The 53,202-nt window shown below is 47.7% G+C and carries 77 protein-coding genes (2 of these 77 cut by a window edge); 70 read left to right on the forward strand and 7 right to left on the reverse strand.

Annotation, left to right across the window (positions count from 1 at the left end):
• The 3 genes from ACFVRY_RS14185 to spoIIM all read left to right on the forward strand — a co-directional run.
• A protein-coding gene (locus ACFVRY_RS14185) for an NUDIX hydrolase (RefSeq protein WP_387500820.1) crosses the window boundary here: on the forward strand, positions 1-226 show its 3' portion. Its footprint begins 347 nt before the window's first position; only the last 226 of its 573 coding nucleotides appear in the window; the start codon falls outside the window, past its left edge; the stop codon is at positions 224-226.
• Complete coding sequence (locus ACFVRY_RS14190) at positions 217-1,416, forward strand: endonuclease Q family protein (protein ID WP_387500821.1); 1,200 nt, start codon at positions 217-219, stop codon at positions 1,414-1,416. The genes ACFVRY_RS14185 and ACFVRY_RS14190 overlap by 10 nt, the downstream gene beginning before the upstream one ends.
• Positions 1,417-1,781: 365 nt before the next feature.
• Entirely contained in the window at positions 1,782-2,405 is a 624-nt protein-coding gene (gene spoIIM, locus ACFVRY_RS14195; RefSeq protein ID WP_387500822.1) for a stage II sporulation protein M, read from the forward strand.
• Positions 2,406-2,490: 85 nt separating this feature from the next.
• Here the strand turns inward: spoIIM and ACFVRY_RS14200 are convergent, their stop codons facing one another.
• Together ACFVRY_RS14200 and ACFVRY_RS14205 are read right to left on the reverse strand one after the other, a co-directional pair.
• Positions 2,491-3,693 (reverse strand): tyrosine-type recombinase/integrase, encoded by a 1,203-nt coding sequence (locus ACFVRY_RS14200; RefSeq protein ID WP_387500823.1) that lies wholly within the window; start codon positions 3,691-3,693, stop codon positions 2,491-2,493.
• A 33-nt stretch (positions 3,694-3,726) separates the two neighbouring features.
• Positions 3,727-4,683 (reverse strand): hypothetical protein, encoded by a 957-nt coding sequence (locus ACFVRY_RS14205; RefSeq protein WP_387500824.1) that lies wholly within the window; start codon positions 4,681-4,683, stop codon positions 3,727-3,729.
• A gap of 176 nt (positions 4,684-4,859) precedes the next feature.
• Here ACFVRY_RS14205 and ACFVRY_RS14210 point away from each other — a divergent pair, with 176 nt between their 5' ends.
• Entirely contained in the window at positions 4,860-5,180 is a 321-nt protein-coding gene (locus tag ACFVRY_RS14210) for a LytTR family transcriptional regulator DNA-binding domain-containing protein (RefSeq protein WP_387500825.1), read from the forward strand.
• 189 nt (positions 5,181-5,369) lie between these two features.
• Here the strand turns inward: ACFVRY_RS14210 and ACFVRY_RS14215 are convergent, their stop codons facing one another.
• Positions 5,370-5,615, reverse strand: coding sequence for a helix-turn-helix domain-containing protein (locus ACFVRY_RS14215; protein ID WP_387500826.1), 246 nt, complete (start codon positions 5,613-5,615; stop codon positions 5,370-5,372).
• A gap of 183 nt (positions 5,616-5,798) precedes the next feature.
• The gene (locus tag ACFVRY_RS14220) at positions 5,799-6,158 is read right to left on the reverse strand and encodes a helix-turn-helix domain-containing protein (protein WP_387500827.1); all 360 of its coding nucleotides are present in this window, start codon (positions 6,156-6,158) and stop codon (positions 5,799-5,801) included.
• Between the two features lie 160 nt (positions 6,159-6,318).
• Between ACFVRY_RS14220 and ACFVRY_RS14225 the strand changes: the two genes are divergently transcribed.
• The 25 genes from ACFVRY_RS14225 to ACFVRY_RS14345 all read left to right on the forward strand — a co-directional run bounded on the left by ACFVRY_RS14225 (position 6,319) and on the right by ACFVRY_RS14345 (position 20,214).
• Complete coding sequence (locus ACFVRY_RS14225; protein ID WP_387500828.1) at positions 6,319-6,555, forward strand: helix-turn-helix transcriptional regulator; 237 nt, start codon at positions 6,319-6,321, stop codon at positions 6,553-6,555.
• A 15-nt stretch (positions 6,556-6,570) separates the two neighbouring features.
• Positions 6,571-6,879 (forward strand): hypothetical protein, encoded by a 309-nt coding sequence (locus tag ACFVRY_RS14230; RefSeq protein WP_387500829.1) that lies wholly within the window; start codon positions 6,571-6,573, stop codon positions 6,877-6,879.
• 129 nt (positions 6,880-7,008) lie between these two features.
• Positions 7,009-7,524 (forward strand): XRE family transcriptional regulator, encoded by a 516-nt coding sequence (locus ACFVRY_RS14235; RefSeq protein WP_387500830.1) that lies wholly within the window; start codon positions 7,009-7,011, stop codon positions 7,522-7,524.
• A 9-nt stretch (positions 7,525-7,533) separates the two neighbouring features.
• Positions 7,534-7,827, forward strand: coding sequence for a hypothetical protein (locus tag ACFVRY_RS14240; protein ID WP_387500831.1), 294 nt, complete (start codon positions 7,534-7,536; stop codon positions 7,825-7,827).
• Entirely contained in the window at positions 7,824-8,084 is a 261-nt protein-coding gene (locus ACFVRY_RS14245; protein ID WP_387500832.1) for a hypothetical protein, read from the forward strand. Before ACFVRY_RS14240 ends, ACFVRY_RS14245 begins: the two co-directional genes overlap by 4 nt.
• 305 nt (positions 8,085-8,389) lie before the next feature.
• Positions 8,390-8,602 (forward strand): hypothetical protein, encoded by a 213-nt coding sequence (locus ACFVRY_RS14250; RefSeq protein WP_387500833.1) that lies wholly within the window; start codon positions 8,390-8,392, stop codon positions 8,600-8,602.
• A gap of 104 nt (positions 8,603-8,706) precedes the next feature.
• A complete protein-coding gene (locus ACFVRY_RS14255; protein WP_387500834.1) occupies positions 8,707-8,967 on the forward strand; it encodes a hypothetical protein in 261 nt (86 codons plus the stop codon).
• Entirely contained in the window at positions 8,964-11,042 is a 2,079-nt protein-coding gene (locus ACFVRY_RS14260; protein ID WP_387500835.1) for an AAA family ATPase, read from the forward strand. The genes ACFVRY_RS14255 and ACFVRY_RS14260 overlap by 4 nt, the downstream gene beginning before the upstream one ends.
• Complete coding sequence (locus ACFVRY_RS14265) at positions 11,042-12,172, forward strand: hypothetical protein (RefSeq protein ID WP_387500836.1); 1,131 nt, start codon at positions 11,042-11,044, stop codon at positions 12,170-12,172. Before ACFVRY_RS14260 ends, ACFVRY_RS14265 begins: the two co-directional genes overlap by 1 nt.
• Positions 12,173-12,175: 3 nt before the next feature.
• Complete coding sequence (locus ACFVRY_RS14270; protein ID WP_387500837.1) at positions 12,176-12,883, forward strand: MBL fold metallo-hydrolase; 708 nt, start codon at positions 12,176-12,178, stop codon at positions 12,881-12,883.
• Entirely contained in the window at positions 12,880-13,074 is a 195-nt protein-coding gene (locus ACFVRY_RS14275; protein WP_387500838.1) for a hypothetical protein, read from the forward strand. The genes ACFVRY_RS14270 and ACFVRY_RS14275 overlap by 4 nt, the downstream gene beginning before the upstream one ends.
• A gap of 25 nt (positions 13,075-13,099) precedes the next feature.
• Positions 13,100-14,008, forward strand: coding sequence for a hypothetical protein (locus tag ACFVRY_RS14280; RefSeq protein ID WP_387500839.1), 909 nt, complete (start codon positions 13,100-13,102; stop codon positions 14,006-14,008).
• Complete coding sequence (locus ACFVRY_RS14285; protein WP_387500840.1) at positions 13,986-14,330, forward strand: hypothetical protein; 345 nt, start codon at positions 13,986-13,988, stop codon at positions 14,328-14,330. Before ACFVRY_RS14280 ends, ACFVRY_RS14285 begins: the two co-directional genes overlap by 23 nt.
• Positions 14,323-15,732, forward strand: a complete 1,410-nt coding sequence (gene dnaB / locus ACFVRY_RS14290; RefSeq protein WP_387500977.1) for a replicative DNA helicase — start codon at positions 14,323-14,325, stop codon at positions 15,730-15,732. The genes ACFVRY_RS14285 and dnaB overlap by 8 nt, the downstream gene beginning before the upstream one ends.
• Before the next feature lie 15 nt (positions 15,733-15,747).
• A complete protein-coding gene (locus ACFVRY_RS14295) occupies positions 15,748-15,909 on the forward strand; it encodes a DUF6906 family protein (protein WP_387427087.1) in 162 nt (53 codons plus the stop codon).
• The gene (locus ACFVRY_RS14300; RefSeq protein ID WP_387500841.1) at positions 15,906-16,109 is read left to right on the forward strand and encodes a hypothetical protein; all 204 of its coding nucleotides are present in this window, start codon (positions 15,906-15,908) and stop codon (positions 16,107-16,109) included. Before ACFVRY_RS14295 ends, ACFVRY_RS14300 begins: the two co-directional genes overlap by 4 nt.
• Positions 16,090-16,287 carry a hypothetical protein gene (locus ACFVRY_RS14305; protein ID WP_387500842.1) on the forward strand — a complete coding sequence of 66 codons (198 nt, stop codon included), beginning with the start codon at positions 16,090-16,092 and terminating at the stop codon, positions 16,285-16,287. The genes ACFVRY_RS14300 and ACFVRY_RS14305 overlap by 20 nt, the downstream gene beginning before the upstream one ends.
• Positions 16,238-16,651, forward strand: coding sequence for a RusA family crossover junction endodeoxyribonuclease (locus ACFVRY_RS14310; protein WP_387500843.1), 414 nt, complete (start codon positions 16,238-16,240; stop codon positions 16,649-16,651). The genes ACFVRY_RS14305 and ACFVRY_RS14310 overlap by 50 nt, the downstream gene beginning before the upstream one ends.
• A gap of 26 nt (positions 16,652-16,677) precedes the next feature.
• Positions 16,678-17,697, forward strand: a complete 1,020-nt coding sequence (locus tag ACFVRY_RS14315) for a hypothetical protein (RefSeq protein WP_387500844.1) — start codon at positions 16,678-16,680, stop codon at positions 17,695-17,697.
• Positions 17,698-17,729: 32 nt separating this feature from the next.
• Positions 17,730-17,972 (forward strand): IDEAL domain-containing protein, encoded by a 243-nt coding sequence (locus tag ACFVRY_RS14320; RefSeq protein WP_387500845.1) that lies wholly within the window; start codon positions 17,730-17,732, stop codon positions 17,970-17,972.
• Positions 17,956-18,387: a DUF5348 domain-containing protein gene (locus ACFVRY_RS14325; protein ID WP_387500846.1), complete on the forward strand. Its 432-nt coding sequence runs from the start codon at positions 17,956-17,958 to the stop codon at positions 18,385-18,387. The genes ACFVRY_RS14320 and ACFVRY_RS14325 overlap by 17 nt, the downstream gene beginning before the upstream one ends.
• Positions 18,388-18,396: 9 nt before the next feature.
• Positions 18,397-18,555: a hypothetical protein gene (locus ACFVRY_RS14330; protein ID WP_387500847.1), complete on the forward strand. Its 159-nt coding sequence runs from the start codon at positions 18,397-18,399 to the stop codon at positions 18,553-18,555.
• Positions 18,539-19,285: a phosphoadenosine phosphosulfate reductase domain-containing protein gene (locus ACFVRY_RS14335; protein ID WP_387500848.1), complete on the forward strand. Its 747-nt coding sequence runs from the start codon at positions 18,539-18,541 to the stop codon at positions 19,283-19,285. The genes ACFVRY_RS14330 and ACFVRY_RS14335 overlap by 17 nt, the downstream gene beginning before the upstream one ends.
• 79 nt (positions 19,286-19,364) lie before the next feature.
• On the forward strand, positions 19,365-20,063 hold the full coding sequence (locus ACFVRY_RS14340) for a hypothetical protein (RefSeq protein ID WP_387500849.1): 699 nt from the start codon (positions 19,365-19,367) through the stop codon (positions 20,061-20,063).
• A 4-nt stretch (positions 20,064-20,067) separates the two neighbouring features.
• The gene (locus tag ACFVRY_RS14345; protein ID WP_387500851.1) at positions 20,068-20,214 is read left to right on the forward strand and encodes a hypothetical protein; all 147 of its coding nucleotides are present in this window, start codon (positions 20,068-20,070) and stop codon (positions 20,212-20,214) included.
• Between the two features lie 193 nt (positions 20,215-20,407).
• Here ACFVRY_RS14345 and ACFVRY_RS14350 read toward each other — a convergent pair whose 3' ends face one another.
• Complete coding sequence (locus ACFVRY_RS14350; protein WP_387500852.1) at positions 20,408-20,590, reverse strand: hypothetical protein; 183 nt, start codon at positions 20,588-20,590, stop codon at positions 20,408-20,410.
• A 171-nt stretch (positions 20,591-20,761) separates the two neighbouring features.
• Between ACFVRY_RS14350 and ACFVRY_RS14355 the strand changes: the two genes are divergently transcribed.
• From ACFVRY_RS14355 to ACFVRY_RS14400, 10 genes are all read left to right on the forward strand, one after another.
• Positions 20,762-21,829 (forward strand): DNA-methyltransferase, encoded by a 1,068-nt coding sequence (locus tag ACFVRY_RS14355; protein WP_387500853.1) that lies wholly within the window; start codon positions 20,762-20,764, stop codon positions 21,827-21,829.
• 29 nt (positions 21,830-21,858) lie between these two features.
• Positions 21,859-22,083: a hypothetical protein gene (locus ACFVRY_RS14360; RefSeq protein ID WP_387500854.1), complete on the forward strand. Its 225-nt coding sequence runs from the start codon at positions 21,859-21,861 to the stop codon at positions 22,081-22,083.
• Between the two features lie 14 nt (positions 22,084-22,097).
• Positions 22,098-22,349, forward strand: coding sequence for a hypothetical protein (locus tag ACFVRY_RS14365; protein WP_387500855.1), 252 nt, complete (start codon positions 22,098-22,100; stop codon positions 22,347-22,349).
• Positions 22,346-22,798, forward strand: coding sequence for an ASCH domain-containing protein (locus tag ACFVRY_RS14370; RefSeq protein ID WP_387500856.1), 453 nt, complete (start codon positions 22,346-22,348; stop codon positions 22,796-22,798). The genes ACFVRY_RS14365 and ACFVRY_RS14370 overlap by 4 nt, the downstream gene beginning before the upstream one ends.
• Positions 22,795-23,214, forward strand: coding sequence for a hypothetical protein (locus ACFVRY_RS14375; protein WP_387500857.1), 420 nt, complete (start codon positions 22,795-22,797; stop codon positions 23,212-23,214). The genes ACFVRY_RS14370 and ACFVRY_RS14375 overlap by 4 nt, the downstream gene beginning before the upstream one ends.
• The gene (locus ACFVRY_RS14380) at positions 23,195-23,452 is read left to right on the forward strand and encodes a hypothetical protein (protein WP_387500858.1); all 258 of its coding nucleotides are present in this window, start codon (positions 23,195-23,197) and stop codon (positions 23,450-23,452) included. Before ACFVRY_RS14375 ends, ACFVRY_RS14380 begins: the two co-directional genes overlap by 20 nt.
• Positions 23,449-23,625, forward strand: a complete 177-nt coding sequence (locus ACFVRY_RS14385) for a DUF6877 family protein (protein WP_387500860.1) — start codon at positions 23,449-23,451, stop codon at positions 23,623-23,625. Before ACFVRY_RS14380 ends, ACFVRY_RS14385 begins: the two co-directional genes overlap by 4 nt.
• On the forward strand, positions 23,622-23,801 hold the full coding sequence (locus tag ACFVRY_RS14390) for a hypothetical protein (protein ID WP_387500861.1): 180 nt from the start codon (positions 23,622-23,624) through the stop codon (positions 23,799-23,801). Before ACFVRY_RS14385 ends, ACFVRY_RS14390 begins: the two co-directional genes overlap by 4 nt.
• A gap of 105 nt (positions 23,802-23,906) precedes the next feature.
• The gene (locus tag ACFVRY_RS14395; protein ID WP_387500862.1) at positions 23,907-24,392 is read left to right on the forward strand and encodes a hypothetical protein; all 486 of its coding nucleotides are present in this window, start codon (positions 23,907-23,909) and stop codon (positions 24,390-24,392) included.
• A gap of 713 nt (positions 24,393-25,105) precedes the next feature.
• A complete protein-coding gene (locus tag ACFVRY_RS14400; RefSeq protein WP_387500864.1) occupies positions 25,106-25,423 on the forward strand; it encodes a hypothetical protein in 318 nt (105 codons plus the stop codon).
• A gap of 222 nt (positions 25,424-25,645) precedes the next feature.
• Here ACFVRY_RS14400 and ACFVRY_RS14405 read toward each other — a convergent pair whose 3' ends face one another.
• Together ACFVRY_RS14405 and ACFVRY_RS14410 are read right to left on the reverse strand one after the other, a co-directional pair.
• On the reverse strand, positions 25,646-25,882 hold the full coding sequence (locus ACFVRY_RS14405) for a hypothetical protein (RefSeq protein WP_387500865.1): 237 nt from the start codon (positions 25,880-25,882) through the stop codon (positions 25,646-25,648).
• A 23-nt stretch (positions 25,883-25,905) separates the two neighbouring features.
• Positions 25,906-26,151 carry a DUF7662 domain-containing protein gene (locus ACFVRY_RS14410; RefSeq protein ID WP_387500866.1) on the reverse strand — a complete coding sequence of 82 codons (246 nt, stop codon included), beginning with the start codon at positions 26,149-26,151 and terminating at the stop codon, positions 25,906-25,908.
• Between the two features lie 60 nt (positions 26,152-26,211).
• On the opposite strand from ACFVRY_RS14410, the gene terS reads away from it, so the two are divergent.
• The 31 genes from terS to ACFVRY_RS14565 form a co-directional block, all read left to right on the forward strand.
• Positions 26,212-27,078, forward strand: a complete 867-nt coding sequence (terS, locus tag ACFVRY_RS14415; RefSeq protein ID WP_387500867.1) for a phage terminase small subunit — start codon at positions 26,212-26,214, stop codon at positions 27,076-27,078.
• Positions 27,075-28,340, forward strand: a complete 1,266-nt coding sequence (locus ACFVRY_RS14420; protein WP_387500868.1) for a PBSX family phage terminase large subunit — start codon at positions 27,075-27,077, stop codon at positions 28,338-28,340. Before terS ends, ACFVRY_RS14420 begins: the two co-directional genes overlap by 4 nt.
• Before the next feature lie 139 nt (positions 28,341-28,479).
• On the forward strand, positions 28,480-29,979 hold the full coding sequence (locus tag ACFVRY_RS14425; protein WP_387500869.1) for a hypothetical protein: 1,500 nt from the start codon (positions 28,480-28,482) through the stop codon (positions 29,977-29,979).
• Position 29,980: 1 nt separating this feature from the next.
• Entirely contained in the window at positions 29,981-31,042 is a 1,062-nt protein-coding gene (locus ACFVRY_RS14430) for a phage minor capsid protein (protein ID WP_387500870.1), read from the forward strand.
• Positions 31,035-31,265 carry a hypothetical protein gene (locus tag ACFVRY_RS14435; RefSeq protein WP_387500871.1) on the forward strand — a complete coding sequence of 77 codons (231 nt, stop codon included), beginning with the start codon at positions 31,035-31,037 and terminating at the stop codon, positions 31,263-31,265. The genes ACFVRY_RS14430 and ACFVRY_RS14435 overlap by 8 nt, the downstream gene beginning before the upstream one ends.
• A 27-nt stretch (positions 31,266-31,292) precedes the next feature.
• Entirely contained in the window at positions 31,293-31,547 is a 255-nt protein-coding gene (locus tag ACFVRY_RS14440; RefSeq protein ID WP_483875150.1) for a hypothetical protein, read from the forward strand.
• Between the two features lie 89 nt (positions 31,548-31,636).
• A complete protein-coding gene (locus ACFVRY_RS14445) occupies positions 31,637-32,317 on the forward strand; it encodes a scaffolding protein (protein ID WP_387500872.1) in 681 nt (226 codons plus the stop codon).
• Positions 32,318-32,331: 14 nt separating this feature from the next.
• Positions 32,332-32,709 (forward strand): head decoration protein, encoded by a 378-nt coding sequence (locus ACFVRY_RS14450; protein ID WP_387500873.1) that lies wholly within the window; start codon positions 32,332-32,334, stop codon positions 32,707-32,709.
• Positions 32,710-32,749: 40 nt separating this feature from the next.
• Complete coding sequence (locus ACFVRY_RS14455; RefSeq protein WP_387500874.1) at positions 32,750-33,883, forward strand: major capsid protein; 1,134 nt, start codon at positions 32,750-32,752, stop codon at positions 33,881-33,883.
• A gap of 52 nt (positions 33,884-33,935) precedes the next feature.
• Positions 33,936-34,289 carry a DUF7210 family protein gene (locus ACFVRY_RS14460; protein ID WP_387500875.1) on the forward strand — a complete coding sequence of 118 codons (354 nt, stop codon included), beginning with the start codon at positions 33,936-33,938 and terminating at the stop codon, positions 34,287-34,289.
• Positions 34,290-34,299: 10 nt separating this feature from the next.
• Positions 34,300-34,683, forward strand: coding sequence for a hypothetical protein (locus tag ACFVRY_RS14465; protein WP_387500876.1), 384 nt, complete (start codon positions 34,300-34,302; stop codon positions 34,681-34,683).
• 44 nt (positions 34,684-34,727) lie between these two features.
• Entirely contained in the window at positions 34,728-34,997 is a 270-nt protein-coding gene (locus tag ACFVRY_RS14470; RefSeq protein ID WP_387500878.1) for a hypothetical protein, read from the forward strand.
• Positions 34,990-35,436, forward strand: coding sequence for a hypothetical protein (locus tag ACFVRY_RS14475; RefSeq protein WP_387500879.1), 447 nt, complete (start codon positions 34,990-34,992; stop codon positions 35,434-35,436). The genes ACFVRY_RS14470 and ACFVRY_RS14475 overlap by 8 nt, the downstream gene beginning before the upstream one ends.
• A 3-nt stretch (positions 35,437-35,439) precedes the next feature.
• The gene (locus ACFVRY_RS14480; protein ID WP_387500880.1) at positions 35,440-35,841 is read left to right on the forward strand and encodes a minor capsid protein; all 402 of its coding nucleotides are present in this window, start codon (positions 35,440-35,442) and stop codon (positions 35,839-35,841) included.
• A gap of 3 nt (positions 35,842-35,844) precedes the next feature.
• Complete coding sequence (locus tag ACFVRY_RS14485; RefSeq protein WP_387500882.1) at positions 35,845-36,396, forward strand: hypothetical protein; 552 nt, start codon at positions 35,845-35,847, stop codon at positions 36,394-36,396.
• 81 nt (positions 36,397-36,477) lie between these two features.
• Positions 36,478-36,903: a hypothetical protein gene (locus ACFVRY_RS14490; protein WP_387500884.1), complete on the forward strand. Its 426-nt coding sequence runs from the start codon at positions 36,478-36,480 to the stop codon at positions 36,901-36,903.
• A 14-nt stretch (positions 36,904-36,917) separates the two neighbouring features.
• Positions 36,918-37,202: a hypothetical protein gene (locus tag ACFVRY_RS14495; protein ID WP_387500885.1), complete on the forward strand. Its 285-nt coding sequence runs from the start codon at positions 36,918-36,920 to the stop codon at positions 37,200-37,202.
• Positions 37,203-37,205: 3 nt separating this feature from the next.
• A complete protein-coding gene (locus ACFVRY_RS14500) occupies positions 37,206-41,732 on the forward strand; it encodes a hypothetical protein (RefSeq protein ID WP_387500886.1) in 4,527 nt (1,508 codons plus the stop codon).
• Positions 41,729-42,523, forward strand: a complete 795-nt coding sequence (locus tag ACFVRY_RS14505; protein WP_387500887.1) for a phage tail domain-containing protein — start codon at positions 41,729-41,731, stop codon at positions 42,521-42,523. Before ACFVRY_RS14500 ends, ACFVRY_RS14505 begins: the two co-directional genes overlap by 4 nt.
• 15 nt (positions 42,524-42,538) lie before the next feature.
• Positions 42,539-44,650 carry a polysaccharide deacetylase family protein gene (locus ACFVRY_RS14510; protein WP_387500889.1) on the forward strand — a complete coding sequence of 704 codons (2,112 nt, stop codon included), beginning with the start codon at positions 42,539-42,541 and terminating at the stop codon, positions 44,648-44,650.
• 61 nt (positions 44,651-44,711) lie between these two features.
• Positions 44,712-45,446: an HNH endonuclease gene (locus tag ACFVRY_RS14515; protein WP_387500890.1), complete on the forward strand. Its 735-nt coding sequence runs from the start codon at positions 44,712-44,714 to the stop codon at positions 45,444-45,446.
• A gap of 109 nt (positions 45,447-45,555) precedes the next feature.
• Positions 45,556-45,972: a hypothetical protein gene (locus ACFVRY_RS14520; protein WP_387500892.1), complete on the forward strand. Its 417-nt coding sequence runs from the start codon at positions 45,556-45,558 to the stop codon at positions 45,970-45,972.
• Positions 45,973-46,045: 73 nt separating this feature from the next.
• Entirely contained in the window at positions 46,046-48,097 is a 2,052-nt protein-coding gene (locus ACFVRY_RS14525) for a phage tail protein (protein ID WP_387500893.1), read from the forward strand.
• Between the two features lie 64 nt (positions 48,098-48,161).
• A complete protein-coding gene (locus ACFVRY_RS14530; RefSeq protein ID WP_387500895.1) occupies positions 48,162-48,713 on the forward strand; it encodes a hypothetical protein in 552 nt (183 codons plus the stop codon).
• A 105-nt stretch (positions 48,714-48,818) separates the two neighbouring features.
• A complete protein-coding gene (locus ACFVRY_RS14535) occupies positions 48,819-49,655 on the forward strand; it encodes an outer membrane protein assembly factor BamD (RefSeq protein WP_387500896.1) in 837 nt (278 codons plus the stop codon).
• A 49-nt stretch (positions 49,656-49,704) separates the two neighbouring features.
• Complete coding sequence (locus ACFVRY_RS14540; protein ID WP_387500897.1) at positions 49,705-49,932, forward strand: hypothetical protein; 228 nt, start codon at positions 49,705-49,707, stop codon at positions 49,930-49,932.
• A gap of 84 nt (positions 49,933-50,016) precedes the next feature.
• Positions 50,017-50,316 (forward strand): hypothetical protein, encoded by a 300-nt coding sequence (locus ACFVRY_RS14545; protein WP_387500898.1) that lies wholly within the window; start codon positions 50,017-50,019, stop codon positions 50,314-50,316.
• A gap of 128 nt (positions 50,317-50,444) precedes the next feature.
• Positions 50,445-50,882, forward strand: coding sequence for a hypothetical protein (locus ACFVRY_RS14550; RefSeq protein ID WP_387500899.1), 438 nt, complete (start codon positions 50,445-50,447; stop codon positions 50,880-50,882).
• Complete coding sequence (locus tag ACFVRY_RS14555; RefSeq protein WP_387500900.1) at positions 50,869-51,786, forward strand: peptidoglycan recognition protein family protein; 918 nt, start codon at positions 50,869-50,871, stop codon at positions 51,784-51,786. The genes ACFVRY_RS14550 and ACFVRY_RS14555 overlap by 14 nt, the downstream gene beginning before the upstream one ends.
• Positions 51,787-51,797: 11 nt before the next feature.
• Complete coding sequence (locus tag ACFVRY_RS14560; protein WP_387500901.1) at positions 51,798-52,166, forward strand: phage holin, LLH family; 369 nt, start codon at positions 51,798-51,800, stop codon at positions 52,164-52,166.
• Positions 52,167-52,292: 126 nt separating this feature from the next.
• Positions 52,293-53,202: the 5' portion of a three-Cys-motif partner protein TcmP gene (locus ACFVRY_RS14565; protein ID WP_387500902.1), read on the forward strand. Its footprint extends 191 nt past the window's final position; the window shows 910 of its 1,101 coding nt (coding positions 1-910); the start codon lies at positions 52,293-52,295; its stop codon lies off the right edge, out of view.

Consider the following 53,202-nt stretch of genomic DNA (forward strand, 5'->3'; position numbering starts at 1 on the left):
GTTCTACACTTCACCCGGCTTTGCCGACGAAATCATTCATTTGTATGTCACAGAGAATGCTCAGGTTGGAGAGATGGCTTTGGATGAGGATGAGTTCCTGGAGGTATCGGAGCTGACACTGGAGGAAGCGTATCAATATATTGCGGACGGGCGTATTGCCGACGCCAAAACCATGATGGCTGTGTACGCCTGGCATCTGTATACGCTGACCGGACAATGGCACTAACACCGGAACTAAAGACCTATTACGGTGACTTGCATGTCCATATCGGGAGGACTTCGGAAGGTCAGCCTGTCAAAATAAGCGGTAGCCGCAACCTCACATTTGCGAATATTGCGAAGGAGGCCGCTGAACGCAAGGGCATCGAACTGATCGGAATCATCGATTGCCACTCTCCTGGTGTGCAGCATGACATCCGAAGTGCTCTGGACTCAGGCGAGATGACAGAAGCTGAGGGTGGAGGGATCGCTTACCGCGGGACGACCATCCTGCTGGGTTCAGAGATCGAAATTCGTGAGCCGGGGCGAAAAGAATGCCATGTCCTGGCCTTTATGCCAGACATAGAGACCATGGCGGATTTTAGTAACTGGATGAGCCGACACATGACCAATGTAAATCTCAGCTCCCAGCGTTTGTATGCACCGGCACAGGTGCTGCAGGACGAGATTTACGAACGGGGCGGAATCTTGATTCCGGCCCATATTTTCACACCTCACAAAGGGTTATATGGATGCTCTGCCGAGCGGATGACCGACATTTTCGATTTGGAGCGCATTGCGGCCGTGGAGCTGGGGCTGAGCTCAGACTCGGAGATGGCTGGTTATCTATCGGAGCTAGACCCGTACACCTTTCTGACCAACTCTGACGCTCACTCTTTGGGCAAAATCGGCCGGGAGTACAACGCTCTGGAGCTGGCCAAGCCCTCGTTTGCAGAGCTGCGGCTGGCCTTGGAACGGAAGGACGGGCGAAGAGTGAGCGCCAATTACGGGCTTAACCCACGGCTCGGTAAGTACCACCGGACGTACTGCGGCGGCTGTGGCAGTATCATTGATGAAGCCTTTGCCACTTCGGAGCGCTGTCCGTACTGCGGGAGTCCCAAACTGGTGAAGGGTGTACTGGACCGGATAATGGACATTGCCGACCGCCAGGCACCGCAGGTGCCAGAATATCGGCCATCGTATCATTATCAGGTGCCGCTTGAATTTATTCCGGGGCTCGGCAAGGCCAAGATGAAGCTTTTGCTGGACGCGTTCGGGACGGAAATGAATATTTTGCATGCCGCCCGGGAGGATGAGATTGCCGCAGTGGCGGGGACGGATTTGGCGTCAAGCATTGTCGCCGCCCGCTCGGGTACGCTTGCACTGACAGCAGGTGGCGGAGGAACCTACGGCAAGGTTGTCCGGGAAGGCAAGTAGCTTAAGTGCGCTGGCCCCCCGATCCCGAAGGAACCTGTGTTGTGATGAATCGCCAGGCCCGAAGGAGCGTACGCTGTGATGAACCCCCGAGCCCAGAAGGAGCGTACGTTGTGGTGAACCCCCAAGCCGAGAAGAAGCGTGCGTTGTCATGTCCCCCGGGCCTGAAGGAGCATGCTTTGTGTTAAACGCTATACCGTCATGCCCACCGTGAACGTTGTATCTCTGTGCGCATATCACGCAGTAGGGTCTAGTCAGACGGCGAAGACTTCCCCCGGCTACTCCGGGCCATCACAGCCCAAGGACAAGTCATAGAAGTGGATGTTGTCTCATATGGTGTAACATACACCGGAAAGGAGCACATCCCGATGCGTAATTTAAGGCTGATGATGAAGGAGCAGACGCCTCTTTATATTTTTGTCGCCGTACTGTTTCTAGTGGGGGTGGTCTTTGGCGCTCTGATTGTGAGTGCACTGACCATGGACCAGCAGCAGGAACTGGGTGACTATCTAGGGAACTTCTTTGTCACTGTTGACCAGCAAGGGCTACCGGGCGCAGAGGAGTCGTTCTGGAATATCGCTGCCCTGCATCTCAAATGGGTGGGGCTGATCTGGATTCTAGGCTTGTCCGTCATCGGCCTGCCGGGCATTCTTATTCTTGATTTTCTCAAAGGGGTGCTGATTGGTTTCACGGTAGGCTGTCTGGTGAGTCAATACTCCTGGCATGGTCTATTGTTCGCGCTGGTCTCAGTCGCTCCGCACAACTTGGTGCTGATTCCAGTCCTGCTGGTAACCAGTGCCGCCGCGATCGCTTTCTCTCTACTGATGATCCGGAGCAGAGTGTTAGGTCGGACCCGGACGCCCATTACCCGTCCTTTTGCCATGTACACGTTGCTGTCCTTCGCTATGGCTGTGCTGATTCTGGGTGTTGCTTCCTTTGAGACTTGGGTCACCCCTGTGATGATGCGCTGGGTCACTCCTATGCTGTTGTAGAAATGCCTGAAATCATTGGTATTAGTGGGTTTATAGAATGAAGTGTAGATCATAAAATCACGCAAAAATCACATTTCTTGCAAAATCACTCCGGGTTCAAGATTTTATCGAAGTGAATCTTGATTTTTTGGTTAGCATTTTCTCTCATGCGTTCAGTCACATGTGTATATACTTTCAACGTCGTCTTTGCATCATCGTGACCTACACGGCGCATAATTACAGTAAGATCGACTCCTGCTTCGGCCAGCATACTTACGTGAGTATGCCGGAAGATGTGAGGGGTCGCTTTTTTTGTGATGGAAGTTCTTTTGAGCAAACGATCCATACGCGATAACAATGTCTTTTGAGTTATTGGGCGACCATTGGGACGAGTGAAAATATAATTGTTTTTTTGGAAATCATCAAAGCCCTTTTGATATCGTTCATTTCGCAGCTTCTGTACTTCTTTTAAATTACGCAACTTTTCAATGATAACTTCATCGAGATCGAACGTCCGAATAGAACCTTCAGTTTTAGGTGGTGTGATTTCAACTTCACCATCGGATCGATCTGGAACGTACAATGTCTTCGTGACTCGTAGTTCGTTGGTTTTAAAGTTTATATCCGGCCAAGTCAGAGCGCATAATTCTCCTGGTCTCAATCCCGAGTAAGTTAATAGATAAAACACTTCCTCGTCATTATCTAACCCCCGTGTTTCAACAGCTGCTAGAAATTCTTGTAGTTCTGTACGTTCTAAATATTTCTCCCTAATTACATCTCGTTCAATATCTTCCACGGTTAATTTTTTCTTAGGCATAGTTGCACCTTTAGCAGGGTTATCTGATCGTAAGCGATTCAATATAGACCATTCAAAAACCATGCTCGCTGTGATGTGCACGTTTCGAATATATGTCTCAGCATATCCTTCGTCGAAGAGTGAATACAAAATCTTTTGGTATTGAGTTGGAGTAATTGTTTCAGTTGATTGTTTGTCTATGTATCGCAACAATACTAATAACGACTTTGATCTTGCACGAATCGTACTGTTTTTGACCTGGCGTTTAGTGTAATCTTCCATCCAACCTTTTGTCGCTTCTCGGAAGGACGTTCGTTTGGCTTTCTTTAAATCAATACCAGATTGCAGGATGTTAACGGCTTCTTGTGCAGCATCAATAGCTTCTTGCTTGGTGTCCCGTACTCGAGGGATTTGACGACGTTCGCCAGTGACTGGATCTGGAGGCCCCTCCATCACACAGCGCCATTTGTAGCCTTGTTTATTTTTTGCGGGTATCTTCTTTATGCTGGCCATGTGGAGCGCCCCCCTTAAAGTAATTTTGTTGCTTTATGATTCCATCCATTGATTCTGGAGTTTCTTCTCTAACCTAACTAATCTTGAGGCGTATCCACCGGCTGTGTGGTCATTCACGCCATAATGGAGAGCAGCGTAACAAATGTCCATAGCATCCCAAAGCATTCCTCTATTCTCGTAATAGAGGGTAAGTTCCTTGAATGCAACAGGATCTACTGGAGGTCTTTCATTAGGGCGTTGAACACTCCAAGTGCTCAAGAACCGGAAGTAAAGTTCAATATCTTTACGGCAGATAAGGACGAACTTTTTTGCTGCATCCGGCTGTGTATACATATGCTGGAGGTAAAAGTGAGCTAAGCTTTCAAGCTTGAAATGTAACTTATACGGATCGTGGGCGATCTTTTTAGATTCTTCAATGAGGTGTTTTTCTCGGAACGGATACCCGTATTGATAAGGATCGTCCATCACGTTTGAGAGAGCAGTTCCTCTTTTCTTTTCAAATTCTTCCACTGTGATTATAATTTTCTCTTTGAGACTTGCTAACTTTTCAATCTTCGCTAAAACATCGTCAGATGGAGTGGTAGATTCTGCTTCTACTACTGCTGGTTGAAGGGCTTTGTCTCTGAACTTGTATATCAATTGTTTGAGTCTTGTGAAATGATCGTAACTGGGTGCCTTGAAAGTAATGGTGTGCTCATCTTTGGCACAGTAGAAAGCAATTCTGAATCGTTTTGTCCGTTCGCTATTACCGCTAGTGATGATCTGAAAATGCCCATTTGTTATCATATTAGGCTTTCGGAGTCCAACAGAGATGATGGACTTTATAGTATACGTTTTAATAGTTTTTTTCTCGAACAATCCACCCCTCACCAAATAAACCATGTTTTCAGTTACTGCAACCAATCCGTTTACACCCTCACAGAAATCAGATACTTCTCTTTTGTTCACATTCTCAAATAACAGGGCTTGAAACTTTGATATTATAATCACCTTTTTGTGATCCCATCGGTTGGGAGATTTGTCTAAGGTCTTCTGTAATATTTTATGTAATGATAGCTAGTCGATTTTTGTCGTATTATATTTTGTAATCATCCAAGTTCAATCCACACACTCCATACAAAGTACGACAACATCCAGAATCGGCAGGTGCGTTCATGATAAGACGAATGAAGAGACTACAAATCAAGAAAAAAGACATATTTGAGTACAGGGACATTGATCTCAAAGATGTGAATTACATTGATCTATGGCAAAGGACTAAACATGCTAATTCGAAACTTGCCTATCATACGACAGAAGGGTCGTATCAAGACCTTGAAACTTTGACTGCAGCTGCTGAGGCCTATAAGGATCAGGGTTTTGTCTTAGTAGGAAGGACTGCACTTGTTCAAGAATCCAGGATCGAAAATGTTAAAGCCATTGAGAACAACGGATCTTTGATTACTTTTAAGGATGGTACTGAACTGTATGTGATGAAGCAAATATGAACGTCAAAGTCAACCCCTTCAATGGTGTTTAGGGGGTGCTTTCGTTCGCCCTTTTTCGACAGCGTTTTCCATGTTTATGTGATAATGTGTTTGTAATACATCAGGAGATACACATTTGTGAGGTGATGGCAATGTAAAAAGTACGTACTCAGGTGTACTTATTCCCTACGAGCAGCGGAAGCTACTCGGCTATCGCCATTCCCAAACAAACAGATCATCAACTAAGCAATCTAGGTGATATGCAATCATCTGTGCTCTTTGCAATCTCATGTTTTTACTTCTGAGGTGTATATAATCAGAGAGCTGCTGCTTACTCATGCTGACCTTGTCTGCCAGCCATTGTTGATTTATTTTGATTCTACTTGTGGACGACTCCATCTTGGCGCGCCGTACAAGCAACTCGGGAATGCGACAGCGCACGGGAACAAGTTCCATCGCACTGCCACCTTAGTATACTATTTTTTTGGATCATTTACGAACATTTGTTCGTATGTTAATATGATAAATAATCCATCTAGAACTGGACGGTGACTACTATGAAAAAAAATAAAGTAAATGTGGACATAAAAGTAATCCTACAAAAACTTGGACTCACTGAATCTGAAATCGAGATGACGCTTAGGAACGTATTGACCGAACGAAAGCGATGAAAGCCTTAGCCTCCTCAGGAGTTAGTGTTTCTCCATCTACTTTTAAATTATACTTTTCAACTAATTGTTGATCGGTAAGTTCTAAATCTTTAATGTAATAATCTTCGTTAGCATATTTGTGTCTTGGGGTTTTCGTTCGATCTAGTAAATAATCGGTGTCAATGTCTAATGCATCCGCAAGGGCGGCTAGGGTATCACCAGAAGGTAGGCTATGCCCGTTTTCATAATTACTTATCGCTGCCTTTGTCATGTTTATTTTCTTCGCTAAATCCTCTTGAGTGAACTTCCGCATTTTCCTCCATTTTTCAAGTCGTTCTGGTTTAAACAACTTTACACCTCCAATCCAAAAGTACACTTATATTGTACATATTTAAGTTATTAATTGAAATGAAGTACATGAATCGTGTATATATGTGTTGACATACACTTATGGTGTACATATAATAAGGATATCAAGTACAAGAATAGTGTACTGAGAGGTGAGAAACATGAAAAACCAATCCTTGACACATGCTCGTAAGAAAATGGGATTGACACAAGAAAAACTTGCAGGAATGCTGGGATACCAGAAAGCAGCAGTCAGCAACTGGGAAAACGGCTACTCTAATCCTTCTCTCACGGATGCGTTCAAGGTGTCAGAAATTCTCGGTAAAGATATCAACGAAATTTTTTCAGATCTAAAAGTACAAGATCAGTGTATAAATGAAAGGAAAGAGGTGATCTAATTGGCAGTAATCGTCATGGAAGAAGCTGATCTTGAACGCCTGCTTGATAAAGTTGTATCCCGAGCAATTGAAGCCTACGCCGTGCAAGTTCCTTCGTCTATACCGCCAGTACTTACCAGAACACAGTTTATGGATCTTCTGGACATTAGTGCCCCTGTAGCAACTGCATTATTCAAGCGGCCAGACTTCCCAGTGAACCGAGAATTCGGTAATCCTAGAATACCAACTGGCCTACTGCTCCGCTGGATCGATCAACATACCGATTGGGTTGAGGCAAACGCTGGTGAAGAATTTAAAGCCAGGCGTAATTATGCAACAGGATAAAACAAACCCGCCGAGCTGTACCGGCAGCGGCGGGCAGGGAATGCGGCAAGGGGAATTGCTTAAGACAATCATACATCAGGCCTCTGTCCGATATAACCCACTTAACCGGACAAAGGAGGGGATTAGAACTTGGCAATCGGACAATTCGGACCAGCATTAGAACAAGCGTTAAAGCGCTCAGGCGATACGAGGGAGAAGGCAGGGCTAATCGTTCATGCTGATGCTTCCCTGGTAGGGAAAATCGCAAAAGGAACTCGCAAGCCATCCAAGCCGGTCATGAAAGCGGCAGCTGAGCATTACGATGATGGTCAATTATATCTGGCAGCGGCCGCGGAAGTAACCGGTGGTGCTTCTGCTCCTTGGCTGGACAATGTGGACCTACATAGGGCAAGTGTGCTGTTTAAGACCGTGGAAGAAGTCAAGGAGGTGCTCAAAGCTTCCAATGATGCGCCGATCAGTAAGACGAACAAGCAACTTAATGAATCGGAGCGTAAGCAAATCAAGGCGTTGCTCATGGAAACGGTGGAGGCGATAACGGCTCTGACTCATCTGGCCGCAGTGCTTTGTAAGGAGTATTCATTCAGCTGGCTGGCGACCTGGAAGGAACACCGTGCAGAGCTTAAGGCAAAACAATATATGAAATGAGGGTTTGGAATGATATCACTCGAAGATTTGGAAGCAGAAGCGCGTTTCGTGGCAAAGAACGCAAAGCACAACTTGAAGCTCGTAAAACAGCAATCTGCAGTTATTGATCCCGCAAAGCTGGAGAGCAACATCAAGTGGCTCGAAATGATGATCGATCTGCATCAGAGGGATCTGGCAGCAGCAAAGGAACAAATGAAAAAAGCCCGCCTGGCAGGGCGGACCTCGTTGAGAACCCGTTTAAAGTATCTCGTTGCGTCCATTTTACGTGAAGATCGCCCCAAACGCAAGGGGGAAGCGGTGTGACGGAGCAGGATAAGGCTGAATTCGCGGCGGCGCTTGCTGAGCTATACATTAAACGGCGAACCGAATGGTTTGCGGCTGTTGATAGGGTCAAGAAGATCAGAGCGGCCATTAAGGATTACAGCCAAGCATTCCTCTTGCAGCAGGATCGGATTAAACAGATTGCTACTGCAAAGTGGGATCAGTTGGTTGAAGTCATTGAGCTTCTGCCGGCGGACATCAAGGAAGCAACCATGCAGGAAGTAGCAAGGATTGAATGAGCAGAGGCTTCGGCCCCTGTCTCCAAGCGTCGACCCTTAGAAATAACCTTTTCCTCCGGGTTGGCGTTTGGAGATGCGGCTGACGCATCCAAGGTGGTGGCGGAAAATGGAACGCAACGCCTGAGAGTCTTGAAGTAGGGTGTAAATCCCGGCGTTTAAGTTATCGGCAGAAGCCGGATATAAAATCCAATGCGGCTTTGCGGTGAAGTCGGTCTGAGACAGGCGACCCTGATAAATTAAGTGCAAACCGTAGCGAGGTGCAAATCCTCGCCCACCTTGATTCTACATAGGAAGGAGGAACTGAATTGGCAGTCAGAGGCTCTAAATCAAATGTAATGAGGCAACTTGAGAGCACACTTGATGAATATGAAGAGTACATTCCATCCAAAGCGTGGGATGCACTGGAAAAGTGCTTCGAAGATTCAGATGTTGAGGCTGAGGAGTTGGAATCTCAGCTGGAAGAAGCTAATGAACGGATCAAGGATCTCGAAAAGCAACTCGAAGAAATCGAGCAATAAAAAAACGACCCGTTGCACCGGGCCGCCTGTTCTTTGAAAACTTAATATTCACTTGCCTCCATCTTAGCAGGTGGGGGCGCACTATACAAGAGGGAGTGAATGTAATGTCAACTGCCTTTTCTGCTGACATTAGCGGTCAGCGCATTGAGGTTGAAATTCAGCCTCCAACACATTATGCACCGCCTGTACTTTCTATCCGGCAGCAAACCGGAACCTTTCAGCTGCATGCTGATCCGGATCAATTAGCTGAAGTCGAATATGCCATTCGGACTTATCTGGAAGGCATTCGCTACCATGAAACACCTGATCAACAAATTATCTTACATGCCGAATGCAATGCGGCAATCGAGGAGGGGATCGCTTGAAGCGTATCGAGTTGGAGCGCTTAGGGCTCCGTAATTTCAAAGGGATCAAAGAATTCACCCTAACCGTAAACGGTGGTTACGCCGCTGTATATGGCGACAACGCTACTGGTAAGACAACAATTTTCGATGGGTTCTTATGGGGCCTATTCGGAAAGGACAGCCAGAACAAAGCTGACTTTGAAATTAAAGGCCTGGACGGAACGGGAAAGGTCCTGCAACACAAACTGGAACATGAAGCGGAGGTAACCTTGCTAGTCAATGGCCTCCGCCGAACTTTCCGCCGTGTATTCTCTGAAAAGTGGACGAAGAAGCGCGGTTCCGCAACGGATGCCTTCGAAGGACATGAAACGAATTACTTCATTGATGGTGTTCCCGTGAAAAAAGGAGAGTACACCGCCGAAGTGGATTCTCTCATTAAAGAAGATCTCTTCAAACTCCTGACTTCGCCTTCTTACTTCAATGAACAATTGAAGAAAGAGGATCGCCGGAAGACGTTGCTGGAAGTGTGCGGTGATCTGACGGATGCTGAGGTGATTCACGGTAATAAGGAGCTTGCATCGCTGCCTGGCATCCTCAGCGGGCGTGACCTTGATTCCCATAAGAAGGTGATCTCATCACGCTGCAGCGTGATCAATAAAGAGATCAAGGAGCTGCCGGTGAGAATCAGCGAAGTACAGCGTCAGATGCCAGATGTTGCCGAGCTGGATGAAGAGCTTCTTAAGGAAGACATCGCCATCCTGCGCAGCCGAGTTGAGTCGTGTGAAGCTGAACTGTCCCGTATCCTCTCCGGTGGCGAAATTGCAGTACAGGAGAAGCGGTTGAGAGAGATCGAAGGCGAACTGATAGACATCAAGAGCCGGATGCACTCGGATGTTCTGGATCAGTTGGCTCTCAAGCGAGATGAAGTAAACCGGATGCACATTGAGGTCAATCGGTACCGTCGTGAGCTTGAGGACAAACAGCAGCGCGTTCAGCATAATGAGAGGCTGGCAGTGGGGCGTCAGCAAGAAGCGGATCGGCTACGGACGGAGTTTGCTGAACTGAAGGGTATCGTTTTCGAACACTCAGAAGGTCATGATTCTCATTGCTCAGCCTGCGGACAGTCATTACCTGAAGACCAGGTAAAGGCAGCTCACGATAAGGCAGAGGCTGACTTTAACCGTAGGCTCGCTGAACGGAAGGAACGTATCAATACCTCTGGTAAAGCAGCAGTGGCAGAAGCTCAGAAATTTGAGCAAGAGATCGTCAGGTTCCAGGGAGACATTGAGAACCTGAACAGTGCTTTGCAGTTGCTTCAAGTAGAATTATCGGCTGCTGAGGCTGAACTGACTGATCTGAGAGCAGGCGTTAAAGACCCTACAGATGATCCAGCCTATGCCAGTAAACAAGCCGAGGCAGTTGCAGTACAGCAGCAGATCAGAGAACTGAAAGCTTCCTCAAATGATGCTGCCGCAACTGTCCGCACTGATATCCGCGGGCAACGTTCCGAGATTGAGGAAATGGAGCGTGATCTTGCCAAGTTCGATGGAATCCGTCGTGCAGAGCTCAGGGTTACTGAGCTGGAGAATCAGGAGCGGGGCCTCGCAGCTGAATACGAACGGCTGCAACATGAATTGTTCCTCTGCGAGGAGTTCACCAAGACTAAAGTCAGCATGCTGGATGCCAAGATCAACAGTAAATTCAAGCTTGCTAGATTCCGCCTCTTCGAAGAACAGATCAATGGCGGAATCAAGGAAGTCTGCGACACACTCTATAAGGGCGTTCCATATGACGGCGGGCTGAACAACGCGGCTCGGATCAATGTAGGCCTGGACATCATCAATACGCTAGGGGAGCATTACGGCTTCTCGGCTCCTATTTTTATTGACAATGCAGAGGGAGTTACAAAATTGGTCAAAACAGAGGGACAGATGATCCAATTGATAGTTCCTCCATCTTTTGAAAAGCTGCCCGATGAAGTGCAAGCACATTTAGTTTCAATTTATGGTAGTTCGGAGAACGCCGAGAAGAACTGGATCAAGCGAAACAGTACATTGCGTGTAGAGACGGATCAGCAGATACAGGAGGCGATTTAATGACCTTTTCAACAGGGTTGGTAAAAGTAACGGAAACCTATGCACCAATGATTGAGCGACAGCTTAGTGGCAATGGGGTTAATTTGGACCCCTATTCTCGCCAATGTGTAATCAATGCAATTTCAGCTATTAATACTGTTCTTGATTCCAAGGCAATCTCTTGGAACGATGAGAAACTCGATAGAAATAACATCACTCAGGTTCTAATGAACATCGCGGCCTTGAAACTGAACGCTGCAGCGAGTCCACGGGAAGTTTACTTCCAGATTCGGAATGTCAATGTAAAAGCGAAACAGTCCGACCCGGACAATTGGCGTAAACAGATCGAGATGGGTATTGAGGGCGACGGTAACGATGCGATTCTATCCAACTTTGGCCGGAACGTTGAGAAGGTTTACCCTTACTGGCTTGTTCGGGAAGAGGACCATTTTGTATATCCTAAATTCCGCGGTGTTGAATACGAACCGCCAGAGTGGTCACCTACGGGACGTGGTGAGGTGGTTAGGGTGGTATATCCTATACTGCACACAGACAAGACCCTGCATTATTACATTTCTGAACGAGATGATGTTGTGAAAAACCTGATAGCTCACATGAGCAATAACATGATGAACGAAACATTCAGTATCTGTGCAGACCGTTACAAGGCTACTTCTGACCAGAAGAAACAGATTGCGGCCAAGAAGGCGGAAGTTCTCAAACGTGCAAAAGATCTAGGCATTGGCGCTCTTGACGATGTGGATCTTCAACAATTTATCAGCCCGGCATGGAGCGAGTATCAAAGCCGTGAATCGATGCTAATCCGCAAGATGAGGAACAACGTCGTTAAGAAAATACCGAAGGACTTCAATAGTGCCTATGTTGAAATGCTGCATGACGAGGTTAATGACCCGGATTACGCAGAAGTTCGCCGGGAAATAAACGAGAACGCAAATACTGAACTTCTTGATGTTACATCTGCATCGCCAACTCAACCGTTGAAAGAAGAGGTTCCACTTTCAAATGCATCTGAAAGCCAACCATCAGACGCTAAACCTACAGGCAGCGCTGATCCAAATGATTTTTCCGGTGATGTTCCTCCGCAGGATTCGTCGGCGACCACCAATCCAAATGACGATGTTCTCTTTTAGCCCATGATCGACATCCAATGCCTCGGCTCCAGCAGCGCCGGTAATGCCTACAGAATTTCTGATGGCTACACCGTGCTTCTGCTGGAAGCTGGTTTTCCTTATAAGTCTATTCAACGGGCTCTTAACTTCCGCATGACGGACATTGCCGGCTGCCTGATCACTCACGAGCACTTGGATCATAGCAAGGCTGCTCCTGACATCATGCGAGCAGGCATCAACATTTACACCAGTGCAGGTACGGCAGCTGCCAGAGGTCTTTCAGGTCATCGCCTGAAGGTGATTAAGGCGATGAAGCAATTCACGATTGGTACCTGGACGATTATGCCGTTTGATATCCAGCACGACGTTGAGGAGCCGTTGGGCTTCCTGCTAGCCAATACTGCAGGTGATAAGTTGGTCTTCCTTACTGATACCTACTACTGCCGACATCGCTTTCGAGATCTTACTCACATCATGGTGGAGTGCAATTACTCACTGGATATCGTCAATGAGCGTGTTGCTTCTGGCCATCTACATCCTGCCCAGAAGAAGCGGTTACTGCGTTCGCACTTCGGACTGGAGCATGTGAAAGACTTCTTGAAAGCCAATGATACCCGGAATGTCGAAGAGATTTGGCTTCTGCACTTGTCGGATGGCAACAGCGATGCTGATCGGTTCAAACGGGAGATACAGGAGACAACAGGCGCATTGGTTAGGGTAGCAGATCGATGAACGGCCCAATGGGAGAACGGATTTGGACCAGCATGATCGCAGATCATATTTGGGAGCTGAGATCCACTGACCCAGAGGCGTTCAAGATGAGGGTTAAAGAGTACTTTGCTCGCGGACATCCTGGCTTTACAGTGATCCGGGCGAAGTACCCGCACATTTACATTCAGGACGATAGAGCAAGCAATAAATAATGGCTGCTGCGGGAGGGGGGAGTGCATGACGGAGTCAGCCAGAGAACCAACAATGGCCGGCCTCCTTAACCAGTATGAAGCGATAGGCGGGCCAGAGGAATACGGTCCCGAAGGAATAGCAATCATGGTTGCCTTATGGCGTAAATCCAGCAAGCTAGGCTGGAGGCAGGCATTCCAGATGACGAACACAGAGCTTACACTTCAGACCGGAATTAAGAGCCGGGATACGTTAAATACACATCGAAGTAAACTCGTCAAAGCCGGGTTAATCGGCTACTCTCCCCCACCGCGGGGGAGTTCGAAAGGAGATTATCAGGTACGTTTTGATCTAATTGTTGTCGGAGAAGTGGTCCGAAAACCGGACAGCTTTTCTGAAGTATCCGAAAAAGTGGTCCAAAATCCGGACCACTTTAACCAAGTTGTCGGCGAACCTGTCCGAAAATTGGACCACTTTCCCGACACTGTATTAAAAGATCTTATTACTACTACTCCTACTACTGCCGCGGGCAGTGATTGGATTGAGCCAGAGGTTGATCCTGAGGCAAACGGAATGATCGCTATTTTAAACGCTTATTGCAAATTGAATCGCAAGCTAGACTTCCATGTTAAACCAAAAGAGCGCGATGCCATGGGTCGGATGGTCGCCGGGGGGATGCCGGTACCCTTTACCATCTCAACTATGGAGAGCCTGCTACAGGCCAAGCGCGAAAGAGAAGGTAATGATTTTGAGTACCCAACAAGCTTTTTTTATTACGACAAGGCAATAAACGAAGCCTGGCGTAACTCCCAAACTACCAACCCACCGATGGATGGAGTCGCCCCGGGAGAAGCGCTAGGCCAACAAACTAAGAAGACAAGGCAACAGCAGGAAATTGATGATCTGGACCGCTTTATCAGAGAGGAGGAAGCCCGTGAACAAGCTGGAAGTCGCTAAGCTCTACAAGGAAATCAAGAAGCGCTATGCAAATTTCGACGCCAGCCTGCAGGCGGTGGAGGAAGATCTGGGGATGCTCAAAGATATTCCCTATGATGTTGCTTATTCCAATGTCCGCCAACATATCATGACCAGTGATTTCCCTCCGAAAATCTCGCAGATCCGGGGCCGACTGGGAGAGCAAATTGAGCGGGAGCGCATGAAGGCAGCGACGACTCAGCATTTCGAAAACCTTGATACATGGAGTACGGAGAGTAAGCCGCCACCTGCAGGTTATTGGGATGATGTAAGGCGGAAAATCAGAGGTGAAGCAAATGCTTAATCGTGAAGAGATGCTTGAGCAGATGGGCATTCAGTCTCCGATTGATTTGGAGGCGGAGCAGGCGGTACTCGGTGCAGCACTTCTGGATCAGACAGCTTACGATGCCGTGGCTGACATCCTTCAAGGCGGGGAATTCAGTGACAAAAGCCACGCCCGCATATTTCGGGCAATGCGCAAGCTCAATGATGCTGAACTGCCAATCGATATGGTCAGCTTAACCTCACACCTCAAGGACAGTGAAGAGCTTGAAAAAGTGGGTGGAGTCAGTTATCTGGCACGGATGGCTGGAGCTGTTCCGACCGTTGCGAACGCCGGTTATTATGCCGAGCGGGTACAGGAAATGTTTCTCCGACGCCAGGCCATAGACACTGCAATGGACCTCTTGCAAAATGCTGGCGAGGAACAGGACGTGAAGGGCTTCATCTCGATGGCGGAACACGCTGTTTCGAAGTTATCCGATCAGTCGGTTCCAGTTCGGGAGTTTGCCACCATGAAGGACGTGCTGATGCAGGTCTGGGAAGATGCCGAACAGCGATATAGCGTGCGGGAAACGTCACGAGGGATCACCGGAATCCGATCTGGGTTTGATGATCTCGACAAGATGACGTCCGGATTCCAGCGCAATGATCTGATCATCGTTGCTGCCCGGCCTTCAGTGGGGAAGACGGCATTTGCTCTGAACATTGCTCAGAATGTTGCGGTGAGGGCTAAGGAAACCGTCGCTGTATTCAGTCTTGAGATGTCCAACGCTCAGCTCGTGCAGCGCATGGTCTGTGCTGAAGGTAATATCGATGCCAGCCGGATGCGGACCGGTCACTTCGAAGGAGATGACTGGCAGAGGATGTCCGAGGCTATGGGGTATCTGGCCGAAGCAGACATCTACATCGACGATACTCCTGGCATCACCGTCAACGAGATCCGTTCCAAGTGCCGTAGGCTCAAGAAGGATAAAGGTTTGGGCATGATTGTCATCGACTACCTGCAGCTCATTCAGGGTAGAGGGCAGCGGGGAGTGAGCCGGCAGGAAGAGGTATCTCAGATCAGCCGGACGTTGAAGCAGCTTGCGCGGGAACTTGAAGTGCCGGTAATTGCACTGTCACAGCTCAGTCGGGGTGTAGAACAACGTCAGGACAAACGGCCAATGATGAGTGACCTTCGGGAGTCCGGTTCCATTGAGCAGGATGCTGATATCGTCGCCTTCTTGTACCGTGATGATTACTACAATCAGGATACCGAAAAGAAGAACATCATCGAGATCATCATCTCGAAGCAGAGAAACGGCCCAGTGGGCACGGTGGAGTTAGTGTTCCTGAAACAATTCAATAAATTCGTTAACTACGAGCGTTCGCAGCATGATGCTGCAGCGCCTCCAGATGACATGGATAAACGCAAATGGGCTTAAGAAAGGGGAATTGCGATGAAGCAGGGGAAGCGGCCGACACGTCGGCAGAAGCAAGAAATTAAAGCGGCAGGCTTAGTTATGGATAACTGGCTGGTTGAGCGTGATACGCACACCCAATTAGTACTGATTAATCGGTACTCTGGAAAGGCGCGGACGATTCGGAGAGCTGTATCATGAGTGCCTGGAATTACTGGCATGTGCATCACTTCATGGTTACTCACTATCAGAATACGGGACTTGTTCCAGAGCGATCGGTTCTGTTGGTAGAGTTTGCTGATCTGGATCCGGAACAGGTGGACGAAGGTATCGCCGAGTTTGATCTGGTGATGGGGAACCATAGGGGAGGAGTTGATCACAATGCCTACAAAGAAGCGTAAAGCGATCGACCCATTCTTCCAGCAACGGAATTACTTTGCGGTGAAAGACGAGACTGGGGCAATGGTCGGCATGGTGTATGTGTTGGATACAGCGATGATGCCACCAAAGCAGCGGGGAGGGAAGCAAAGTGATCCAATTCACCGTTTATGGGGAACCCGTCGCTCAGGGAAGGCCTAAATTTAGCACTGCTGGAGGATTCCCAAGGGCCTATGATCCGGCAAAGTCGCGGGACTATAAAGACTATGTCCGATTGGCTGCGAGGGAGTTTGCACCGGCTGCTTTGCTCGACGGTCCTCTTGGAATTGTGGTTACTGCTTATCGTTCTACACCTAAGAGCTTTAGTCAAAAGAAGGCAGCAGCAGCTGAGCGCGGAGAGATCCTTCCTGTCACTAAGCCGGATGCTGACAACTACTTGAAGGGCGTCAAGGATGCTCTAAAGGGCATCATCTGGAAGGATGATAGCCAGGTGGTCGATGCTTTTGTACGGAAGCGGTACAGCAACCGACCGCGCATTGAAGTGAAGATCAAGGAATTATCTTAATCCAAACTTGAAGGGAATGGGGAATTGTGGGATATCTCGATTTTAAAGGTTTAGTCAAGAAGGTAGATCTTAAGGCTGACGGTGATGTAAACATTTTGCTGACTGTGGCTGGTGAAGAACTTCGCGGAAAGATTGAATGGCTGCATGAAATGATCGGGGATAAAGTGACGGCATCCCTTGATTCCGCTGTTGTTAATTACAACATCGAGATTAATGCCCGCACGGAGAAACCGATCAAGACCTATCGGGTGGATAACGGTGTTGTCTCCGAGGTGAAACCAGAAGGGGAACAGCTTTCCATGGACCTCGGGCTGCCAAAGGAGAAGATCGAGATCAAGCAACAGCCGGCTGAGATTGAATTGGCCATTATCGAGGAGTTCATTCAGTCTGGCCTGGCGCCGACCTATGAGGATCTGGACTATGACTTCGTTTCCTTCTCTCAGAGGCTGGCTAACGGTGAGACATACATGAAGCTCGCTTCCGAGCTCGGGATCAGCAGCGGGAAAATCGTTGAGAAGATTGATGAATACCGCAAGCGTGTAGCCCCTTCCGCAGCAGCATGGCATGAGTGGATGGAAAGTCAGGGTGTAGCCCCTTCCGCAGCAGCGGAGCCGGAACCAGCATCTGAGGAAGGAAGTGCTGGTGAGGTGGACGGTATCAAAGGACAATCGGAGGGCAGCAAATCTGCGCAAGACGGCAATGGCGATGGTTTCACGCCAGAGTGGGAAGCAGAAGGCGGCCAGCCTGCGGGTGAATCTCCAACCGGTGAAGGCCAACTGTCAGCAGACCAAGAGGAATCTGAAGAAGTTGATAAGGAACAGCTCGATGCCTTCATTCTTGCTAATCGACCGATCTTCGCTGAAGTCGAGTATAACGGCCAGCCAGTTCCTTTCCCAGATTTGCTGGAGAAGCGACTCAAGGAAAACAAGGTTTGGCGTGAGATAGCTAACGAGAATGGCATGACCAGTGGACAACTTTCTGCAAGGTACAACACTTACCGTAAGTTGGCAGCAAAGAAAATGAAGGACGGGGGAGGGGCAGCGTAAGCTGCTTCTTCTCTTACAAGGAGGTGACCGGCGTGCGATTCTCCATTCTATATGCACTTGCCTTGGACACTTACATTCAAATGGTTTGGGAGAGGGCAGTCCGTAAATACCGGATCGAGCAGTTGCAGCAACAGGTTGACCAAGCGCTGGATAATCAGGATCTTGAAGCATTTTACCAACACTCGGCAGAGCTGGCTGAGCTGAGTGCGGTGCAGGTCCGCGGGATTACTGCTGAGAGATATAACGGGAGGGATATATATGAAGGAACAAATTAAGGCGGCGTTGGCCAACTTGGAGCCACAGCTGAAGCGCGTATCGAAATTGATTCATGATGCGGAGAACGATGCCATCTATAGCAGCGAAGAACCGGAAGAACTGTATCTGCGGAACATGTTTTACAGAGTCGGTGAAGATCTGGATAAAGCACGGCGGTATATCCGCCAGGTTTCAGCACGCATCTCTTCAGAAGGAACAATTAGTAAACTGTCAGATGGGCGGTATGGAAATGAGAGAGTTTATTACACTTCTGGATCGTCAATTGAATTCTTGTACAGTGATCCTGACGGAGATGATCGCTGGATTTACTCCAGTGTGGAACACAATGGCGTTGATTATTACATCGTTGTTAAACCAGAACTCTCACTTAATGGTCTGCGGGTCCGTGTTAAGGATCTTCCTTTCTGGGATTAGAAAGCTGTCTTGAACTGGCGTGCTGCTTCTTTTAAGGAACTGAAGATGGTTCTCAGAGATAGCGGCACGCATCCAGTTCATTGGCAGGAGACAGCGGCTGATTCTGATGTGCCGTCGACGCATATGGCGCATCAGAAGGAAGGGGAAAGGGATGAACTTACCACATGAAATAAGAGACTTGATAGAGGCGGGGGCAATCTTCTTCTGTTCTCATTCCGGTGGCAAGGATAGCCAGGCAATGTATGCGTATCTTCGCACCGTTGTACCTGATCACCAGATCGTTGTTGTACATGCCGATCTAGGCGAAGTTGAATGGCAGGGTGTACAGGATCATATCTGGGCAACAATCAAACACGGTTTAAATGTTGTGCGAGCTAACAAAACACTGTTAGGTATGGTTGAGCAACGGGGGATGTGGCCATCGGCAAAACATCGTCAATGCACTAGCGATCTTAAGAGAGGACCAATTTTCAAATTTATTCGCCAGTACCTCAAAGACCGTGGCTTGCGGTTCGCTGTGAACTGCATGGGCATAAGAGCAGAGGAATCAACCGCGCGGGCCAAGAAAGAGCCATTTCGTTTCAACAAGGCCGAAAGCTGTGGGCACCGGGATGTATGGGACTGGATGCCGATTTTCAATTGGACAACGGCCGAGGTATTCCAGTACATCGCTGACGCTGGACAAGAGCCGTTTTGGGCCTACGCGGACGGCAACCAGCGATTATCATGCGTGTTTTGCATCATGGGCAGCGTCAACGATTTAAGGCACGGAGCAATCTGCAACCCTGATTTATACCGCAGGTATGTTGAGCTGGAGAAACAGATTGGACACACCATGTTCATGAAGGGAAAAGAGCCAATCAGTCTGGAGGATCATGTAGGAATCAAGATTAGTTAATGTGCAGTACGAAGATACCGAACAGTAGAACCCAACGCTGGAGCAAGATGAATCAAAAGATTAGGAAGGTGTATCCCAAATGAGTTATCACGAATATGATCATGAATTTTACCGGGAACCGAGCGAGTTCGAAGAGCAGATCGATGTTCTGAAGGAATCTCTAATGAACGCTATCAAAGATGAGCACAAAACAGAGATCGAGCGGCTGCAGAAAGAGAATGCTGAACTTCAAGGAGTTAAACGCGATTTCGAGAAAATCCAGCAGGATTATCGGGCGAAGGAGCGGGAGCTTGAACAGAAAATGAGTCAGGCCCAGATGGATGCTCGTCGGATACGACTGTCTACACTTCTCGAATCATTCGGCGTTTCCCTTTTTAGAGCAAATTACGAATATGTCAAAGTGCCAAAGTGCAATAAATGCGATGAAAATCGGCGTATTAACTATAAGACTCCATCTGGGAAAGACGCTTATGAACCGTGTGAATGTGATGTGTCAGATACCATTTACATTCCGAAGGAAATGATTTGCTGTGAATTCAGGATTGATCGGCGCGGAAGTGACAAGATGACCGCTTGGTACAAGTCCGTACCTAAAAAAGATGAAGATGATGATTATGCGAGCTATGAATCCAGCACCCACTTAGATCAACTTTATGTTCCTGGTTTGGAATACGAGAAATTGAATAAGTGGAGCACATTCTTTAAAGACATGGATGATTGCCAACGATACTGCGACTGGCTGACTGAGCAGGAAGCTGCCAAGAAGAAGGAGAGTTAATCCCATGAAAACAGTCATTCGCTTCAGAGACGATCAGGGAAATATCATCGGCACAATACGGGAAGAGAAACTTTCGAGTCCTATCCGGGTGCTTTCCCAGTTTAGCGTGGCAATGTTCATTCTCGATTTGCTGTTGAGTTGGCTTCTATAGAAAGGACTCTATAGGACAATCATTCCACTTGCGGTGTAAGGTAGATGACGCCGATTGTGCTTGCACCGCTAGGGCCTTAGCTCATCCGGTCTACCGCATTAATGGCACTGATAGACCGGACCACCTGTACCAGTACCGTTAGGACAGCCGCCTTAGGCGTCAAGGTGGTGGACGAGGAAAGGGGAAGTTCATTTTAACCCCACCCGTTCAGTAGCATAAGCGAATGTAACTTATGAGCTAATTTATGCTCAAGTTTTGGGTCATCTGCAATTAATAGCTTAGCGATAAGCCATTCAATATACAGATCGGTGTATTCCGGGAACTCCATGATAAAGGCATAGAAGTAGCGGCGAGAAAGATTGTTTGATTGATTCATTTGAGGTAACCTCCGGGATTTTTATTTGCCATTTTGGCTTGGTTTCTTTATACGAGAAATTAATAGATTTCTTAAATAAGACCAAGAAAAATATTGATTTACCGTTGTTCACACTAACTATCGCTTTATGGGTCCAAATTGATGCGATTTTTTTTGGAAGGAGAATAATTTATGATCCTACAAGGCGACAACATGCAAATCATGCCGCAGCTTCCCGCCGAGAGCTTTCACACATGCGTGACTAGCCCGCCTTACTGGGGCCTGCGGGATTATGGAATACCACCTACTGAGTGGCCGGAGACAACATACACGCCAATGCCCGGGTTGCCGCCGGTAACTGTACCGGCATGGACGGGATGCCTGGGGCTGGAGCCGACGCCAGAAATATTTGTTGCCCATAGCGTGGCAGTGTTCCGGGAAGTGTGGAGGATGCTGAGGCCGGACGGTACGCTTTGGCTCAATTATGGGGACAGCTACGCAAAGGCAGGGATATCGGGGATGGGGGATCCGACTATAGGCGAACGCAACCTGGGTGGAATGAAATCAATGAAAAAGGTCATTCCACAGGGACTGAAGCCCAAGGACCTGATCGGTATTCCGTGGCGAGTAGCCTTCGCTCTCCAGGCAGATGGCTGGTATCTCCGGATGGATAACGTCTGGAGCAAAACCAACCCAATGCCGGAGAGTGTGACAGACCGGCCGACCAAGGCACATGAGTATTTCTTTCTGCTTACCAAGTCAGAGCGTTATTACTACGACAAGGATTCGATTATGGAGAAATTGGCCAATTCCAGCATCGCACGGTTATCTCAGGATCTCGAGGGTCAGCAGGGCAGCCGGCGGGCAAACGGGGGGGGCAAATCTAACGGGACTATGAAGGCTGTTTTCTCAGTGCGGGGCTCAAAAGGAATTATCCGAAATCCATTAAATGCAGCGTTAAGAGAGGAAGATAGAGCTTTTATTCCTCCAAAGATGAGGAATAAGCGGTCTGTATGGTCGGGGCCGACAGCATCTTTCTCTGAAGCACATTTTGCAACCTTTCCGGAATGGCTGATAAAACCCTGCATCCTTGCCGGAGCTCCGCCCGGCGGTCATGTGCTTGATCCCTTCGGAGGTAGTGGCACTACCCGCAAGGTCGCGCTGGAAAACAACCGGGAATGCACTATTATCGAAATGGGTCCGCAGTATGTAGAGATTGCAGAACGGCGGACAGCGGCTATACAGCAGCAATTATTCTAAGGGGCATAGCCCCATAAGGGAGGCCTACGATGAAAAAAGCAATATTCCGTGACAGTGGTTGGAAGGCAGAAGTTATTATCCTGGAGGACAAATCTAACGAGGAAGAAGAAAAATACGTGTTGGCAGTAGTAAAGACGATCCGCCCAAGTCCATATTTCGGAGCACGGCCAGATGGCGATGTGTTCACGGTATCTGCAGTTCGGAAATATCGATTCTATTCTGACTGGTCGTTAAGCGACATTACAGAGTTATAAGGAGAGGATAACGGATGGAAAACCTGCAGGGTATGGATCACAAGTTTTTTATCGCCAAAAAAGAGGATGTTGAGAATCTAGACCAAGGTAACAGGAATTTATTCCGGTACATTTTGAATGAAATTCATAAGCAGAGACAGGCGGCCGGAAAGAAGGAGAACACATACATCATGATCAACACTGACGAGCCATATGCAGATGAAGTGATTGAGATACTCAAGCGCAACGGCCACTGGGGCGAAGAACTAAAGGAGGTACAGCCATGAAATCCATAACCATAATACAGCCATGGGCCACGCTTATAGCGGTCGGCGAAAAGGGTTTTGAAACACGGAGTTGGGCGACAAAGTACCGTGGAGAGTTGGCGATCCACGCCGGAAAAAAGGTAGACCGGGAAGCCTGCCAAGAGCCGGAGATCCGCGCAGCATTGGAGCGACACGGATTCACGGCTGATAATCTGCCTACCGGTGGTGTACTCGCCATTGTGAATCTAGCAGAGGTCTATCGGATAACTGATGTTAGTGAGAACAATAGCTCTGCATATGTAATAAATGATACCGGCAAGGTAGATGCTGTTATCGATACAAAAGAGTACGCCTTTGGGTGGTACGAAGAAGGCCGTTACGCCTGGGAACTGACAGATGTTAAGCAGTTACCGGAGCCGATCCCAGCCAAGGGACAGCAAGGACTCTGGAATTGGGAGGTACAGCCATGAGCGAAGAAAAAGTTTTAACACCGGAGCGGATCGCAGAGATCAAACAGCAGATTGAATCAAAGCTTTTTGATCACTTAGGATTCAATGGGTGTGACGGAACATACATCTACATTCTGACCAGAGTTAAAGAAGCATTCGGGTATGGAACAATGACATTGGATGACTTCGTGGAAATAGACGGTGATTTTGTTGGAGAATTGGCGGACATGATTATGGAATTTCACTCTCCAGTGCTGGCTGCTCTGGAAGAGGCTCGGCAGACCATTGCTAAGGCAAGACATATTGTTGAAGTGCCGCCGGCTGTCTTTGGAGAAGGATTCGATTGGGAGTTCCACTATAAAGCTCGCAGAAATTCGCTTCTAAAGGTTTTAGGAAATAAGGAAGGGGAGAAGACAGGTGGGAAGACTCAAATTTGAGATGTGGAAAACACCTAACGAAGAGAGAGCTCTCACCTTCGCCTTTACTGACGGCAAGGGGCTACGGTGTGAATGGACCTTCTTTGGTCCGCCGGAATCTATAAGCCACGTTGGACCGGAATATCTGAAAGACAGGCTTCCTAACGTTAAGACCGATCGGCATGTCGTTTTTATTAAAAAGCAATACAGCCTTGAAATGAAACGGCGTATGGCTGAGGAAGGGAGCAGCAAACCATGACAAACCCACTACAAGAAATTGTTAGTTTAACGCATCTATTGCCCCTATCAGTTCTGCAAGATGTCAATGGAAGGATTGGAGATTGGCTGGCTATGGGTGGTAAAGATGATGATCCTTATATTGAACAGCAATTACGTTTTGTAAAAAGAGTTGCAGAGAGGGGAAAGTCATGACAGTAGACTATACCAAAGTAACTAATGTTGAGTGGACGCCAGAGCAGCTAGCTGAGCATTTACGACGTATCGGAGCGGATAAAGCTCCAGTCAAGCCAAAGACTAACACAAGTATTACGGCTCCACAGCAACATCAGGGCAGCAGCCATTATTCCCGCCGTGGTGGGGAATGGTAGTAGACATGCAAAGACCCCCATATCCTTGGTCGGGGCGGGGGTCCTTAGCGGTAAAACATTCCTCTTGACATTATAACATGACAAAGGGGAATGAGGGGAATGGCGATGGCATACGAACAAGGGGAATTGTTTGCAGAAGCATCAGAGGAGGAGATTGCACAGACCGAGTTCTACCTCGAACGATATAGGGACATGATCCTGTTCATTGCTGATTTTGAGGGGAACGAAGCCGATATGGCTCAGGTTGCCGTGGATGGAGAATCTGCTCGTCGGTTAAGCGTGGATGATTTGCATGCTGATAAGACAGCCAATGCAGTTATTTTGAATGAGAAGCAGAAGTGGATGTATGAGCGGTACCGCGTTTATACGTTCATGATCTTTAGGGCATATAACCTAATACGAGATCCGGACGTGAAGGAAGTGATCCGAGTTCGCTTTATCCAGGGGCATAGCCGCAAGGAAACGATACTTTTCACGCGTCGGGGTACTGCTGCTAGTACAGTGGACCGTTATATTGAAAAAGGCATTAAGATGGTTGCCAATTCTTTGAATCAGATGGGCTTCTTCGACGAAATTTTGAAGAGAAACTGACGACAAGATGAGGACAAAACGGGGAATGTTGACGATCACATGGGTATTTTACCGTGCTATATTGGTAATGTGGAAATCAGGCGAGAGTGACACGCACGGCTGCAGTGATGCAGCATTAACCGAGGCGTACCTCCTCTCGCTTTTCTTTATACTCCGTTCTTGAGAGGGTTTGTCATTCCCTTGTCCCCCTAGAGCCGTGACCACAGCGGTTAAAGTTCGGATCGTGGAGGTTGCCGGCCGCCTGAGTAAGTGCCGGATTATCAAATAAGTGAGAAAATAGTAGAGAATCTATGATTTATAGGGGCGTAATTGCTTTGATCGGGTCCAGTGGTTTTGACTCCGATTTCTCCAGATTAGTAAAATGGTTTTGTTCTCCTTTGTAACCTGGGAGGTAAAGATTTTAAGCAAAGAGCGTAGCGCATTTGCTGCGGACGCTTTGCGGACGCCATGATCTGGTCCGGCTTCTAGCACAAAGTAACTATATACATATTCCAAGGTCGCTCATTATTGGGCGGCTTTTTTGTTTGGAGGAATTGCTTTTGAAGAAGAAACAACAGCAGCAGCGGTTAAAAGGACTTCCTCAGCAGCCAATGAAGTGTAAAGGCTGTATATGGGGACGATGGGAGCAATCAGCACAGTTTTGTTCCAGGGTGAAATGTCAGAAGGGAAAATCTTCCTAGACGTCGAATTATGATGTCGAGGGAGGTGATTATATGTCGGATTGGAAAAAAGAGATTTCAGATAAATTCGCATCTATTGACGCGCGAAGAATGGAAATTCACAAACCATTATATGCTCTTTTGCAAGAACTAAAAAATGAACCAAGTATACGAGCGGTTGATTTTGATCTCATTAGTGAGCATCCATTGGTTTGGTCTGTTACCATTAATGGTAAGACAGAACAGATTAATGAATCAGATGTTGAATACTCGCAACGTCTTTATTCAGGCCCTTCTAATTCGGAAATATCTGAAGATAAGAGAGATGTCGCCGAAGTGTTAAAAGAGATACTGGTTCGGAAGTTTAAGTGAGATTAACATGGCACCCCCACGGGTGCTTTTTTCATGCCTATAAATGGCCTTCTGTGAGTCGATTCAAGCCATTGTTTAGTCAGACGTTTGTTTGTGAGGATAAGTCTAGAGAAGAGCAGGACGGCACGAGCCACGCAGCGTACTGACGGATTACAGCCTGACCCTACAGCGAAACCGACATAACATAAAAGTCCCCCGCGGTATAAGTAGGGGACCGTGCTATCATTTTGCATCCATTAGCAATTGAGTGATTGCTGAAAGAAGATCTGGTGCATAGTCAATTTCAAATTCTGGACCTGGTCTAAGGTGCTTCCCGTGTGGTCGAATATTAAATCGAAGGCAGGGCTTTCCTGTAAAACCATCTTCAACAAAAGTCACTCTTAGGCTTTCGACGCCATTGACCGTCTCTACTTCTATATACTTTTGATTGGATGAGTCAATTTTAATTTCATGGCTCACTTTAGCTCCTCCTAAGATATGTATTATTCGGCTTCGTTTCGCACAAAAATTACGCTGTTTCCAAGATCTACGGACTTAATCTTCCAACCGGCATTTAACCAAGAGTGGGCTTGGGTTCGGCTGGGATGCAGGGTATTGGCCCACCAAGTTCGATCGGTGTAAGAAGATTCAGGTAGCTTATCTCCGAGAACCTTCTCGATCTCAGAGTATGACATTTGTACCTCAATCTGATGTTTCAAATAATCTTCAAGACGAAAATATTTACTCATAGGCAACCTCCTTCTGTTTCCTAAATTATACATCAATCTCCGGGGGTGGTGACATGTAACATGGCGAGAGAACGCAGTCCCGAGCGGGACAAGGCTAGACGGATGTGGTTGGAAAGCGGCGGTACCATGAAGTTGGTGGACATCGCCGCCGCCCTTTCTATTGGAGAAACACAGGTCCGTAAGTGGAAGTCCCAAGATAAATGGGCTGCCGAATTGAAAAGTAACGTTACCAATGATTCGAAAGGTAACGTTACTAATCGTGGTGCGCCCAAAGGTAACAAGAACGCCGTCGGCAACCGAGGCGGTGCTCCTCCGGGAAACCAAAACGCTAAGGGCAACCGCGGCGGCCATGGCGGACCGTTCCGCAATGACAAGGCAGTGACACATGGCTTCTTTCGCAAGTTCTTTCCTGAGCGCACGCTGGAGATTATGGAACAGATTGCAGAGCGTTCACCGATCGATATGCTTTGGGATCAGATTATGATTCAGTACACGGCTATCATTTCAGCTCAGCAGATCATGTTCGTTCAAGACAAAGGCGAGATGATCAAGGAGTTGAAGAAGAGTAAGTACACTGTCGTTGACACAAGTACTAAGGAGAAGTCTTCTTTCGAACAGGTCGTAACCGAAGAGGAGTATGAATTTCAATTCTCTTGGGATCGCCAGGCCACCTTCCTGACAGCTCAATCCCGGGCGATGACGACTCTACAAGGTTTGATCAAGCAGTTCGTGGAACTCTCTAATGAAGACGACGAGCGCCGCCTGAAGTTGGAACAGATGGAGCTTAACATCAAGAAGACCCAGGCTGACGTTGATAAGGCAACGGCTGAAGCCGAGAAGGTGAAGAAGGGTACAGCAGGCAAAGAGCCGCTGCATATCGTCGTTGATTACGGGGATGATGATACCCCTGAGGATGATGCATCATGACTGCAGCAGCCGTAAAAGTCCAGTTCAACCGCCATTTCCGTGATGTAAACCGCACTCGTCGACGTTATAGGGCACTCCGTGGTAGCGCGGGCTCTGGAAAATCTGTCAACATCGCGCAGGACTACATTCTGAAGCTGGGCGACCCGAAGTATGCTGGCGCGAATCTGCTGTGCGTCCGGAAGGTAAACGAGACTAACCGGAACAGTACATATGCGGAGTTGGTCGGTGCAATCAATCGGATTTATGGCGACCGGGCCGAGGAGTATTGGGAAATCCTTCGTTCGCCGCTGACGATCCGCAGCCGAGTGACCGGAAATGAAGTCATATTCCGCGGGATGAATGATGTGCGGGACCGTGAGAAGGTCAAGTCCATCAACTTCGTTCACGGAAAGCTCGTTTGGATCTGGGTAGAGGAAGCAACGGAGCTTCAGGAATCAGACGTCGACATCCTGGATGACCGCCTACGCGGCCTGCTGTTGAATCCGAATCTCTATTATCAGATCACGTTCACCTTTAACCCAGTATCGGCACAGCACTGGATCAAGCGGAAGTACTTCGACCGTGAGAGTTCCGATGTGCTGGCGCATCATTCCACATATCGCACCAACCGCTTCATCGACCCGGCCTATTTCCGACGGATGGAGCGCCGGAAGGAAGAAGACCCGGAAGGATACGCGGTATACGGCGAGGGAAACTGGGGCGAGCTCGGTGGCTTGATATTCAAGAACTTCATTGTGCATGACTTCGATACTTCTTTCGAGATGTTCGATTCTATGCACCATGCTCAGGACTTTGGCTTTAACCATGCTAATGCCATTCTCACGGTCGGTGTCAAAGACGGTGAGTTTTTTGTGTGCGACGAAATCTATGTACACGAGCTGCCGACGGACCAGATCATTGAGATCGCGGACCGAAAGGGCCTAAGCAAGTATCTGGCCATGTATTGCGATTCAGCGGAACCGGATCGGATCCAGATGTGGCAGAATGCCGGCTACAACGCGACTGCCGTCATCAAAGAGCCCGGCAGCGTGCAGGCACAGATCGATTATCTGAAGCAGCGTAAGATTCACATTCATACCGATTGCGTCAACACCATTAAGGAGATACAGCAGTGGTCATGGCGCAAGGATAAGAAGACGGGCTTGTACCTGGATGAACCAGTCAATGTGTTCGATGATGCGATGGCTGCGCTTCGCTATTCGGCTGAACCGCTGAGACGGCCGGAGTTGCTATATGCTAATCAACGGCCTTCGGGCTGGTAAAGAGAAGGTGAGTACTTTGAATAAAGGCATCAAAGTAGGGTCATTCGTTATCGACAGTAAAGGCAATGTATCTGCACAATCTTTGAAAGTGGAAAGCAAATGATCAGCCTATTAATTACCCGGAAAGGAGGACAAACCCGTGACTATCATCTACAGCAAGAAGCGATTCCCGCCACCTCCATATGACACCGAAGTCGAGGACATGCTCTATTACAGGCTACTCTATAGCGGAGATCATGATCTGATCTTTCCAAGGGCTCGCAGCATCCAGACTACGGAGCGGGTAATCAGGCGTTCTCGTCCCGGGCTGCATAGGCGCGGTAGATCAGCAGACATCAAGGTCACCAGTGAGCATCAGTATATCGTTGTTAACTTCGCTTCTCTTGTTGCCGAAGTGCCAGCTGATCTCATTAACCGAGCGCTGGGCAATGTCTCGGCTGATGTGGAGGCGGGTCCAGAGCTGGAGTTTGTTTCCGGTGTGGTCACTGCTTCAAAACCAAATGACAAGATATGGGCTGCGGTCACGCAACATCAGGTCGATGGTCTAATTGCTTACCGGATCCGGAGAAGTGCCAATGGCAAGGTCTGGTTCGAATGGCTGCTCGGCGATCGTTACTTCCCTCACGAAGATGGAAACGGTGCTGACCTGGCTTGGGTCGAGGAGTGGGACGACGGCAAGGGCGGTAAGCTGAAGTTTCTAAGGGTGGAGCGGCAGCTTCTTAGTGATGAAGGCCTCGCTATCCAGCAGATGGTATTTAAGATGGACGGCGATGCAGTTAGTGATCAGATGGATACCCAGCAGTATGCTGCTTCCTATGAGATCGAGATACCGGATGATGAAACCCTGAAGGACGTAACTGAACTGCTCTGCGGTTTCGTAGTCAACGATGAAACCCTGCTGCACCCCCGGGGCCGTTCAGCATTGCGAAATATCGACACCATTCAGGAGGAGATCAACTGGACGATCACACGAGATTCTATCGTATTTGACAAGCATGGTAAGCCGAAGCTTGCTATTCCTCGGGCGCTATGGGATACGGTGGCCAACCAGAACCAACGTGATTACGGCGCTCGGTTTGTACGCGGGGCTGATCTTGAAGTTGTATCCTTTGACGAGAAGACTGGAGCCGTTCCTCAGTACATTGTGTGGGATGCCAAGACGGAGCAGTCCTTTGAGCACGTCAATCGGTTGATCCGGTACATGCTGGCCGTTTCTAAGACTTCTATCCAGGCCGCGGGAATGGAGAATGCCAAGGGAGATACTGGAATCGCTCTGCTGTACCTCTGGATTCAGTCGGTCATCAAGGCCGATGCGATCAAGGGAAAGTTCGATGTCGCCGTTAAGGACGCGATCCGGAAGTGCATGGTGCTGGAAAATGCGCTCGGTAGTGCTGACCTAAAGCCTGTTAACCCTGTCATTGAATGGGGTGACATGCTACCAAAAGCAGAATCTGAAAAGGATTCGGAAGAAAGCAAGAAATACACCGATGGAGTACAGTCGCTTGAAACCACGGTGCGTAAGCTGCATCCGGACTGGTCAGAGAAAGCCATTGAAGCCGAGATTCAGAAGATTCAGGATGAGAAGGCAGTTGATTCACTGAACCCAACCTATGTACAACCGCCCCGGGTAACGGTGTAGGATGGCCACTACTGAAGAATTGATTGCGCTGTTCGAAATAGCTGGGTTCAGGCTCTTGGATCTGGTTACTCAGCTGCAGGATGGTAACCTATCTAATCGCCGTAAGCAGGAATTGATGCGGCAGGTAGATTTGATCGTTGCAGAGTTAACTGGTGACGCTGGGAAAGGATTGGCCGATCTGATTGGTGCTGAGTACCGGAGCGGGGCAGCCGTGGCTGTTGAACAGATTGTTGCAGCCGGGATTGTGAGGGAAGCACTAGATGTTACCGTTAAAGCGATCGTCCATCAGGGAGCGGCACAGGCGATTTCAGACGAGGCCTTTTATTCCATACTTGAAGCAACGGAGCACATGAGCCGTGATGCCAAGCAGCGCATTGAGGATGCTGTCCGCATTGCGAATGAGCAGTCGCTTATTCAGGGGGTCAGCCGGCGACAAGCTACACAGAACGCTGTGGCTCAGGTTAATAAGCAAGGAATTACCGGCATAATTACGAAGAACGAAGCACGTATTCCAGCTGATAAGTACATGGTTGGGGTTGTGCAATACCATCAGCGTAAGGCTCACGTCACGGGTACCGAAAACATGGCTGTGCAGAACGGGCGAGACCTGGTGTATATCAATTATGTTGGTATCACCTGTTCGCTGTGTGCCAAGTATCAGGGCCGTGTCTATTCTATTAGTGGTAATGATAAGAGATTTCCGAAGCTTGATCTGCGACCGCCTTATCATAGCCATTGCGTTCACTCGATGTCTGTCTGGATAGAGGAATATACGTCTGCTGAAGAAGTTGAGCAGACCATTAAGGACAGCAATCGTCCTTTTGAGGATAATCGTACCGAAGCCAACATGAAAAGGTACAACGAGATTCAGCGGGAGAAGTCGCGGAAGAATGCCACTCGTAAGCAGTGGATTAGGTATAAGGCGGTGTTGCCGGATGATACACCTGATCTTAAGCAGTTCGCTAGCCATAAGGTGCGAGGGACAGCGAAGTATGCGGAGCTGCAGGAGCTTTATCGACAAGTGAACATTGAGATCAAGAAGGCGGGTGAGCCTAGTGGATGAGATTAAGGAGCGGCGCGATCGTCGTTCTGGAAAGGTAACGCCACTGGTTTGCGCCGAGAGTCTGGTGCAGGCAGCCGAGCAGGGACGAATAGAGGCGTTCGTCGCTGTTGTGAAGTTGGCTGACGGCACGATCCAGACGACTTGGAGTCAAATACAAAGTATTGAAGCGCTTGGTCTCTTGGAATGTGGCAAGGATGACGTTCTTCAAAAGATGAGGGAGTGATAATCGTGAAATATCGTAAAAAAGCCTGTGGTTATTAATGCGTTCAAGTGGACAGGTGACAAAACACAGGTAGAGGATCCAATTTGGATTAATGAGGCTGTAGTTACTGGGGAAGTTTGGTTTGAAAACTTCGGTACTCCTGAAGTAGTAATGTGCATTAAAACGCTTGAAGGAGTTATGAAAGCGCAGCGCGGCGACTACATCATCATGGGAGTGGCAGAGGAGATTTACCCATGTAAGCCTAACATTTTCGAAGCAACGTATGAAGCAGTCGCTGAATAGGCGGCTTTTTCTTTTGTCCAAAACGCCGTGATGACGTTATAAAAGCTGCGGCAGGCAGTCCACCCGGACTTAAACAGGAGGTCAATATCATGAAAGAATATATCGCTAAAAAAGCATTCCGGTTCCCTTTGGATTTGCAGTTCTTTGCAGCAGACCCGCCAGCCGATCCACCAGCAGACCCGCCTGCTGATCCCCCGAAGGATAAGACCTTCACCCAGGCCGAACTCGATGCTGCTGTTCAATCCCGGTTGGGCCGAGCTGAGAAGGCTGCGCAGAAGGCGTTGGCTAAGGAACTTGGCTATGATTCCGTGGAAGCGATGCAAGCTGCTTTAAAGAAACCAGAGCCGAAGCCGAATGACAAAACAACTGATCCTATTGATGTCGAGAAGCTACTGGATGAACGCTTGAAAGAGCGCGAGAAGGCACAGAACGAGAAGACCTTTCAGCGCCTGCTTACTGCCGAGGTGAAGGTTCTGGCGAACGAACTCGGGTTTGCCGATTGGGAGGATGCTTTCGCGCTCGCTGATCTAACTGCTGCTAAAGAAGATGACAAAGGTAATCTGACCGGAGTCAAGGAAGCGCTGGAGGAGTTGGCCAAGAAGAAGCCTCACTTGCTGAAGTCTAAGCAAGGTGGTGGGACGTTTGGTGCCAATATCTCTGGCAACACGGCTGATGACAAGAAGAAGCGACGTGAAGAAATCGTAAAGCTGGCTCAAAGTCGTGGCGCTGTCGGGGGTACAACAGCTCACGATCCGTGGGCCAAAAAATAAGGAGGGAATAGTTCATGAGACTTCAACCAAAACCACGATTTACAGTCCAGGATGAATATGAAATCCTGGCATCGTTCGAGGTCATCCGTGAGGTGACAAACGGTATCACCATTGATTCGGCTGCTATTACTGCAGATACGAATGGAGACAAGATCATTAAGAAAGGCATGCCGATGGCGAAGCTGACTGCAACTGGAAAGTGGGTGCCTTACAAGCCAGCTGGTACAGACGGTAGCGAGAATCCGAGCGTAATTCTCAAGCGCTCTGTCAATGTAAAAGACGGTGATCATGTTGTCGGTGGTTATGAGGTTGCGAAGATCATCGCAGCGCGTGTACCAGTCACCGTTGATGCTGCACTGCGTGGTAAAATGCCGCACATTGTTTTTGAATAATACCTATATTCAGAAAGGACTGAAATTAAATATGAAACTTATGCAGAAAAAAAGTCGCTTCAAACTTGATCTCCAGCATTTTGCTGCTGGTGATCCTATTGACCTGACGCTGGAAGAGGCATTGTCTGGAGATGACCTGCTGGTCTATTCACGCAATCTTGAAACATCTAATGAATATATCAGCCCTATTCTCTTCCCGCCTCGTGAAGTAGCTGAGCTGACGGTAGACGTTATCCAAGAAGAGTCCGCAAGACTGCCAGTGATGGCGAAGATTGCCGAACTCGGGACGGAAGTTGAATATGCATCCCGTGAAGGCATGAAGGGTAGCCGTATTGAGATTCCAAAAATTCAGCTCGGTCGCTATATGGACGAGCGGCTTGTGCGTATGGCTCTTCAGGCATCACAAAGTTACGGTCTGCGTTCCGAAGAGGTTAATCAACTTCGTAATCGGCAGTTCAACGATGCACAGTTCACTGTGGATGCTATCCGAGCGCGGCGCGAATGGACGGCACTTACAGCCGTATGGAGCGGGAAGGTCATTTATAACGAGGGTAATGTCAAGGTTGATGTTGACTACGGCTATACCGCTGAGCAAAAGCCTGTTCTAACGGGGTCTGACCTGTGGAGTGATTTTGTTCACTCCACGCCGCTGGATGACATTCAGCTTTGGGTTGATTTATGGAGAGCCAAGGGTATTCGGTTGCGCCGCGCGATGACTTCTCAGAAGATCATTACTTATTTGCGTCGTAACCTTGGAATCCGGCGGCATTACCACGGCAATCCGACCGGTGAGGCACAGCCTCCGCAGCTGACCAAGGCTCAACTGGATTCTGTTTTTGAGGAGATGGAATTCCCAACCTTAGTCGCCTACGACACTCAGGCTCGTACTGAGGATCGTGCATTGACTGGTGGCAAGCTGGCATTTACTACTGTGCGAATGGTGCCGGAGAACCGTTTTATCCTGTTGCCTGATGGTCCACTTGGTAACTATCTGTGGGCTAAAACCACTGAGGAAATGATTGCCGAGATCGAAGCAGAGCAAACGGGAGACATGGGCATTTACGTGTTCCGAGATGTGACGAAGAACCCGATCCGCATTCGTACTGCTGGTGTGGCTTTGAACTTCCCGGCATTCGCATGGGCAGACAGTGTGGTTTCTGCAACTGTAATCTAGGAGTTCCTTCGGGAGCTCCTTTCTTTTATACAAATCTGAAAGGATGAATGAAGTGGACATTAAGCTGAAAGGCGTAGTGAAGAACGGTGGCAAATGGAAACGGCCGGGCGACATTATCCGCAAGGTTGACGATGAAATTGCTGAGGAACTTATTGCCAAGGGTATCGCGGAGGAAGTTGAGCCACTGCCTGAAGATGATAACTCTGAACTGCTGGCGCTGCGGGAGCGGGCTAAGGCACTCGGCATCACTAATGCAAGCCGTCTAGGTGAAGCCAAACTGAAGGAAGCCATTGTAGAGAAAGAGTCTGATCTTCAGATGAAGGCTGCCGAGCTCGGTATTGAAGGCACGGAAGACAAAACGGCGGAGGAATTGGTTGCTGCCATCGCTGAAGCTGAGAAGAAGTAGGTGATTAATCATGTCGACTACTGAAGATATCAACCTTTGGATAGAGGAGAACGTCCTCGACACGGAAGCGTGGGACAAGAAGCCACTGAAGCAGTCGTTAGCTATCAAGCAAGCTGAGCGTAACCTTGCACGCTGGTATCCTACTGTAGCACTGACCACTGAGCTTATATCCTTACAGGCTATATGGGAAATGCAAGGGCTAGATCCAGCCCTCAAGTTCCAGAAGCACAGTGTTAAGTCAGTCAACGATAATGGCGAGGGAGTCACGTATAGCGGTATCCGAGATGTTGTAGCACCTGATGTACGGGATCTTCTGGGCAAGAGGGCCAGTGAGATTGCCGAAGAGGAAGCTGAGGGCCGTACTGACCTCCAATATGGAGGGAGTCTAGTATGAGCCTGTTTGGCTATCCGGCCACTGTCACGCACTATCATTCCGGCGTGGATGACTGGGGTCGTCCCCTGCCACCCGTTGAGACGGAGCGAGCTGCCAAAGTTGTGGAAGAGCAGCGGCTGATCAAGAATGCCAAGGGCGAGGAGATTCAGGTCACTTATGCCATCCATATCGAGGGTGCAATTCCGATTAGCTTCGCCGATTACTTTCTATATACTAATCAACTCGGTGCCGAGATCCGTATTGACGTGCGACATTATGAGATCCGGAAGTATCTCGGCACCGACGACGTGAAGAAGGTGATCGTTTATGGCTAGTGGCTTTAATTTTGAACTGGAAGGACTAGACGCCATCTTCACGTCGTTGGACGCAACGCTCAATGAAATCGATGACCGCGTAGATGAGGTGCTGCAGAATCTAGCGCTGAAGGTCATTCATGACGCCAAGAAGCTCGCACCGTTGGATCATGGTGATCTGGAGGCTGCACTCACTGTCGGGGAGGTCAAGCAGCTGATCGGCGTGTCGTATATCGATTTCGGAACGACTCCGGATGTTGATGCTTACGCTGTTATTCAGCATGAAGGATTTTACAGGGACGCCAAGGGGGCTATTAAGCCAATGGAGCCCGGCGAGAAGACGCTGTCCAAGGGTGCTTACAACGGCGAAATGCCGGGGGCTAAATTCTTGGAGCGGGCAATCAAGATGAACGAGAAGCTGATCATCGAAGAGCTGTCCAAAGTGCTGGGAGGTAGATAGGTAATGGTTGCTAATGACCTGATTGCTTACCTGACTGCTTCCGGTTATACGGTTTACCCAGACGCGAACTTCCTTCCAGCCGACCTGCCGGAAACGAAGTTACCGTGTTTGTTCGTATTTGGCACCGGCGGATATGCACCGCATGGCTACGTTCCGACGGAACGCCCTACCTTCCAGGTTATCGTCAAGGGAAAGTCATACAAGACGCTGCCAACAAACATGGCAGCTACAGAAAGACTGGCGAATGAGATTAAGAAGAAGCTGCATCGCCGAGCAAACTACCTTGCGGGCTCGGCCGATGTCTTCTCCAGCACTGCTGCACAGCCACCAATCTACTTGGGTCTGGACGACAATAACCGGCCCATGTATTCAATCAATTTCATTTTCTACACAAGGGAGGATTAGTTTATGAGTGACGTGAAAAAAATCTATGCCGGACCCGGTATCTTCGAGTGGGGAGTAGATGATAAAGGTGTTCTTGAGTCAGATGGCATTATCATCGATCTGACACAAGGGGGTATCAACTTCACCACAACAACCACTTACTTCGAGCCCACGACGGACCAGACTGGTACGGCCCCGGTAAAATCGATTTCCACCGGAACAACTGGTGCCATTAACTTTGAAACGCCGGATATGGACTTCGAGAAGGTCACGAAGTATAACCCAAATGCAACGAAGGTTGTAGATGGGGATGATGCGACCAAGGTGAAGTATCAGGTATCTGGCCTTGCAGGTAAGGAACTGCCCCAGAAGCGTGCAGTCATTAAACCGCAGGGAGTCATTGATCCTTCGCGCTACATCTACCTTGAAAGTGTAGGTATCAAGTTTGATGTGAACGCTGGATACAAGTTGGACGACAACCTTAAGATGACCATCTCTGCTATGGCGTACCCTTCCCTCGATGCAACGCCGAAGGGCTTGCTGTACACTTGGGGCGACATCACAGCTACAGCTTAATAACTGCATTATACGATCACGGAGAGGGCGCTGGCTTTCTCCTTTTTTCTTTTTACAACGATTAAGGAGGAGGCGAACGCCTTGTTAAACATAGGAGCATTGTTAGGCAAAAAGGAAGTTCTGAGGCTTGGTAGACGGCAGGTGACTGTCCCTAAGTTGACCCGTAACCGTATGAAGTTACTTACGGACCACATCGGTACCATCGGCAATTTCTTGGTGCAGCTATTCTTGACGCCGGAAACAGAACGATCAGTTTTTATCGTGGCTGGCGCGGATGTGGCCATCGACGAGATTTACGAGCTGACATCGCTGCTCAGTGATATCGACATTGAGGAGCTCAGTGAGCACGCCAGCCTAGCTGAGTGTTCGGAGTACCTGAAGCTTGCCTGGGAAAAGAACGACATGAACGCAGCCCTAAAAAACTTGACGGGCCTGATTCCGCCGGCGGCGCAGCAGTTCGTGCAGTCAATCGTCAAGCGAATGAATCAGGCCCACCAAGAACAATAACCATAGATGAATTTATGCTGCGGGCTTGTATCATCCTGGGGAAGACGCAGCGTGAAGTGGAGAACGACTATTACCAGATTGACATTCCACGGCTATTGCAGATCAAGGATCAGGTTCGGGCAGGTGAGCTGCTGCAGTATCTGGATGTAATATCATTGCCACATATCATCGACGACAAGGCGCGGGAAGAAGTACTCAGCCGGATCACCGCCGCGCTTCCGAAGCCACCTCCAGAACCAGTGAAGTCGGCAGAGGAGCAGTATCAAGCGAATCTCGCGCGTATGAAAGGAGGGCGTTAACGGGTGACGACGATGATCGGTGAACTTCAAGCCCGGTTTACCGCTGATACACAGACGCTGAAGCAGGAGGTTCAGGCGGTCAAGCGGGATCTTGCTGGCATAGGCGAGCAGGGGAAGAAGTCAGCTTCTGACCTTCAGGCGATGAATGCTTCGCTCGAGGACATTTCCTCTAAAAAGGGTAAGGTCGGCCAACTTACTGCAGTGTTGGATAACATCAACGCTAAACTAGATATCCAACGGGCAAAACTGGCGGAACTGAAGCAATCCTATGACAATACCTTCGACCAAGGGAAGAAGAATAAGCTCCAGGAGCAGATCGTAAACACTGAGAGCGCCATTTTGCGACTCACAACAGCTTCAGATAAGACAGCGCAAAAGTTATGGGATTTGGAGGACAGTTTAAATCAAGTTGGTAATCAAAGCCAGCAAGCTGTCAATCAAGTCAACCAATTGGGCGAGAGTATGAAAGTTACACATAGCCAAGCGAAAAATGTTGAAGATAGCCTCAAGGAGCTCAATACGGCGCTGAAGGATGTGGGTGCTGGCAGTGAACAGATCAATAAAATCAATGCCATAGTCCAAAAAACAAATCCTGAAATTCTTGAGAAGAAGCTTGAATCTGTGGCTAACGAACTGCGTCGGCTCGGAGTCGAGAGCAAGCAAATAGATAAAATAACAAATGAGTTACGGAACGCTGAAGGAGCGGTTAGCAAATTTTCTGCTGTATTTGCTGGTCTCGGATCAGGATTTGCACTGGCCAAGCTAACAAACATGATTACAACCTTTGCCGGGGAAGCACAGAACTTATCCAACTCTTTTCAAGGTCTTACGGCTGTATCTAAGGGTATGAACGTTAGTACTAGCGAATCTATAAGGCTAGCTGAAGAGTTATCGAATCGGTGGGGGCTAGATCAGACGGCTCTTAATAATACGGTGAAGACCTATGTATCTGCTGGTCTGACGCTAGAGCAGACAAAAGAGATTATAACGTCTACAGCAGATGCAGCGACCTATAACAGGGAAGCTCATTTGTCGTGGGCTGATGCCATACAGCAGGTGGCGCAAGGTATCAAGTCTGGTAACTCAGACCTGACTGATGCAGCCGGTATTACGACCAATCTGTCGGTTATGTACGACAGATACGCTCAATCAATTGGTACAACCGCAGATAAGCTCACGGACGCCCAAAAGGTGCAAGCAGCTTATAACGGTATCCTATCAGAATCGGCAATCTTCGCGGGAAATGCAGATGCAGCGATGACCGGCTACACTGGCGTGCAGGCTACATTCAATAAGACTCTTACTGAAGCCCGTGCTGAGCTCGGCGAAGCGTTTATACCAGCCCTGCAGCAAGTCATGACATTGGTGACTCCGCTGATCAAGGAATTTTCTCAATTTACCGAGGAGAACAAAGGGTTGGTATCTGGCATTAGCGCTGGGACGGTCGCTGTGCTGGGACTGCTGAGCGCGCTTCTGCTCTTGCCGCCAGTAATCAAGGCAGTGTCTGCTGCGATGACACTACTTGGTGCATCTAGTGGTCCAGTAGGCTGGGCGATTTTGGCGATAGGAGCGCTGGTCTCCGGAATAGGATACCTCGTTACCAAGAGCAGCGAGGCAAAGCAGGCTGCTTCCGAGCTGGCCGAGAAGCAAAAGGAGCTGAACGTCGTTCTGGATAAGGCTCCAGTGGATCGAAACGCGGCTGATCTCGAAATGCTGGCTGAGAAGGAAAAGGCTCTTGCTGACGTGATTGAACGTCGAACAGCGCTGCAGAAACGGGTAAATGAACTTCAATCCATGTTTGATAGAAGCGAGGGTACTCCTGCGCTTGTTTCCGAGATGTTCGATCTTGCCGATGCGATTAAAGCTACCGACAAAGAACTGAACAATCTTGGATATGAAAATATCGATGAGGGTAAGAGGAAGTTTGAAGAGATGAAGGCAGCAATCAAGGCGACCACTGATGTCATTACGGATCAGGACAGGGCTGACGCTGCAGCAATTGCTACCAAGAAGACACAACTCACGCAGATGGCCGCGCTAGCTGCTGAATTCAAGAATCTCAATGGTTTGCAGACTCTGGATGCTTCCCAGAAAAACCGATTGGTCGAGATCACCAATGACTTGATCAAGCAATATCCGCAGCTTAACGCTTACCAGGGAGAGGATGGGCGAATACGAGCCGACAACATCGACACCATCATTAACCAAATAAATACTGACAAGCAGTTCACCGATGCGGCCGGCAAGCAAGCGCAGACCCGCATTAACAATTACAAAACAGAGGTCGAAGCTCAGGCAGCTGCTGTGCAAGCGCAAATCCGTAACTATCAGTTGTTGATTGAAGCCATGGCTAAGGTTAACCAGAGCAAGGCAGCAACCTTCGCGGAGAGCGTGCAACAAGGTGAGGACAAAATGAATGGTAAGACACCGGGTGTCATGGATATTGTTTATAATGATTGGCTCACCAGCACCGTTACTGAGGAGGCCAAGAAGAAGAAGGCTGAGGCGGAAGCTGCGCTGTCCAACTATCAGCAGACGATGAAAGAAATGGACGATCTTGCGAAAAAGGTGGAAAAGGGCGATCAGACGTTCACAAAAGACATTGTTTCGCCAGACCCGAAGAAAGGGCCGAAACCTAAGAAAGGAAAGACCCCAGAGGAATTGGCGGCTGAAGCCCGTAAAAAGGCGTATGATGCTGATCTAAAAACTGTTCAGTTTCAGGCAGACTATTTTGACCTGTCTCCGGAAAAGCAACTTGAGAAGTATGAAGCTTTGCGCAAGAAACATGCGCAGTTTTTGGGAGAGTCCGTTGATGATGCTCGTACTTTGACGCTGCAGATTAAGCGGCTGGGCGAAGATAGCGTCCAGGCGCAGTACGATTTTTCAGCCGAGTGGATCAAGGACGAAGAACGGCGTATGGAAGAGAGTGGTAAAACGGAGAAACAGATCGCAGAAATGCGGCTAAACTCCTGGACTCGCATGCGTGACCGATACGCCAAGGACTCCGATGAGTACAAAAAAGCTGACGAAGAGGTGTACAAGGCGCGCAAAGACGTAATCAAAAAGACGTACGATGCATCTTCTAAAGGAATCGACGAGGAGATGAGACGTCAAGAAGACGCGGGCAAGACCGAACGCGAAATGGCTAACTCACGTCTTTACATGTGGGAAAATGTCCTGAAACGGTACAAGGAAGGCAGTGAAGAGTATAAGAAGGCAGACGAGCAAGTACGGAAGGCACGAAAGGACCTTGCCAAAGCTACCGAGAAAGAGACGAAGGATACGTACGATACTCGTGCGAAACTGATTGACAAGGAAATTCGCAGGCTTGAAGATTCTGGCGCTACCGAGGGTGAGATCGCTAAGTATAAGGTAAAGGCGTGGACTGAGCTTCGTGATCAATACGGTAAGGACTCAGAGTTTTACGAAAAGGCCGATGAACAACTCTACCAAGCGCGGAAATCCCTCGTGGATAAGACGACGAAACTTGCGGATGATCTTGTCAAAGAGGAAAAGAAGCGTATCGATACCGCGAAAAAGGCTGACTTAGCCGCAATTGAAGAGCGCAAGAAGAAGTATGTAGCTGCTCAGGATGAGAAGATCAAAGCGATTGATGACCTACTGGCGAAGGAATCGGAAGCTAATTCAGATATTGATTTTGAAGAAGAACTGGCGAAGAAGAATGCCCGAATCGATCAACTTGCCTCCGCTGTCGGTAATGATGGCATACAGGAACGTAAGAAGGTCATTGCGGAGCGGGATAAATTCATCCTTGATCACAACCGCGACTTGCGCAAGCGTGATTTGGAATCACAGAAAACAGCGCTTCAGAAAGAAAAGGAGACCCAACTGGCTGCATACGAGACAGAGAAAACGAATGCCGAGGCCCAGTACGACGCATTGTCTGCAGCCTTTGATGCATATAGCGGCGATATCAAAACGATCGAGTCCAGTATTGCTGCATTTCGTGTTTCCGAATCTGCTAAGGCTAATTCTGAGATTTTGAAGGACTTGGACACTTTTGTCACGCAGTATAAATCGAAAATGGCCGAGGTAACTGCGACAAAAGCCGCGTCCCAGAAAGACCGGGATCTTGAAGAATACAATGCGAACAAGGATGCGTGGACAGCAGCCAAGTCACGAGGAGACAATGCGGACATGGCGCGTTTAGCTTCGCGTAACGAAGAGATACGGAAACTGTATGGAATTGATAAGGATACCGGTAAACTTCAGCAGTTTAGTGTTGGCGGTGTCGTACAGGGTCGATATGGTGAAGCAGTCCCGGTTATAGCGCATGCTGGTGAAATCGTTCTTAATCCACAGCAACAGCGAAGTCTCTTTCGACTGCTCGATTCTGTGATGCCCACAACTCCAACCGGGTCTGTAAAATCGGAGACGGTCATCCATAACACCTTTGACATGTCTGTTAATGGCGTGACTCTAGAGGATCGGGCAGACACTGAGATTATGTATTCAGAGCGTGAGAAGTCAGCCCGCCGGCTTCAGACGATGGGAGTGAAGTCCGGATGAACGATGTTTCTGTAAATGGAACATGGTTGTCGACTCTTAATATCCTCTTGGTCTCCCGTGACATTCCAGCATTACCAGATACGGAGGAGAACACCGTCAAGATTGCCGGTAGAGACGGCGTGAAGAACTTCGGCAGCACTTATGCAGCCCGGCCTCTTGGCTTGGGTCTATTTGTCATGGGTGATGATTACGACGGTACTGTGGCGAAGCTGGCCAGTGTGTTCAACATCCGGCGTGGCCCTTTAATCATCATCTTCGATGATCGGCCAGATAAGAGGTATATTGCTGAATATCGAGGTTCCATGGCCTTTGACTCTTCCACGGGTAACCGTCTAATCAATGTGCCCTTAAAAATGGACGATCCTTGGCCGGAGTCGCAGCAGGATACGGAGCTTAGAGAATACGGGCAGGGCCTTTCCTTCGGGGAGGGCTATTTTTATATCTCGGATTCTTCATTTTCTATTACGACGAGCGGGCAGATGGTGACGCTGGATAACATCGGTTCGGAAAGAACATATCCGCTGATGCGAATTAGTGGAGCATTTGCAGACCTTTCGATTAGTGACGGCCGCCAGACCTTTACTTTTTCAGGGAGTATCGGTGCGAACGATGTTCTTGAGATCAACAGCGATCCGGACAAGTGCACGGTTAAACTTAATGGGACAAACGCTTGGAGTCGCAGTAATGGGATGTTTTTCGAGCTTCCACCTGGTCAGACGGCATTAACGGTCTCTGCGACCGCGCCAGCGTTCACTTTGGAGATCATTTATCGCTATAAATACGTGTTCTGAGGAAGGAGTGCAGATATGAACTTTAAACGCCGCATCATCACGAAGACGCTGGACCTGCTTAATCTCCAGCGACATAACGATAACTATGCGGAAATCGAGACTGATTTAACAGCGCACAACGGTCGCATCACGTCGGCTCAGAATGATATCACAACCCATAAGGAATCTTCAAAAGCCCACCCAGCCGAACATGTGACCTATTCTGGATCCGTAGCTGGAGCTGCGAATGTTAAACAGGCAGTTGATATACACGTTGATTCTACTGTGGCACATGCTGCGGAGCATATCGCTTATGATGGGGCAGTTGTGGGAGCAAAGAACCTTAAGGACGCTGTGGATAAGCAGAAGCAGGCAGTTGATACGCTGGTTGTTAACGGCGACAGTAGCCCTGCCGCAGCCCAAGCCAAGATTGATACATTTGGAGTGGATCAGCCTACGCTTAAGGAACGATTGGACAAAGATTACCTCCGGACTGCTGCGCAGTTGGCGGATACTTCATACTTCACTGGACTTACGCGGAGAAACAAAGTGAAGCCAACAAAAGGCCTTGTCACCTTCATCACCGACGATGCTTCACAGCAAGATTACACTATCTACCTTCCGTTGTTCGGGAGTTTAGGTGTGCCGTTTTGCACTGGGGTAATTACAAGCACAGTGGGAAATGCGGGCAAAGCAACCAAAGCGCAATTATTAGAGATACAGGCAGCGGGTAATGAGATTATGTCGCACTCGCACACTCATCCGCATCTTTCGGAATTGAGCGATGCTGCGTCCGAAGCTGAGTTTTTGAACAGCAAAGCCTGGTTGTTGGATAATGGATTTGATGTTGAGTCGTTCATCATACCTTATGGTTTTTGGAGCGAGCGTGAGAAGGAGTATGCAAAAAAGTACTATCGCGCTTGCCGCGTGAGTGACTACGGCCTGAATGGATTGAATCAATCACCTATTGAGACTTTCGAATTAAAGTGTATCTGGCTTGATACTAACGTAGTTATCAACAATGACCCGAGCGGATTTCCCACGAATACCTTTAACTATTACAAGTATTATATCGACAAAGCATTCGAAAAAAATACATGGCTTATTATTGGAACGCACAGTTGGAACGTGGAGGAAGCGGGTTTGACTTCGTTGCTTACAAACGTTATTAACTACGCCAAGTCAAAGTGCGAAATTCTGACATGTTCTGCTGCTTTGGACAAAGTAGGCAACATCCTTGAGACTGGTAGTTATGGTAGGCCCAATCCGCAGAACAAGCATTTCGCGGTTGGATATGACGGTAAAATCAACGCGAACACGTTGGATACCGTAATTCAGGCCGTCAATAGCTTTACTGGATCGAACATTATTGATAATTTTGAAGATTACCAAGTTACCGTTAACCGAGTGAACACAGTAACCGCAATAAGTAGCGGACTTCCAGAGTCTGTTGGAGGTGTTCTTTACACTCATAAATTAGTCCCACGAGTGCTCAGTAGTGATAATATCTACAATTACCAGATTTATCATGTGCTAGTCTCTGGGAACATCTATAAGCGAGTATGCAATGCTGACCGCAGTTTCGGCGTTTGGAGGAAAGTAAGCGGCGGCATAGACCTTACTGGAGAAGTTGCGAATTTTGATGCTGGCATATCTGCTTTTCGGGAAGGCATCACGATAAACTATTTACTGGGTACGAATGCGGCCTTGTCACCAACCAAAACCGCCGGGACACTAATGACCTATCGTGTGACCAGTTCCAGTGCTAACGCGTTTAGTTATCAAGAGTATTCTGAATATAATGGGCGAGGGAAGTTCAAGAGGTATGCAACGGGATTGACTACCTGGGGACCGTGGGTAGAGGTCGGTTTGAGAGTAAGCTTCCCTGATCAGAACGGAGTAGACGGCAATACCACGATTTCAACTCTGCTACTCGGTGTTACTTACAATACCGTGCAGACAGCGGTCGCAGCGAGCAGCGGATTACCTGAAAGCCTTGCGGGAACGTTAACAACACATAAAATACACGCTACCGATCATGCTTATAATTATCAAACGTATCACATATATGGTACGTTACGGATGTACAAGCGCTCATTTAACAGCGCGGGTACGCCGACCGTGTGGGAGAAGATCAGTGCTGTGTAATTCATTAAATAAAGGTGTAAGCCCCTATTGAGTAGAAGTTATTAAAAAAGGGGGCTGTTATATGGAGAAACCTTCATCAAGAGATATTCCAAATCCAGTTAAGAGAGCAGTTAGACAACGATGTGGGTTCGGTTGTGTTATCTGCGGGTCGCCAATATATCACTACGATCATATGAAAGAATGGGCAATCTATCAAAGACATGTAGCTGAAGAAATAACATTATTATGTCCTACCCACCATCAAGAAAAAACAAGTGGGTTATTGTCTTCAGACACGGTGGAATCATACAATGCAAACCCGTATAATAAAAAAATTCTATATAGTCCTAAGTGGAAAATACATTATGGTAAGGAAATTAAAACAATAATAGGAACAGTGTCGATGACCTTTCCGGAGGTAGAGGATTACAACAATGTAGAGTTTTTCTCTGTACCTCTTATGGTTGGCGGACAACCAGTAATATGGTTTAACCTTGAGGATGGAAACTTACTTCTTAATATTGTGATATTAGGTAAATCCCAGCCCATCTTAGTGATATCAAATAATGAATTAGTATATTCAATAGCTTCTTGGGATATTGAATTTGTTGGAAGGACTCTGACAATTAGAGAAGGACTGCGAAAGGTGATTTTTAACATTACTTTTGATGTAAGTAGAAACCAAGTGATAATTGATAAAGGTTTCTTTGTCTGGAGAGAGCGAACCATATCTATAACCAAAGAATACTTTGAAATAAATAGTGTTAGATTTTATGGTGGCGGAGTAGAAGGAGGAAAGTATGGGATTATATGCTGATGTTTATTAGCTCACCATAGGACCATAATGTTCACTGCGAATAATATTCTTCATTGATATTTGACACCTGTTAATGGATAATACTGTTATCTATTTGGAGGTGTTATTCATGGTTAAGCAAGTGTCGGCAGGTGTAATATTAAATGATCTTGAGAATACTCTTCAGTTGTATTTAGATTCACTTGATTCAATTTCGAATTGTTCATTTTCCATTTTTAACGACGAAGAAAGGCAGCTTTTAGTTAGTGGTAATATGGATGGAACTGAGTTTAAAATGTTTAATTTGTATATCTTAGAAAACGAATTGCAGATTCATAACTTGGTAGCATACCGAGAATTGCGTGGAAAGGGCATAGTGATGCAAATGATTGATTTAACCTATAAACTTTCGCAAAAGTATGACTACCATTTATTTATTGTAGACATGGTTCCGGGATTTTATGGAGCAATGATACGTAGAGGTGCTGAACCAATTGATCAGGATAGTGTCAAAATTAATAAAGATACGAATTTGTCTAAGAATTAATATGTTAACTTAAATGGAAGATTATCCGGCACGTCACTATGTGGCGTGCTTTATTTTATCAGGAGGTGGAAACATGCAAAAACACCTCAAATCCTTCGACCGCAACCGTTCCCCAACCGGTTTGCTGGTCGCGTCCACTGACGTCCAGCGCCGTCGCCGGGTCAACAGCGACTACGAGATATCATTCACGGTCCCAATGACTAGCGACGATTACCGAGAGAAGATCATTCCTAAAGGCTACGTTCAAGATGAACGTGGCCAATTTTATGTCGTCCAGAGTCGTGGCAGGGACCGCAACAGCAAAATAATCAGCGCCCAGGTCATCTGTACACATATCATGTTCAAGATGATCGACTTCAAGATTCCGTACAATCAATACATCGATGAGGCCTACGGAGTTCATATCACTACTCTGCTGGACCGGATCACAGCTGCTACGGGCGGCGTTTATACCTTCGTGCTCCATGACGTGTTTGACCTTCGGGATGTTAAAGATTGGGGCAGGACAACGGCGCTTGCTGGACTTAATGATGTCGTTAATCTGTATGGCTGCGAGATCGAGCCGGACAACACTGTCATTCACCTTTATAAGCGGATTGGTAAAGACGCTGGATTCCAGTATCGTCTAGGCAAGAACATCATTAGCGACTCCTTTAAGGATGATGCTTCGAACCTGACGACTCGCCTGTTCAGCCAGATGAAGGACGGCCGGACATTCATTGGCTTATCTGCCGACTACCTGACAGCGGAGGAACGCAGCCTGCTGGAGTCCGTTCCCGGCGCCATCGTGGACAACAAGTTGGCCGTCAATTACCTGATCTCTCCGTATGCACAGTATTGGACCAACAACATTAATACTTTTTATGACGGGGAGCTAATCGATCAGAACATCGAGGACCCCAAGGAGCTGCTGATCGCTACTCGAGAAGCACTCCGGAAGAAAGAAATGCCTGAGTTTGAGGTCGGCGTCAGCGCAGCGGATATACACAAGATTGATCCAGATGAGCAGCAGCCTGGTCTGGGCGACACGGTTTATGCCTATGATCCGGATATGGAGATGTTTAATATCAGCTGCCGGGTTTTGGAGCTGACGGAGTATCCGTTTGCCATGGATAAGCACTCTCAGGCCACGCTCTCCAACTACCAGATGCGGGATGATACGCAGGTTCTAGCCGACCTCGAGCGTAGCAAGCGCATCCTGAATGATCTCCTGTCAGGCGGTCGGGTACGCGCTTCAGCCTTTGAGGAGTTTGCCAAGCAAGCCGTTATCGACATCAACGCATCCAAGACTGAGATCAAGTATGACGGGCGGGGGATCGTGCTGCAGAGCACAGTCAACGCACTTGATCAGGTCATTATGACTTCTAACGGCATCATAGTTACTCGAAACGGCGGCGCCACGGCTATGACCGCGATTACGGCTAATGGAGTGTCTGCTCCGGCTGTGGTTGGTGTTCTGGGTAACTTTGTAGAGATGAAGATTGGCGAAGGCGAGAACGTTACTCAGATCAATCTGAACGGGATTGCTGCGGGGCGTTCGGACTTTCATTCAGCGCCCTTCCGCGTCTACATGAATGGGGATGTGGTGGCGAGGTCTATCACGTTAACTGGTTTAATCGAGGCTTCTTCGGTGTATGAGACCGACTTTTATGCCGGTACCATTACGGGGGCGAAGATCCGGACTGCTGCTCCTGGTATTTATCCGCGGGTGGAGATCGATCCTTCATCCATCGCGTTCGGGGTTTATTCTGACGCGAACAGCGGAATATTGATTCCGGCTTATGATGGGGGAGTGAGTAAGATCAGGTTTCTCGCTAACGGGAATGAGTCGACGATATTTAATTCACCAACATCAGGATTTATAATGAGTGGCTATGGAAGATCTACTGTTTCAGGCAACGGGGTGAAATTAGACCCGATATCAGATTACGTGAGATTTCCATCGTGGGGAAAGATATTGGATGAATCAACAGGAACGACGCTTCAATATGAACTGAATGCCATTTGGTCTGCACTTGCTGGAAAAGCTAGTATTAGTCACTCTCATTCAGTAACTATTCCTAACCATAACCATGGTAATCCAGCAAACGCAAACAGCGGCGGGGGCACATTCTCTGTGGCATAGTATTGTAAAAATTACCTAGAAACACCGATAATAAAGATACAAATTTAGCAAAGGAGATGTAGCTTTGAAGAAGTTTATATCTGGTATTATTGTCGGTGTTTTGTTGTTTGTAGGGGTAACAGCATTTGCAGATTCGTCGAGTCTAATTGGCCAGAAAGTGCAGGGGTTATTTTTAATTGAAAAGGGTGGGGCGAAGGTCGCTGATGCCGTAATTATCAAGGGTTTGGCATATGCTCCAGTTCGTGCAGTAGCTGAAGCTACAGGAGCCTCATTAACAGTAGAAGGGAAAAAGATCATTATGGAAGATAAACCAACGACTTCTGTTTCTGAACCTGCATCTGTTGACTCAGGATCAATTGATGAACTGAAAGCTTCTCGTGAAAAACTAGTTGATGCAATCAAGCAAAAAGAGTTTAATATTAAAGATCTTGAGAACACAATCGGAATCTATGAATCCATGGCAAAAGAGATGGAAAACAACGGCGATCTTGGAAAAAGAGCTTCAGATTCAGCCGGAGAATACAAAAAATTGGTCGAACAACGTAAGGCCGAACTCGTTGATCTCAAGAAACAACTCGCTGATATTGAATCTAAGATTGCTGAAGTGCAGAAATAAAACATCTAACTCGACAGTACATTCAGTAGATTCATAAAATTGTCCTACCATGTCACCTATCTCTTGGATATACTTGGAATATTACATATTCAGGAGGTCGCAACATTGAAAAAAAGAATTATGCTCACAACTGCTGCGTTTATGCTTGTAGTCGTCCTTTCGGCTTGTTCCGGAAATAATGAGGTCTCTACCTCAGCAGTACAAGCATCTGCGGAAGTGGCACCCGTTGACATTAAAAGTTTATACGACGATGCAAAAGAAAAGTATTATTCTGGGGACTACGATGGGATTCGATCGATAAGTGATAAGATGTCGGGGGCATTCCCTGACGATCCGCAAACCGCAGAGGTGCTTGAGTGGACACGTGAGTTGTATGCCGTGAATAAACCAACAGCTGAGCCAACAGCAACTCCCTATACAACCATTGCTCCAATTGCTACTAAAAGTCCAGAAGAAATAGATAAGATATTATCTAAGCTTCGAGTTGAAAAGGATGAGGTACGAGAAAGTGATTTTTATTTTGATCCTTCTTCGTCGAAGTACTCCAATTCAAATGATGTGTATGTTTACTTCTCCCGAACTAAAGATAGTGGTGTAACAAACCCACGTTTCAGAATTCAATATTCAGGGGACAGGTGGCTATTCATCGAAAAATTCGTTATCAACGCTGATGGAGAAGTATTTGAAATTGCACCTGGATATTCGGAGATAAGCCGAGACAATGGATCGGGTGATGTTTGGGAGTATTATGATGTCACAATAATCAAAGATATTTATGATAAGGTACTAAAAATAGCAAACTCCAATAAGGCGATAATCCGATTTGAAGGAGAGAACCGGCAATACGATATGACCGTGACGGACAAGCAAAAGAAAGCCATGCTAAACATGCTGAAATTGTATAGAGAAGCAGGCGGATCAACATTCATTTTTGAAATCTAATTATCATGTGAGGGGCCCTTTTGGGTCCTTTTATTTTGCACGAAAGGAGGTGATCCCTCTGAAAATCACTAGTATTGGAGTATCCATCGATCTCACCCAGCCGGTGTCGGAAGTGGTAGACATTATTTCTATCGTTCTAAATCACCACCCTAATCGGCATCAGGAGATCCTTGAAGCGATTGACACAAAGGTCTGCGAAGCGCTGGCCAATCTTCAAAAGTCCAAGGAGCTGCCGGCAGAACCAACTGAATCCAAAACAGAAGAAGCAGCGAACTAGCACGCCCAACGTGGAGCGTGCTTTTTTTATGCCCTCGGTTCTCCGGGGGATGTTTTATATAAATAGAGAGAAGGGAGCGGGGGAATGGACGCAGAGCGGATATCTGATATCGAAAAATTGCTTCCACTTGCTGAAAAATACGGGCTCGCCGTGCTGCTTGTATTTATATTGCTGATTGTCGTTATGATTCAATGGAGGGCAGTGATGAAGGGGGACTTGGTTCCACGAGAATTGCTAGACCGTGCAGAAGAAGACCGGGATCGGCTTCAGGCGATCCTGGACAAGGAACGGGCCGACTTTATGGCCCCTACTTTAGAAGTGCTGCAACGTCTCAAAATAGATCATGCTGCGGTAAGTGGCAATGACGAGGATAGGGGTGGATAACGTGTTGACGAAATGGATTCAACGTTTATTCCCCCAGCACCGAGAGAGAGAAAAGGAGCTGGACCGAGCATCTGGCCGCGTTGCAGTCAGTATTGCCCGATATAAAAATATGTCACAAGAAATACAGGATGAAATCGAGCGCAATCGCTTTGCTCGGTACTTGGTTTACGACAAGGGGGATCATCATGGAGGTCATTGATATCGTATTGTTAATCGCATATTCTATTTCACTGATCTGCGCGCTGCTGCTTATAGCCGCGCTTTTTTTGTACTTTCGGAAGAGATTCCGCGCGGGAGTAATCAGCCTATTCATGCTGGCGGTGTTCTTCTTTCTAGGAGCCTATACAGTCGAAATGGGCGTGGCCTTCTGGATTCGCTTCAATAATACGGCCGGCGGCGCCGTGCTCACCGCCCTTAAATCGCAAGCATGGGCCACAGCGCAGATCGGCACCACACTGGGACTGCTCATATTGACCGTGCTTATGTACACGAAACGGCAGGATCTTTTCATGGCGTTACCAGCTGTGAAACCAGGAGAGGAGCAAATAGAAGATGATCAAAGATAAATATGTAATTGAACGGCGCTATATCAATAAGCGCCAGAACGTTCGGCCCGGTACCCGATTAACTTCGGGAACACCGGGTTTTTTAGTTGCTCATGATACGGGTAACCCGGGAGCAACGGCGGATAAACACTTCAATTATTTCAACGCGCTGAAGGATCGGTCGGCCTCGGCTCAAACTTTCATTGATGACAAAAAGATTTTGGAGATCATCCCGACCGGCACCGGGGCGGACCCGGCGGAGAAGGCTTGGCATGTACTCTATAGCGTGACCACCGATAACAAGTTATTTGGTGGCGACGCCAATGACATCGCATTGGGTGTGGAGCTGTGCTACGGAGGCAAGATTGTCTTTACCGAGGCTTATAAGCGCTTTGTGTGGTACCTGGCCTATTGCTGCGACAAGTGGAAGCTCAATCCTCTGACCCACATCCCGAGCCATAAGCAGTTGGATCCGGCACGCAAGAGTGATGTTGATCAGGCGTTGGCAACAGTGGGCAAGACACTGAAGGATCTGTTGTATGACGTAGTTAAGGAAATGCAGGAAGAGCCAGTGGTGATCATGCCACCTAATGCTGTGCAGTTGCTGGCCAATATCGCACAGGCACTTATTGATGATTATGTATCTCCGGCGTGGTTCGTGGCCCGAAAGACTGGGGATCAAGTGGCAACTACGCACCTTCATAACCTTGCGAATAACCTTCGGTTGGCTGCATGCATTCCGTTGCAGCCTGGATCGACAGCGCCGTTTGTGCAGCTGCCGAAGAGTAATGTCCAGGAATTGATTTTCCGTTGGCTGTCTCCCGGCTGGTTTGCGGCTAAACAAAAGGACGATAAGACTGCTATGGCTTATTACAATAGTATGGCAAATCACCTGCGGGAAGCCGCGGGCATGCCAAAAGAATAGGAGCAGATATTATGCAATCAATCATTGATGGAGTTCAACCATATGTGACAAATATTGTCCTAGCTGTTGTTGGTGTCCTGGCTACGGTAATACTAAGGACAGTTGCGCTACTGCAGCAAAAGGCAAACTCTTGGTTTGATGCTAGGCTTTCGGTATCTCAGCGGGAGCTGCTGCATAAGGTTGCGGCTGAGGCGTTCGCCTATGCGGAGACTGTCTATAAAGACAAGCAAAATCAGGTCAAGCTTGCACAGGCTTTGGAGTATGCGACACAGCAGTTAGGCTGCAGAGGTATTAAGATCAAGCCTATTGAAATCAGGGCGGCCATTGAGAAGGCTTGGTATGAGTATGAAGGAAAAGACAAGAAGAATACCTTACGGTAAACAGTTGCCCACTAGCTTCGGCTGGTGGGCTTTTTAGTCGAAATTTGTAAAAAAACATATGTTCGGAAGGAAATGTAATTTCGTTAGGGAATTATACCCAGTATCAAATTTACTGGGGGGATTTATTTGGCAAAACCGAGGACTACGTTGTGGGAAATCGAACCACACACTATTGCAAAACACATTATTCTGAAAAGTTATCTAGGGGCTTGGTTTCCAATAATGGGCAGATATAATAGGAGATTATTGTATCTCGATGGTTATTCAGGTCCAGGCTCTTATAGTAACGGGGAACCAGGTTCGCCCATAATTGCACTCCAAGAGGCTGAGGCGTATTTTGATTTTTGCGAAAGATCAGGGTTGGAAAAACCTGAAATTGTCTTTTTCTTTATTGAAGAAGATAAAAAAAGGGCTGAGCATCTTAAGGCAAGTTTAAGCGGGGTTAATTTCCCTGAAAAGTTTAAAATCAATGTAATTAATTCGACATTTGAAGAGCAAGCAAAGAGTTTGATTGATCATCTTGAAGAAAAAAAACTGATGCTTGCTCCGGCATTTTTATTTATAGACCCTTTCGGTTATAGCATTCCTTTTGATATTGTTCAGAAGCTTATGAGTAATGATAAATGCGAAGTATTTATCAACTTCATGTATGAATTTATGAATAGGTTCATTGAGAGAGAAGGGCAAGAAACGGTTCTTACAAGTCTCTTCGGAACAGATATCTGGAAGAACATCCCTGTGAGTTCGATGAATCCTAATGAAAGAAAGCAAGCAATACATAGTCTATATCAGTCACAGTTGCAGGGGCATGCAGCTCAGTATGTTCGTTCATTTGAAATGAAAGGAAAGAAACATGCAACTAAGTACTTTATGTTCTATGGAACAAACCATAAGCTTGGTTTGGAAAAAATGAAGGATGCAATGTGGAAAGTTGATACAGGAGGAAATTATACTTTTTCTGACGCGACTGACCATAACCAAGGGGTATTATTTGGGGATGAGCCTGATTATGAATATTTGAAACAGTTATTAGTTC

The sequence above is a fragment of the Paenibacillus sp. NPDC057934 genome (assembly GCF_042887565.1).
Classification (GTDB): domain Bacteria; phylum Bacillota; class Bacilli; order Paenibacillales; family Paenibacillaceae; genus Paenibacillus_AQ.

What these genes read in the sequence shown, in the direction of transcription:
- ACFVRY_RS14190 (WP_387500821.1), top strand. Translation starts at nt 217, where the DNA reads ATGGCACTAACACCGGAACTAAAGACCTATTACGGTGACTTGCATGTC.
- spoIIM (WP_387500822.1), top strand. Translation starts at nt 1,782, where the DNA reads ATGCGTAATTTAAGGCTGATGATGAAGGAGCAGACGCCTCTTTATATT.
- ACFVRY_RS14200 (WP_387500823.1), bottom strand. Translation starts at nt 3,693, where the DNA reads ATGGCCAGCATAAAGAAGATACCCGCAAAAAATAAACAAGGCTACAAA.
- ACFVRY_RS14210 (WP_387500825.1), top strand. Translation starts at nt 4,860, where the DNA reads ATGAAGAGACTACAAATCAAGAAAAAAGACATATTTGAGTACAGGGAC.
- ACFVRY_RS14215 (WP_387500826.1), bottom strand. Translation starts at nt 5,615, where the DNA reads ATGGAACTTGTTCCCGTGCGCTGTCGCATTCCCGAGTTGCTTGTACGG.
- ACFVRY_RS14225 (WP_387500828.1), top strand. Translation starts at nt 6,319, where the DNA reads ATGAAAAACCAATCCTTGACACATGCTCGTAAGAAAATGGGATTGACA.
- ACFVRY_RS14230 (WP_387500829.1), top strand. Translation starts at nt 6,571, where the DNA reads ATGGAAGAAGCTGATCTTGAACGCCTGCTTGATAAAGTTGTATCCCGA.
- ACFVRY_RS14240 (WP_387500831.1), top strand. Translation starts at nt 7,534, where the DNA reads ATGATATCACTCGAAGATTTGGAAGCAGAAGCGCGTTTCGTGGCAAAG.
- ACFVRY_RS14255 (WP_387500834.1), top strand. Translation starts at nt 8,707, where the DNA reads ATGTCAACTGCCTTTTCTGCTGACATTAGCGGTCAGCGCATTGAGGTT.
- ACFVRY_RS14265 (WP_387500836.1), top strand. Translation starts at nt 11,042, where the DNA reads ATGACCTTTTCAACAGGGTTGGTAAAAGTAACGGAAACCTATGCACCA.
- ACFVRY_RS14270 (WP_387500837.1), top strand. Translation starts at nt 12,176, where the DNA reads ATGATCGACATCCAATGCCTCGGCTCCAGCAGCGCCGGTAATGCCTAC.
- ACFVRY_RS14275 (WP_387500838.1), top strand. Translation starts at nt 12,880, where the DNA reads ATGAACGGCCCAATGGGAGAACGGATTTGGACCAGCATGATCGCAGAT.
- ACFVRY_RS14280 (WP_387500839.1), top strand. Translation starts at nt 13,100, where the DNA reads ATGACGGAGTCAGCCAGAGAACCAACAATGGCCGGCCTCCTTAACCAG.
- dnaB (WP_387500977.1), top strand. Translation starts at nt 14,323, where the DNA reads ATGCTTAATCGTGAAGAGATGCTTGAGCAGATGGGCATTCAGTCTCCG.
- ACFVRY_RS14295 (WP_387427087.1), top strand. Translation starts at nt 15,748, where the DNA reads ATGAAGCAGGGGAAGCGGCCGACACGTCGGCAGAAGCAAGAAATTAAA.
- ACFVRY_RS14300 (WP_387500841.1), top strand. Translation starts at nt 15,906, where the DNA reads ATGAGTGCCTGGAATTACTGGCATGTGCATCACTTCATGGTTACTCAC.
- ACFVRY_RS14305 (WP_387500842.1), top strand. Translation starts at nt 16,090, where the DNA reads ATGCCTACAAAGAAGCGTAAAGCGATCGACCCATTCTTCCAGCAACGG.
- ACFVRY_RS14325 (WP_387500846.1), top strand. Translation starts at nt 17,956, where the DNA reads ATGAAGGAACAAATTAAGGCGGCGTTGGCCAACTTGGAGCCACAGCTG.
- ACFVRY_RS14335 (WP_387500848.1), top strand. Translation starts at nt 18,539, where the DNA reads ATGAACTTACCACATGAAATAAGAGACTTGATAGAGGCGGGGGCAATC.
- ACFVRY_RS14340 (WP_387500849.1), top strand. Translation starts at nt 19,365, where the DNA reads ATGAGTTATCACGAATATGATCATGAATTTTACCGGGAACCGAGCGAG.
- ACFVRY_RS14345 (WP_387500851.1), top strand. Translation starts at nt 20,068, where the DNA reads ATGAAAACAGTCATTCGCTTCAGAGACGATCAGGGAAATATCATCGGC.
- ACFVRY_RS14350 (WP_387500852.1), bottom strand. Translation starts at nt 20,590, where the DNA reads ATGAATCAATCAAACAATCTTTCTCGCCGCTACTTCTATGCCTTTATC.
- ACFVRY_RS14355 (WP_387500853.1), top strand. Translation starts at nt 20,762, where the DNA reads ATGATCCTACAAGGCGACAACATGCAAATCATGCCGCAGCTTCCCGCC.
- ACFVRY_RS14360 (WP_387500854.1), top strand. Translation starts at nt 21,859, where the DNA reads ATGAAAAAAGCAATATTCCGTGACAGTGGTTGGAAGGCAGAAGTTATT.
- ACFVRY_RS14365 (WP_387500855.1), top strand. Translation starts at nt 22,098, where the DNA reads ATGGAAAACCTGCAGGGTATGGATCACAAGTTTTTTATCGCCAAAAAA.
- ACFVRY_RS14370 (WP_387500856.1), top strand. Translation starts at nt 22,346, where the DNA reads ATGAAATCCATAACCATAATACAGCCATGGGCCACGCTTATAGCGGTC.
- ACFVRY_RS14375 (WP_387500857.1), top strand. Translation starts at nt 22,795, where the DNA reads ATGAGCGAAGAAAAAGTTTTAACACCGGAGCGGATCGCAGAGATCAAA.
- ACFVRY_RS14385 (WP_387500860.1), top strand. Translation starts at nt 23,449, where the DNA reads ATGACAAACCCACTACAAGAAATTGTTAGTTTAACGCATCTATTGCCC.
- ACFVRY_RS14390 (WP_387500861.1), top strand. Translation starts at nt 23,622, where the DNA reads ATGACAGTAGACTATACCAAAGTAACTAATGTTGAGTGGACGCCAGAG.
- ACFVRY_RS14395 (WP_387500862.1), top strand. Translation starts at nt 23,907, where the DNA reads ATGGCATACGAACAAGGGGAATTGTTTGCAGAAGCATCAGAGGAGGAG.
- ACFVRY_RS14400 (WP_387500864.1), top strand. Translation starts at nt 25,106, where the DNA reads ATGTCGGATTGGAAAAAAGAGATTTCAGATAAATTCGCATCTATTGAC.
- ACFVRY_RS14410 (WP_387500866.1), bottom strand. Translation starts at nt 26,151, where the DNA reads ATGAGTAAATATTTTCGTCTTGAAGATTATTTGAAACATCAGATTGAG.
- terS (WP_387500867.1), top strand. Translation starts at nt 26,212, where the DNA reads ATGGCGAGAGAACGCAGTCCCGAGCGGGACAAGGCTAGACGGATGTGG.
- ACFVRY_RS14420 (WP_387500868.1), top strand. Translation starts at nt 27,075, where the DNA reads ATGACTGCAGCAGCCGTAAAAGTCCAGTTCAACCGCCATTTCCGTGAT.
- ACFVRY_RS14430 (WP_387500870.1), top strand. Translation starts at nt 29,981, where the DNA reads ATGGCCACTACTGAAGAATTGATTGCGCTGTTCGAAATAGCTGGGTTC.
- ACFVRY_RS14445 (WP_387500872.1), top strand. Translation starts at nt 31,637, where the DNA reads ATGAAAGAATATATCGCTAAAAAAGCATTCCGGTTCCCTTTGGATTTG.
- ACFVRY_RS14450 (WP_387500873.1), top strand. Translation starts at nt 32,332, where the DNA reads ATGAGACTTCAACCAAAACCACGATTTACAGTCCAGGATGAATATGAA.
- ACFVRY_RS14455 (WP_387500874.1), top strand. Translation starts at nt 32,750, where the DNA reads ATGCAGAAAAAAAGTCGCTTCAAACTTGATCTCCAGCATTTTGCTGCT.
- ACFVRY_RS14465 (WP_387500876.1), top strand. Translation starts at nt 34,300, where the DNA reads ATGTCGACTACTGAAGATATCAACCTTTGGATAGAGGAGAACGTCCTC.
- ACFVRY_RS14475 (WP_387500879.1), top strand. Translation starts at nt 34,990, where the DNA reads ATGGCTAGTGGCTTTAATTTTGAACTGGAAGGACTAGACGCCATCTTC.
- ACFVRY_RS14480 (WP_387500880.1), top strand. Translation starts at nt 35,440, where the DNA reads ATGGTTGCTAATGACCTGATTGCTTACCTGACTGCTTCCGGTTATACG.
- ACFVRY_RS14485 (WP_387500882.1), top strand. Translation starts at nt 35,845, where the DNA reads ATGAGTGACGTGAAAAAAATCTATGCCGGACCCGGTATCTTCGAGTGG.
- ACFVRY_RS14495 (WP_387500885.1), top strand. Translation starts at nt 36,918, where the DNA reads ATGCTGCGGGCTTGTATCATCCTGGGGAAGACGCAGCGTGAAGTGGAG.
- ACFVRY_RS14505 (WP_387500887.1), top strand. Translation starts at nt 41,729, where the DNA reads ATGAACGATGTTTCTGTAAATGGAACATGGTTGTCGACTCTTAATATC.
- ACFVRY_RS14510 (WP_387500889.1), top strand. Translation starts at nt 42,539, where the DNA reads ATGAACTTTAAACGCCGCATCATCACGAAGACGCTGGACCTGCTTAAT.
- ACFVRY_RS14515 (WP_387500890.1), top strand. Translation starts at nt 44,712, where the DNA reads ATGGAGAAACCTTCATCAAGAGATATTCCAAATCCAGTTAAGAGAGCA.
- ACFVRY_RS14520 (WP_387500892.1), top strand. Translation starts at nt 45,556, where the DNA reads ATGGTTAAGCAAGTGTCGGCAGGTGTAATATTAAATGATCTTGAGAAT.
- ACFVRY_RS14525 (WP_387500893.1), top strand. Translation starts at nt 46,046, where the DNA reads ATGCAAAAACACCTCAAATCCTTCGACCGCAACCGTTCCCCAACCGGT.
- ACFVRY_RS14545 (WP_387500898.1), top strand. Translation starts at nt 50,017, where the DNA reads ATGGACGCAGAGCGGATATCTGATATCGAAAAATTGCTTCCACTTGCT.
- ACFVRY_RS14550 (WP_387500899.1), top strand. Translation starts at nt 50,445, where the DNA reads ATGAAATCGAGCGCAATCGCTTTGCTCGGTACTTGGTTTACGACAAGG.
- ACFVRY_RS14555 (WP_387500900.1), top strand. Translation starts at nt 50,869, where the DNA reads ATGATCAAAGATAAATATGTAATTGAACGGCGCTATATCAATAAGCGC.
- ACFVRY_RS14560 (WP_387500901.1), top strand. Translation starts at nt 51,798, where the DNA reads ATGCAATCAATCATTGATGGAGTTCAACCATATGTGACAAATATTGTC.